We start from the raw sequence: 55,000 nt of genomic DNA, 5'->3' as shown, positions 1-55,000 counted from the left end.
AATTTTCCGGAAACACAGGAAGATACCGAAGGCTTTGATGCTCTACGGCTGGCGCTCAAGGACCGCAAGACAGCCAAGCTTGTACAGGCCTCTCAGGACGTGCTGACCCTGCTCAGCCAAGAGGGCATCTATATGGATGACCTGCGCCCTGACATGGCCCGCCCCGAGATCTGGCGGCAATTTGCGCAGGGTGGGCGCGGACGGGCTGTCGCGGCCTTGGGCGGCATTCGCGACCGCTCCTCGCTGGCGCTGACTTCGGCCCGGATGAAGCAGGATCCCATTTTCCGGGACGCCGCCCATCACTTTCTGCGCCGGTTCGATCACATGATCATCGAGTTTGAACCCCGTGCCAGCGATGCAGAGTTGACCGCTTTGGGGGATACAAGAACCGCGCGGGCCTTCATGTTGCTGGGGCGTGTGGCCGGAACCTTCGACTAGATTCCGAAACTTCCATAGGGGATGAACCGGACAAGATCGCCCGGTTGGACGTGGCGCGCGCCGTCTTCGATCTCGACCAGCCCTTCGGCCCAGCTTAGCCCGCTGATCCGCCCGGACCCTTCCGAGTTGAAAACTTCGGCTTTTCCGTCTCGGATACGGGCCCGCAGATATTCCCGCCGCCCGGGTTTCTTGCGCTTATCAAAGGCGGCAGGCAGATCGAACCCCTGCGGGTCCCGCCAGCCCTCGCCAGCCATCAGGCCCAGCGCCGGGCGGGCAAAGATTAGGGTGCAGACCAATGCCGCTACTGGATTGCCGGGCAGTCCGAAAACCGGCACTCCGTCCCAAACCCCCAAAGCCAGAGGTCGCCCCGGTTTCAGGGCAATACGCCATTCCTGCATCGCTCCGGCCTGCCGCAACAGCGCGGAGACATGGTCTTCGTCCCCTGCCGACGCGCCGCCGCTAGTCAGAACAACATCCGCCTCTTTCGCAGCTTCGTTCAGCCGCTCGCGCAGGGTTTCACGATCATCGGCAACGCGGCCCATATCCAGTGGCTGGAATCCCATCCGCTGGATCAGAGCCAGCAACATTGGGCGATTGGCATCGTAGATTTGCCCTGGCTCAACAACCTCGCCGGCCTCGACTAGCTCATCCCCCGTTGACAGGACGGCCACCCGCAGAGCTTTGCGAACCAGCAGATCACCAGCACCCGTCGCGGAGAGAAGGGCCAGATCGGCAGGTGTCAACCGGCGTCCAGCGGGCAAAGCCAGATCACCTCCAACCACATCTTCGCCCGCATTGCGGGTATTGGCACCCTGTTTCAGGGGGCCGCGAAAGGCGATATGCCCGTCCTGAACTGTCACGTCCTCTTCCAGAATAACGGTGTCCACCCCAACGGGCAGGGCCGCACCAGTCAGAATCCGTATGGCGTGGCCGGGCGCAAGCTGACCATCAAAGGGAACACCAGCCGCAGCACGCCCGTCTTGCAGCGGCATCACCTGAGGCCCATCCGGAACCGGACCGGCAAAGCCATAGCCATCTACCGCCGTATTTGCCTGCGGCGGGTTCGAACGTTGGGCATATACATCGGCGGCCAAAATCCGACCTGCGGCTTGTGCCAACGGAACGGTTTCAGCCCCCATCACGACCGAAAGGCGGTCGCGCAGCAGGGCCAACGCCTCGTCAACCGGCGTCCAGCTCACGCCCGCAGGCAAGGCAAAACAATCGTTGCGCAAGGGCGGTGGGGCAATGTCCGGTTTGCTCATAATCCTACCTCTTGCAGAATGAACCCTGCGATGGCTGCGGTGTCGTCCAGATCAAAAACCGGACGGTCGAAGTTCAGCTCTGTGTCACTGGCAACCGCGCGCACAGTTTCGTTCTCGGCCGCAATCAACGGATTTCCAGCGGCCACCCGATACGCTTCGACCTTGGGGTGGGCTTCGCGTTTGAACCCCTCGATCAGCACAAGATCAACCGGAGCCAAGCGTGCCAGCAGATCAGAGAGAGGCGGCTCGGGTGCGCCGCGCAGTTCCTGCATCATCGCAATGCGCTTGCCGGACGCCAACAGCACCTCGGACGCACCGGCTTCTCGATGGCGGAAACTGTCCGTGCCGGGCTGGTCGACATCGACGGCGTGATGGGCATGTTTGACGGTCGAAACCGAAAAGCCACGCGCGGTGATCTCGGCCACCAAACGCTCCATCAGGCCGGTCTTGCCCGCGTTTTTCCAGCCGGTGACGCCATAGACCTTCATGCCTGCTCCAGCAGCTTTTGCGCCCGCGCCAGATCGTGGGGTGTGTTGACATTGAAGAAGGGATCAAACGGCTCCGCCGGAAACAACGCCTCACGCCCATCATGTTTATCGGTCCACAGCACAACCTTGCGCAGCCCGTCATTCAAGGCGCCCCGCAAATCATCTCGCAACGCGACAGGCCAGAGGCCAAATGTCGGATGCCGATTGACCCGTTTGCCGCCGCCGGATTTCAGTGCTTCATCCCCCGTTCGAGGCGTAGTCGCCAGCACCAACGGATGGGTTTGCCCTTGAGCAGCATCCGTTAGGCGCGCCACAAGATTGCGCGGAAAAAACGGCGTGTCGGCAGCGGCGGTGACGATACTGTTGGCGCCCTGTTCTGCTGCCCAATCGAGCCCCGCCAGCACACCCGCCAGAGGCCCGGCGAAACCTTCAATCGTGTCGGGAAGAACCGGCAGGTTGAGGTCGGCGAACCGTTCGGGATCACCATTGGCATTCAGCGCCAGACCGACCACCTGCGGGCCAAACCGGTCAATGACATGAGACAGCAGGCTCTGCCCACCGACTGTCAGCAAGCCTTTGTCGCCACCACCCATCCGAGTGGCAAGGCCTCCTGCGAGGATGATGCCGAGGGGGCGGGTCATTTGATCTCCTCAGGCGCGGGCCATTTCCTGAATTTCTGGGAGGGCAGGAAGAACAATGGACAGACGGCCAATCCGAATGCTGTAAACCAAATAATTGCAGGCCACCCCGTCAATTCGGCCGCCTTGTAACTCAGGCTATAGTGGGCTGGCAAAAACACTAAGACGGCCCCAACAGCAAAGATAAGACCAAAACAGCGCCGATACGTGCGCACCGCCTTTCTGACCTCATCTGGTATCCCGGCAAACTCAGGCAGACCGTGCATCAAAACCCGCTGAAGCACGAGTGCTTGTTTTTGAGACAACTCCGCCCATGCCTGCCAACCAAGCCGAAAGGGGGCAGCGATGTTCCAAATGCTGATGTATTTCTCTGGCGCCCACCCCAGACGGTCACGCAGGTTGACGTCCAATTGCGCCATACCCTCAATGATCGCGCGTTTCGACCGCTCAAGGAGCCAGAACACATAGACCATCAATGGCAGCAAGCCCAATGTCGCGACGAATAAAATAAATAAACCAAAGACTTCCAAAATCATTCCGCACTCTTCCGTCTATGCTTTTTATCTTCGACCGCCACTGTCGACGGGTCCACATCCCGCACCAGTCGATCCTCGCCCGCAAGGCACACGAACCGCTGCCCCCGCATACGGCCGATCAGCGTCAGGCCAACCTCACACGCGATTTCGACACCCCAGGCGGTGAACCCTGATCGTGACGCCAGAACCGGGATGCCCATCATTGCAGTCTTGATGACCATTTCCGAGGTCAGGCGGCCTGTGGTGTAGAGGATCTTGTCCTCGGCCCCCACATTTTCGGACAGCATCCAGCCAGCGATCTTGTCGACCGCGTTGTGACGTCCCACGTCCTCCATGTAGACCAACGGTCGGTTTTCCCGACACAGGACCGTGCCGTGAATTGCACCAGCCTCAAGATACAATGAAGGGGTTCGGTTGATCTTGGCCGCAAGATCATACAGCCACGATGTGCGGACCTGAACCTGCGGCAGGCGCACGTCCTCCAGCCCTTCCATCATGTCACCAAACACAGTGCCGACCGCGCAGCCGCTGGTTCGGGTCTTTTTCTTCAGCTTGTCCTCATATGAGGTTTCGCGCGCGGTGCGCACCACCACGGTTTCCAGATCGTCATCGTAATCCACGCCGGTAATGTCATCATCGGCTAACAGCATCCCCTGATTGCGCAGGAACCCCAGCGCCAGATATTCAGGGTAATCGCCGATTGTCATTGCAGTCACGATTTCCTGCGCGTTGAGGAAAATCGTCAGGGGGCGTTCCTCGACAACCGAGATCCGGCTGACCGCGCCATTCTGGTCGATGCCTTCGACCGCACGGGTCAGGCGGACCGCGCCAGGATCAGGGGCGATGATGTAGTCGGTGGCATCCGGTTTCGTGGCCAATTGCAACCCTTTCCCAAGATCGCTACTGCTGTTGGCGATACCATAGGAATTTGCCATGGCTTACACCACATCCAAGTCATACTTCTGGAAGGGTTTTCGTGATGGAGCGCCGTTTATCTTTGTGGCAATTCCGTTCGGCACCCTTTTCGGCGTATTTGCGACCGAGGCTGGGCTGGATATTGTCCAGACAATCGCCTTTTCGGCGGCTGTCTTTGCCGGGGCGGCCCAGTTCACCGCCCTGCAGCTGTTGCAGGACAACACACCCAGCCTGATCGTTCTGGCATCGGCCCTGGCGGTTAACCTACGCGTGGCAATGTATTCGGCCTCACTGACACCTTATCTTGGGGCGGCCCCCCTGTGGCAGCGGGCCTGCGCCGCTTATCTGACGGTCGATCAGTCCTATGCCTGCTCCATTGTACAGTTCGAAAAAGAGCCGGATATGACCGTGCCGCAGCGCATGGCCTATTTCTTTGGCTCGGTCACACCGATCACGCCGCTTTGGATTTTGGCAACTTATCTGGGCGCAGTTTTGGGTGCACAGATTCCAGAAAGCTGGGCGCTGGATTTTGCACTTCCGATCACATTCCTGGCAATGATCGGGCCGATGATAAGGACGCTTGCCCATGTCATCGCCGCCTTAGTCGCCATAACCGTTGCTCTGTTGACCGTAGGCGTGCCGTTCAACCTGGGCCTGCTGATCGCCGGGACCGCCGGGATGATCGCAGGGGCGCAGGCCGAATTGATGTTAGAGCGGAATAGGCCATGACACAGATTGATCCGGTGACCATGTGGAGCATTATCGTTGGCTTGGCGATTGGCAGCTTTGCCCTACGCTTTACCTTTATCGGCATCGTCGGAGACCGCCCGATGCCACCCTGGTTGTTACGCCACCTGCGCTATACCGCCGTAGCCATCGTTCCGGCCCTGATTGCGCCGCTGGTGGTCTGGCCAACCGCGACGGGTGGTCAGCCCGACGTGCCGCGCATGGCCGCCGCAGCGGTTGCTTTGTCGGTTGGTGTCATCACAAAAAACGTGGTCATTGCCATCTTTGCCGGGGCGGGCACGCTCTATGGCTTGCTGTACCTATTGGGTTGAGGCCGCTTCCAACTGGTTCAGGCGCGCATTGTTCGAGGCCAAGCCGGCCTGCAGGTCAGCATCGTCATTCTCGCGGTATTCGGTGGTCACGACGCCGGGGAGTTCACCGAACTGATCGGACAGCTTGACCGGGTAGAAGGTCGTATTGATCTGCTCGAAACCCGGCACCTGCTGCAATAGCTGCGAGGTTGAGTTGGCGCAAAACGCTTCGGATACAGGGCCCATCTGCTTGGCCAGTTGCAGGGCAATTTCGGCCTGCTGTGGTGTCACCTGAATCGTCTGGATACGCGCATAATGCGTTTCGCGCGCGTGGCTGCTGCGATAAGCGCGTTCGACATTCGGCGTGATGCCATACAGAACATCGTTCCGGATCGGCACTACATCGGCGCGAAACGATCCGGCGGGGTCAAAGATTACCCTCTCGCTGCCGCTTATCATCAGCGAGGTATGCGCCCCCGAACCGGTCCGGGTGCTGATCATGGTATAGAGCGTCAGTGTTGATGGTCCCGGATCACGATAGGAACGGGCCACAACTTCGGTCTGATCGGCCTGCGGACGCTGCGAACCGGCGCAGCCAGCCACTGTTGCTGCCAGCAGGCAGGCAATCACAAATCTGATCACGGCGGTCAGCCTCGCCCGGGATTAAGCGGCGAAAACCGCCAGAAACAGGCAAAGGAAAGCAATCGCCACCACGCACCATGTGGTCGCTTTTACGAAACCGTTGAAGGTTTTGGTTTGAACGGTGATGTCCATTTCGCCGTGCTTATGTTCAGCCATGATTTTCAGAATCCTAATTCGCGTGTTTGATACGTTGGATAATCGAAAATCCTGGGCCTGTCACCACGTCATTCGGGCGCAGGTGACACGGAATCAAAGACCGAACACCCGCGATATCCGAACCCCCACCGCCAGGGCAGGCCCGAACAGGGCGCCCCGCCCAATCGCACCGCGCCATACATGGCCTCGGCGGTTATGGCATGGGCGGATCGTATCTGATCCGAAGTCATGTCATAGCGTTCGGCGTAAATTTCGGCGTTCTCATCCCCGTGTTGCCGCACGCAGGCTCTCAGGCTGTCATCGGCTGACAGGCGCGCGTCATAACTGTCTTCGGGGCGCAGGCCTCCGCCCGCGTGGTGATAGGCCCGGTCATGGCTGACACAGCAACTCTCCCATGGGGGATGCGCCTCGAAAAGGGCCTGAAAGCTGGGAAACGTGTCGGCAACAAAGCGCCAGCTGGCTGACAACCCGCCCGAGCAGCCATCCGTTTCAAACGGCGTCAATTCCGCAGCGCTCCGCTGTGCGATCAGCGCGCGATGGGCGGGCATCTCAAGACTGCGCATAAAGTCCTGCGCGCCGACTGGCGCCGCGATCAGCGCCAGAGAAACGGCCAGATTACGGGCTTTCATCGCGCATCGCATCGGTATCAACGGCCATGCCGAGCACCGTTGCCAGCCACAGCATCAGACGTTCAGCCGGCCCCATTTCAGCGCGGATACGCAAGACTTCTTTGGCCATTGCCGGTCGGTCCGTGATCAGCCCATCCACCCCCATCGAGGCCATGGCCGACATCTGCAACGGGTCATTCACCGTCCAGACATAGAGATCCTTGCCCGCGGCCTGCACCGAACGTACCAGCCCCGGCGTGGCCATGGCGGCGTTGACAGCCACAAAATCCCCTTCGAGACCCGACAGATCGCCCACAGCGGTTGCCGCCAAAACCCCCGCGCGCCAATCCGGGCGCAGTGCCTTCATCTTTTGCACAGCTGGATATTTCAACGACATGGTGGCGATGTCATCCTCCATGCCGAATTCCTCGACCAAGGCCACCACGCGGTTTTCCAGATTGACGTCATGACCGTAATATTTCAACTCGATGATCACCTTGGCCCTGCCTTTGGCCGCAGCCAGTACGTCGCGCAGTGTCGGCGTGCGTTCATCTGCGTATTCCGGGCCATACCAACTGCCGATATCGATCTCGGCCACGTCTTCCATCGTGGCATCCCAGACCTTCAGGTTCACCCCGGCCAGCTTCATGAAATCGCTATCATGGGCGACGATTATCTCATCATCCGCCGTTTCCTGCACGTCGATTTCAACCCAGTCCGCCCCGTCCTCAATCGCCTTCAGAACCGAGGCCATGGTGTTTTCCGGCCGCAACGCAGCGGCACCACGGTGGCCGATCACCTCGGCCCTGTCAGGGGCCTGAACGCGTTCCAGCAGGGATTGACCGAACCAGAGCCCGACCAATACCGCCACCGCCGCAATGCCAACAGCACTCAGCAGACCAATGCGCAGATTGCCTGGCGCGGGATGTGGTGGTTCAGAGGTCCGGATCTCGAAAAAACCGTCCAGCAAAACCGCCAGTGCTCCCAGCGCGGTGGCTGCCAAAACCAGCCCAGCCAACGACCAGAGCCCGGCGACCAGAAGGCTGTAGACTAGCGCCAGCCGCAGATGCTCTGCCCCCTGCAGGGGCACCAACGCGAATAATGATCCCGCGCCCCAAGCGATCAGCGCGGCAAGAACTGCCCTCAGCCCCAGCCAAAACACCAGTGCGATCTTGAGCCGCCCGCGCTTGCCCTCCATCCGATCCGCGCTGACCTGGAAAGCATCAGCCGGTGGCAGGTTTTCGAACAGAACCAGATGCAGTCCCAGCGCCCATGCGGACAGCTTGCGGATCAGCACCCATGCCATGACCAGCACCACAACTCCGATCAGCGCAACGGCGATCCAGAAAGACGGCGGATGGAAGGTCAGGTAATAGTTGATGTCATACTCGGTCAGCGTCCACCAGGCGATCAGAGCAGCGATAGCGGCGAAAGGCAGGATCAACAGGATGATCCGCAGAACCAGGCGTGCAGCAAATCCAAACAGCGCAGGCAGGCGCGACAGGATCAACTTGATCGCCGCGCTCCCCGCGCGCCACGGATCGCTTTCACCCATCCTCAGCGACCCGGCCATGACCGAGAAGACAAAGACCTCGGCCAGCAGGAACAGGCTGAGCATTGCGATTGCGACCGCAAACCCCAGCGGAGACAGGATGAACGCGGCAATATCCTGATCCGTCAGGGCGGTCTGGCTGGAGAGCGAAACTGCTAGGTTCACCGCAATCGCCACGCCCGGCGCAATCAGCGCAATCAGCAACAGGCGCACGGCGACATAGATCGGCACAAAGACCCGGCGGCGTGCCCACGCGCCCTTGTATGCTTTTGTAACGGCAGAGAAAGTGGCCACGTTGCGCCCCCCAAATGATTGATTCATTCAAGGCTGCGCAGACGTGAATTGCAAGTCAGGCTATCAGTTTTCTTCCAGATCAGCCGCCAGCCGGAATCCGATGCGATTGGCGGGCTTATCCTCGACCGATTTGGGCAGCGCTCGCAGCATCACATTCAACTGGCTGACATGCTGCACGAGCTGGGTTCGCGCCCCGGACCCATCTGCACCGTAAAAAGTGATGATATCAGGGTCGAAATAGCCCATCCCTTCGATCCGCATTACCCCGGCATCACCGCCAGTAAATCCCATGGCGACCTCATGATCCGCATCCAGCGTATTCTCGAAATTCTGGATATACAGGATCAACCGTTCATAGGCCCATTGCGCCGAGCTTTTGGTGGCTACGGGCTTTTGCAACTGGCCGGGCAGGTCCTTGGCGCCGGATTTCGCATCCGGGTTGGCATGCACCTCGTAACATCGGGGCAATGCTGCTGATTCCGCTGCCTCGGCTGAGGTTTCGATCTTGTCCATGCCTTCTACCCTTTGCGCTGAAACTCCCACGCCCCGTCCGCGCGCCGCGTTCGGGTAACAGCACCAATGTGGTAGAGATGGTTCAGATGTGCAACTGCTTCGACCAGAGCAAGCCCATACTCTCCTTCACCGATCTGGCGTTTGAACAAGGGCACAAAGCACTCAGCAGCGGTTTTGGGCTGGTCCAGATAATTCTGCAGACGGTCCAGCGCGCTGTGGTGATTGTCGATCAACTGCCTCATCCTGACCGGCAGGCCGGTAAAGGGCAGTTTGTGCCCGCCCAGCGCCATATGATCCGGGCGCGCCAGGTCTTGCAGGCGCTCGCAGGCTTCCATCCACTCCGCCACGGGATCCGCCATGGGCTCGGTAACATAGACGCCCAGATTGGGGCTGATCGAGCTGAGAACCTGGTCGCCCGTGATCACCAGATTATCGTCACGGCTCCAAAAAGTTGCATGTTCGGGAGCGTGGCCATTGCCCATATGAACATCCCAGTCGCGCCCACCCATACGAATGACGCTGCCCTGTTTGATCCGGGTAAAGCCCAGCGGCATCGGATAGACCGTGTCGCAGAAATTGAAGGGCCGTTCTGTCATCCTTTTGGCAAGGAAATCGGCATCCATCCCGGCGCTTCGGTAGTAATCCAGCGTTTCCTGCGGCCAGTTTTCCTGCACATCCAGCGTCAGCATCCGTGCAAACAGCCATGCGGTACGCGACGTGACCAGCTCGGCCCCGTGTTCAGATTGAAACCAACCAGCATTGCCAACGTGATCGGGATGGTGATGTGTCACCACCACGCGCGTCACGGGTTTGCCCCCCAGCGGTCCCGCCATCAGGTCCGCCCAAATACGGCGCGTCTTGTTCGAGGACATGCCAGTGTCGATCACCGTCCATCCGTCACCATCATCCAGCGCATAGATATTGACGTGATCCAGCGCCATAGGCAGCGGCAACCGCATCCAAAGCACGCCTTCGGCAATTTCAACGGCCTCGCCCAGGGCCGGAGCCTCGGGCCAAGGATAGCGGATCGTCAAATGTGTATCACCGTCCATCAGGCAGCTACCATTTCCTCGGCGCTGAGAGCAAAGACGTCATCTGCACCGTTCTGCGCCTGAACCAAAAGCCCCGAAAACTCAGGCAACAGCGCATTGATATAAAAGCGTGCCAGCTTGAAACGGGTGCCGTTTGGCTCGGCCAGGGCCGCCTTGAGGTGATAGTGACCGCCCAGAACGCGGGCGAATGCCTTCAGATAGGGCACGGCGCCGGCAAATCGCGTGTTCATGTCGGACTGCGATATCAGCCACTCGGTCGTTTCACGCAGGCTTTCCGTGGCCTCCCAGACAGGACCCGCCAGTTCCGGCATCGACCCACGCGCGCGTTCGGCGTGATCCTCGATTTCGTCCAGCAAACGGGACGCCGCTTCGCCGCCATCCATCATCTTGCGTGCGACAAGGTCCATGGCCTGAATGCCGTTGGTGCCCTCGTAAATCGCGGTCACACGGACGTCGCGATAGAACTGTGCCGCGCCGGTCTCCTCGATAAAGCCCATACCGCCATGGACCTGCACGCCTTCTTCCGAAACCCGCATACCGGTTTCGGTACCGAAGGCCTTGTTTATCGGCGTCAACAAGGCCGCGCGCGAAACCCAGTCCGCGTCGCCTGTTGCATTGGCCATATCAATCGCGGCTGCGTTTGCAAGCATGATCGCGCGCGCAGCAAAAGTATCCGCACGCATACTCATTAGCATCCGGCGTACATCGGCGTGATCGAGGATTGTGCCCGAAGGTGTCTTGCCTTGCTTCCGCTCAAGCGCATATTCCAGGGCCTGCTGATAGGCGCCTTCGGCGGCACCGATACCCTGTCCGCCGACGCCTAGTCGCGCGTTGTTCATCATGGTGAACATCGCAGCCATTCCGCCATGTTCCTTACCCACAAGCCAGCCTTTGGCACCATCATACTGCATCACGCAAGTTGGCGAACCATGCAGGCCCATCTTGTGCTCGAGCGAAACCACTTTCAGGTCATTTGCCACACCCGGATTGCCATTCTCGTCCGGCAAGTATTTGGGCACCAGAAACAGCGATATTCCCTTGGTTCCGGGAACAGCATCGGGCAGGCGTGCCAACACCAGATGGCACACGTTTTCAGCAAAATCGTTATCACCCCAGGAAATGAAGATCTTCTGACCAGACACCGAATAGGTGCCATCTCCATTCGGTTCTGCCTTCGACGTCAGCGCACCCACATCCGATCCCGCCTGCGGCTCGGTCAGGTTCATCGTGCCCGACCATTCACCAGCGATCATTTTGGGCAGGTACAGGTTTTTCAGCTCATCACTTGCGTGGTGCTCTAGTGCTTCGATCTGGCCCTGCGTCATGAGCGGCGCCAGTTGCAGTGACAGGCAGGCCGCAGACATCATCTCGTTGACGGCAGTGGTCAAGGTCATCGGCAGCCCCATACCGCCATACTCGGGATCGGCACTCATGCCGATCCAGCCCCCCTCGGCAATAGCGTTCCAACCGTCGCTAAATCCTGGCGAGGTACGCAACACGCCGTTTTCCAGACGCGCGGGCTCCAGGTCTCCGTTTCGCTGAAGCGGCGCCATAACCTCTTCGCAGAGCTTTCCAGCCTCGGTCAGGATCGCGCTTACGACGTCTTCGCTTGCTTCCGCGAACTTGTCGGTCGCTGCAATACGATCAAAATCAACCGCATGACGGAACAGAAATTCGTAATCTGCAACTGGTGCGCGATAGGGCATAATATTACCTCGGGGCTGTCTTGAACGGTCCGCGACGCCGGGGTTGGAAATCCGCTGACTCGCCGTTATTCATCTGGGTTAGAACGATTACGTACCCATCCTTATGCTACAAGCAATCAAAACGCGGCGTCACTCACAATGATCTCTAACGGTACACTCGAACTGTCAGCCGACCCGGCGGGAATTGCTCAGGCTGCGGATCTTTTGAGGCAGGGACAGCTGGTCGCTTTCCCGACTGAAACGGTCTATGGGCTGGGTGGGGATGCCCGCAACGGAGAGGCTGTCGCCAGCATCTATGCCGCCAAGGGCCGGCCCAGTTTCAACCCTCTGATTGCGCATGTCGCATCGGTAGAGTCCGCGCGCAGGTTTGTTGAATGGTCAGATCAGGCCGAGGCTTTGGCACAGGCGTTCTGGCCCGGCCCGCTGACTCTGGTTCTGCCGCTGCGGGAAGGGCACGGTGTATCGTCGCTTGTCACTGCCGGGCTGGATACATTGGCGGTTCGGGTGCCTGCGCATCCTTCTGCCCGGGCTATTCTCGAGATGTTCGACGGGCCGGTCGCTGCGCCCTCGGCCAACCCTTCGGGACAGATCAGCCCGACAACAGCCGCGCATGTCCGCGCCGGTCTGGACGGGCGCATCGCTGCCATTCTGGATGATGGTCCCTGTGGTGTCGGGCTGGAATCCACCATTGTCGGCCTCGCTGGAGAACCTGCTCTGCTACGCCCCGGAGGGGTGGCTTTGGACCAGATCGAGGCAGCTCTCGGCTCGGCATTGCATCTACACCAATCGGGCGACACGCTAACAGCACCCGGACAGATGCTGTCGCATTACGCCCCGGACGTGGCGGTCCGGTTGCACGCGCAGACTACACATGGTGACGAGATTCTCTTGGGATTTGGGCCGGTCGAATGCGACCTGAACCTGTCCGCTGATGGCAACCTGACCGAGGCGGCGGCCAATCTGTTTGCCGCTTTGCACAAGCTCAACAGCACCGGACGCCCGATTGCCGTGTCCCCTATTCCGGACCACGGATTGGGTGCCGCTATCAACGACCGGTTGCGCCGGGCCGCAGCGCCACGTGACAGTTGATTAGGCGCGCCCTGCGCTGGCCGACAAAGTCAGAGGATCGACGCCCAGCGTTGCCAGCGCCGCCTCCCATTTCTGATCATCGGGAACATCGAACACCAGCTTCGAATCCGCCTCGGTTGTGAGCCATCCGTTCATCGCGATCTCATCCTCAAGCTGCCCGGGTCCCCAGCCTGAATACCCTAGCGTCAGCATAGAGTTCAGCGGCCCTTGCCCCGAGGCCAGGTCTTCAAGCACGTCCAACGTTGCTGTCATGCTGAAATCGTCCGAAATCTGCAGGGAATGGAGGTTCGCGTCATAATCGGCGCTGTGCAGGACGAATCCGCGCGACATCTCGACCGGGCCGCCGAAATGCACCAGACGCTCACCCACGATCGGGATACGGCAAGCGATGTTCAACTGACCCAGCAGCGTCTTTATGCGTAAATCCGAAGGTTTGTTGATGATCAAACCCATCGCGCCATCGTCGCCATGGCTGCAAACATAGACAACCGAATGATCGAAACGCGGATCGCCCATCCCAGGCATCGCAATCAACAGTTTACCGGTCAGATCCATAAGACGACATCTCTTGCTGAGCTCCCATCAACAATGCCCCCGCAGTCCCGGTATTGGCAAGGGACGAGCGGCGATTTCGCTAGATTTCATTCGAGTGACCCGAACGTGACTTGGAATTCGCCTCGAGACCACGCATTTATAGGGTATGAACATTCACAATACATTTCTGGCAGCCGCCCTTGCCGTGACCGTTGGCGCGATTGGACCGGCATCTGCACAAGTGGTCGGCTCAGTCGCCGAATTGGATATCCTGGATGGCGGGCGCACAGCAAATGGAGCCTATCTTGGGGCGCTGCGGGTGACCCTGCAGGACGGCTGGAAGACCTATTGGCGGGCGCCGGGCGATGCAGGTATTCCGCCACAGTTCGACTGGAATAGATCAACCAATGTCGGCAGCGTGTCGATCACATGGCCCGCGCCGGATGTCTTTGATCAGAATGGCCTGCAGTCGATTGGATACCAAAATCAAATGGTCCTCCCTGTCGAAATTTTGCCGAAGAACCCGGCCAAACCCGTGCGGCTGAAAGGCACGGTGGATCTGGGGGTCTGCAAAGACGTCTGCATCCCGGAACGTTTGGGCTTCGATCATACCCTGAACGCCGAAGCAGAGCGCAACCCGACGATCGCGGCGGCACTGGCCAAGCGTCCCTATTCCGCCAAAGAAGCCCGGGTCGCCAACGCGCGGTGCCACCTGACCCCGACGTCTGACGGAATGCAGATCGAGGCGCGCGTCACCATGCCTTCCGCCGGTGGCCGCGAGGTTGCCGTGATCGAGCCCGGCAACCCCGAGCTGTGGGCCTCGCAAACCGACGCCAAACGGCAGGGCGGTACTCTGGTCGCCACATCCGAGGTGATCAACGCCTCGGGCGGTCCGTTTGCGCTGGATCGCTCAAAGATCCGGATCACTGTTCTGGGTGCCAATCACGCGGTGGACATTCTGGGGTGCAGCGCTGGCTGACCCCATGATGCAAACTCCGAAAATCGGTGCGCTTGCGGTCGTCATTCATGACGGGCACGTCCTTCTGGTTCAGCGTAGCAAGCAACCGGATAAGGGGCTATGGGGCTTTCCCGGCGGCCATGTGGAATGGGGCGAAACCGTCCTGCAGGCAGCACAGCGGGAACTGCGCGAAGAAACCTCGGTGATTGCCGAGCCGTTGCGGTATCTGGACAATCTGGACCTGTTGCGCCGCGACGCTCATGGCGCGGTTCTGTCTCATTACCTGTTGGTTGGCGTGGCCTGCCAGTATCAGACCGGGCAACCGGTTGCGGGGGATGACGCAATGGATGCACGCTGGTTCCCACTGGACTTGATCCGACAAGGCGCACTGCCCATGAGTGACCGGGTCACAAACCTGTTGGAAACCGCACTACGTCAGGGCTAGGCGGTGCGTCCTTTGAGACGGGCGTACAACAGGCCCGACAAAACAATGCTCACCACCAGAATCACCGTGGCGCCGGCAGTAAAAGCTCCAAACCCCATCCGCAGGATTGAGGGGCCCTCTGGCCCGGCATAAAGCCCCGAAACAAGGCCCGGTGGAGACCCGGTCACCGCAGGCCAGATCATCGTCAACGCAAACCAGAGCATCAAGGCAAACCCGGTGGCAACAAGCGCCCCCTGCACCACCCGATCCGGCGCCCGCACGGCACGGCGCATAGCCGTCATCGGCCGCGCTAGGTCGTTCAATATTCCCAGCAAGGCAGGCACAAGCAGCAACACCAGCACCATCCCAAACGCCAACCCATAGACCAGCGTGATTACAGTCGGCTTGAGGAACTGCGCCTGCTGCGATCCTTCGTACAACAGTGGGGTCAGGCCCAGCACTGTGGTCAGCGTTGTCAGCATCACCGGCCGCAACCGGTCCGATGTCCCCTCGATGATCGATGGCACCAACCCGCGGGTCTGCTGATACTCGTCAATCGTCGTCACAAGAACAATCGAGTCGTTGATGATGATTCCGGTCATCCCAAGCAGGCCAACGACCGTGAACATGCTGAGCGGGACCTCCCAGATATAATGACCCCAAATGGTTCCGACCAAACCAAACGGAATGATCGCCATCACCACCAATGGTCGGGTCCAACTGGCAAAGACCCAGGCCAGCACCAGATAGATGCCCGTCAGGCACAGGATCAGACCGGTACGGGCTTCGGACAGAAACTCTTCTTCCTGCTCGCTCAGACCTGCCATGGTCCACTCGACCTGACGTGTGGCTGCGATATTGGGCAGAATTTCCTCGCTCATCGCACGGGCGATCTCGGCCGCGCGTGTTGGATCATCCTCGGAGATATCGCCATAGACCGAAATCACCCGCAGTCCGTTTTCCCGCCGCACGGTCGAGAATCCGGATTTGCGCTGAACCGAAACGATATCGGCCAACGGGACATAGACTCCATCGGGCGTGCGCATCAGTGTGCGTTCCAGGAAATCGGCGGTCAGTTCTCCTTCAGGCAATTCAACCCGGATCTCGGCACTGCGCGGGCCATCCGGGAAGGTCGCGGCCTCGATCCCGTTCAGACGGTCCCGCAGCACCCGGCCCAATGTCTCGATCCGAAAGCCCAGCGCCTGTCCCTGCGCGGTCAGATCCAAAATGTATTCTTCCTTGTCATAGGCCAGATTGTCTTCCAGCGCTGAAACCTCAGGGTATTTCGAAAGCGCGACCTGCAAGTCCTCGGAAGCCGTTTTAAGCGTGTTCACATCGGCGCCGTAGAGCTGCACGTCAATCGCATCTCCTCCCGGACCAGACCGCCAGCCCCTGAAGCTGAGCAGCTCAAGTTTGGGATGGCTTGGCGCTATTTCCTGCAACTCTCCGACAAACTCGAAGCTCGAATAGGGGCGCAGGTCGGCATCTATCAACTCGATCGAAATCCCGCCCAGCAAATCCGTGTCCTTGCCATCCGCTGCCGAAAGTGCACGGCCCGCGGATCCCCCGATCTCGGCCAGCACGTAATCAATGGGGTTGCGCCCGTGCCGCTCTTCATAGCGTTGGCCAAGCGCCTCTACCGAGGCCTGTAGTTGGTGCATCATGGCCAACGTATCCGCGCGGCCTGCGCCCTCGGCCATGATAAAATTGCCTGTAACCGATCCACGCTCGGGCGCATTGAAGAACCGCCAGTTCACGTCCCCGCGGATGAACAGGGAAATCTGGCTGGCCAGAATGACGATCATCGCCGACACCACCACATAGCGTGCCCAGATTACCCAGGCGATCAGCGGTCGGAACAGCGTATCGCGCACCCAGCGAAACCCCTTGTTCACCACACGGTTCGGCAGGTCATACCAATGTTCCTTGGCAGAGTGCGCAATCGCGTGGGCCATATGGTTGGGCAGGATCAGAAAGCATTCGATCAGCGAGGCGATCAATACCGCTATCACCGTGAAGGGGATATCGCGGATTAACTCTCCGAAACGTCCACCAATCGCAGTCAGGCCAAAAAAGGCAATAACCGTGGTCAGCGTCGCAGCAAAGACCGGCATCGCCATGCGACGTGCGGCGCGTTCGGCGGCCACCATTGGTGGCTCACCCAGCCGTCGCGCGCGAAAATCGGCATGTTCACCCACAACGATGGCGTCATCCACGACGATACCCAGAGTGATAATCAAGCCGAACAACGACACCATGTTGATCGACAGGCCACCAATATACATGAACGCAATCGCCGCCGACATTGCCACCGGGATACCCGCGGCAACCCAAAAGGCAATCCGCGCATTCAGAAACAGAAACAGAAGGCAGACCACAAGACCCAGCCCAACCAGCCCGTTATCGACCAGAATATCCAGCCGGTCGGTGATCGCTTGCGCCCGTGTCCGGATCAGCTCGGCCTTTACGCCCTCGGGCAGGCTGGCTTGCATCTGCGAGACGACATCTTCGACCGTGTGTTGAATTTCTATCGCGTCGCCCAGATTTGACCGGTCCACACGGACGGACATTGCCGGGTTCTTGCCAACAAAATAGCTGCGGTTTCGGGTAACCCCCTCGATCCGGATCTGCGCCACATCACCGATCAACAGCTTTGAGCCATCGGTGAAATTGCGCAGCGTAATCCCTTCGATCTCTTCCGGGCTGCGCTTTTCGGTGCCGGTGCGAATGCGCGCATTGGCCCCTGTTACATCCCCTGCCGGATTGGCGTTGACCTCGGCAGCGATGGCTAAGGCGATCTCGGATAGGGTGATGTCGTTGGCGATCAGCTGTGCTGTGGGCACCTCGACTACAACGCGCGGCGCGGCGAGGCCCCGGATCGTGGTGCGGGTCACGCCAACAGCGAACAAACGGTTGATCAGCTCATCGGTGAACTTGGCCAGCTGTTCAGGATCGACAGGGCCAGTGACGACAACATCCGTGACGCGATCGCGCCAGGCGCCGCGTCGGATGGTCGGCTCATCAGCGTCGTCTGGCAGGTTGGTGACACTGTCGACCGCTGTTCTGACCTCTTCGACCGCGCGAGACATATCCCAGTTCGGCTCGAACTCCATCCGGATCTGGGCTGTGCCCTCGCGCGAAGTCGAAGAGGTGCTGGACACGCCTTCAACGGCCAGAAGGGCCGGCTCCAACAACTGAACGATGCCATTATCGACATCTTCAGGGCCAGCTCCATCCCAGCTAACGCTGACATCCACCCGTTCAAGGATCACATCGGGAAAGAACTGCGCCCGCATATTCGGGATGGCCGCCGCGCCCAGCACCAGCATAACTAGCAGCAGCAGGTTGGCGACCGTCCTGTGGCGCGTGAAATAGCTGAGTATCCCCCCAGCCGCGCCGGGAATTTCGCGCATCATCGCGCCTAACCTCCGGCTCGGTTTTCGATGCTGCGCACCAACGACGCGGGAACCTTGGCTTCGCCCAGTTGGCCCAGCACGCGGGCTTTGACATCTTGAGGCAATGCATCACTGGCTTCGACCTGCGCCACCAGCTGGGCACGCTGTTCCTCGGACAGCTCGACCATATCCGTCTGGCCCCCTGCGTTGGCCTCATCCCGCAGCGGCCTGACCCGGACACCGGCCCCAAGCAGAGGCGTTCGACCAATGACAACCTCGCGACTTTCCAACCCCCGCCCGCGCAGCAGCACCTCATCCCCCTGACGGCGGATCAACTGCACTGGTAGAACCTCAAGCCGGTCATCCTTGCCCAGAATCAGAACCGTCCCTGCTGAATCCAGAACCGAAGACGGCAGGCGCACCACGTTCTCAAGCGGCTGTTCCTGAACCGAGACTGTCACGAAATCACCGGGCTTGAATCCCGAAGTATCCTCGAGCAAGGCATAAAGCAGGCGACCGGTTTGCCCTTCTCCGGCCGAGCCGCTATCGCGGCTTATGCGGCCCTGCGCCGCAAGATCTGCTCCTGTAACCTCTAGCGATACAGTGACCGGGGAATTGATCAGATCCCCTTCAGCATCCAGCAGGCGCACGAATTGCGCGGTCGAGACGCGAAAGGCCACCTCAAGTGCTTTAGGATCAACCAATTCGGCCAGTTTTTCGTTGGCTGACACGAGGCGACCCTCGACCAAAGTTACGTCGGTCAATGTGCCCCCGAACCGGGCATGGATGGTCATGTCTTCCAAATCACGTTCGGCGGCGGCCAGTGCGATACGAGCACGCGACAGCAACGTCGTCGCCTGATCGACGCGCGATTCCGCCTGTGCCAGCGCGATCCTCCGGGCCAAAACAGATTGCTGTGCCGATGCCTCGGCCAGTTCCGCCTCTTCCACGGATGCCGCCGCGCCCACTCCCCGGCTTTTCAAGTCTTTTTGACGCTGCAGGGCACGTCCCCGCAATTCGGCCTGCGCCTCGGCCGAGTTCAGCTCATCCTGCGCCAGCAGCAGCGACCGTTCGGCATCGCGTTCCTCAAACTGGGCATCCAGCAGGTCCGACTTGGCGCGGTCCAGCGCCGATTGTGCATCCGCCGGATCAAGCTCGACCAGAACCTCTCCTGCAGTGACAGCACCGCCATCTTCGAAATCTTCGGACAAGGAAATCACATGGCCACCAAGCGCTGCACGCAGTTCCAGGCGGCGGCGGCTTTGCACCTCGCCAAATGCTTCAAGATAAGGCGTTACGGTTTCCACTTCGGCATGCCGGACAGTAACCGCAAAAATGCGCTCCCGCGCCTGCGGAGCGGCATCCTCGCGCGTCAGAACATCCTGCACTGCACCCGCGATCATCTGAACCGCCACAAACAAGAGTGCCAACGTCAAGGACGTCAGGAAAACTCCGGCAAGGCTCTGCCTCAGAAAGCGCATTTACTATCACCCCGTTCGCATCAGGCTGGCATTTCAGAAGGTAGCTTTGCCCCGAAAAATGCCAAGCCACAAAGCGGTAATACACATTTGAACGTGTAACCAGCTTACTTCCGTCGCAGATGTTCGTCCAATCTGGGCATAATTTCCACGAAATTGCAGGGCCGGTGACGATAATCGAACTGTTTTAGCAATATTCCATCCCAGGCATCCTTGCAGGCACCGGGGCTGCCGGGCAATGCAAACAGATAGGTGCCCCCGGCGACGCCACCTGTGGCGCGCGACTGGACGGCAGAGGTGCCGATCTTTTGCATCGACAGGATTGTAAAAACCGTGCCGAATGCGTCGATTTCCTTCTCGTAGACATCCCGATGCGCCTCGACTGTAACGTCGCGCCCTGTCAGGCCGGTACCCCCGGTCGAGATGACGGCATCTATTTCAGGATCTGCGATCCACACGCGCAGCTGTTCTGCAATCTGGGCGCGCTCATCCGGAAGGATCTTGCGGTCCGCGACCAAATGGCCCGCCGCCTGAATCCGATCCACCAAAGTCTGTCCCGATCTGTCCTCGGGCAGCGTCCGCGTATCCGAGACAGTGAGGACGGCGATCCGAACTGGAATGATTTCTTTGCTTTCGTCGATGCGTGACATATGACGTCAGGCCCTTTCCATAATCGCAAGCCGAATGGCGAGCGCCGTAAAAATCCCTCCGGTCACCCAGCCCATGAAACGCGACGCACGCGGGTTCGAGACCAAGACTCGGCCCGTGCCACCGGCAAACATGCCGACCATCCCGTTCACCACAAAGCCGCCCAGCGCGATGATAAGGCCAAGGGTCAGGAACTGCGGCAAGATTGGCCCCAAGGCCGGGTCCACAAATTGCGGGATGAAGGCCAGCACGAACAAGATGACCTTTGGATTGGTGAGATTGACCAGCAGCCCATCACGAAACGCAAGTTTCCCGCTATGTGCCGGTGCCTCGGTCGGCGCAGCACCGTTTTTGATCGAACGCCAGGCCAGATACAGCAGATAGGCCACCCCCAACCAACGGATCACATCAAACAGCCAGGGCAGCGTCGATACCGCCGCGCCAAACCCAAGCCCTGCCAGCAGCACATGCACCATCGAGCCCGCAGAAATACCCGCGCTGGCTGCAAGCGCGGGTCTAGCACCTTTGCGCAGGCCCTGCCCAAAGCAGAACATCATATCAGCGCCCGGGGTAAGGTTCAGAGCCAGCGCAGCCGGGATAAACGCCAGAAGTGTCACCGTGTCGATCATCAAGGCAGCTCAAACCAATTTGGTTTTGGCCCCAGATTGGCCACCTGAGTCGGCCCGATCATCCCGCGAAAGCCCCAGCTGTCGTGGATATGGCCATGTAGGGAAAGCTGCGGCTGCACCCGCTCGATCGCGTCGCGCACCGCGACCGAACCGACGGCGCCGCCCATCGACGTGACATCGCCATGCCCTTTGGGCGGAGAATGCGTAATCAGAATATCGGCAGCGTCGCACCGATCCAGCAACTCGGCGGCCTCGGCCTCGGTCAGATCGCAGGACCAACCGCCAAAAGGCGTCACGGGCACACCATATCCCAGACCAAACAGGCGCACCCCGTCCACAGTCATCCCGGTACCGTGCAGCACGTGGACACCTTCGGGCACAGCCACTGTCAGCTCTTGGACGCTTTCGGCATTGCCGGGGGTTAGGACCAGAGGGGCCGAAATGCCCGCAAGCATCTCCATCGCCTGATCCAGCCCTTGCCGCATATTGCAGAAATCACCAGCACCGATCACCAGATCCGCCTCGGCGCTGGCGGCAACCAATTCTACCGCCCGACTGCGCGCCATATGCAGGTCGGAAAAGGCCAGGATGCGCATCACTTGCCCTCCAGCCGGGCCTTCAACTCCAACAGATCTGCCCAGGCCTGCCGTTTCATTGGCGGTTGCCGCAGCAAGTAAGCAGGGTGAAACATCGGGATGACCGGCAGCCCCCAAGCCTGATCCCACTGGCCGCGCAACCGAGTTATACCGCGTTTGCCCAGCACCGCCTGACAGCTGATATTGCCCATCACGACCAGAACCTCGGGCTTGGCCAATGCGACGTGGCGCTCCAAAAACGGCTTCATCATGCCGATCTCTTCGGGCTTGGGATCCCGGTTCTGCGGGGGCCGCCAGGGCAGAACATTGGTGATATAGACGTTTTCGGCACGGTTCAGCTCAATCGCGGACAACATCCTGTCCAGCAACTGCCCGGCCCGGCCAACAAAGGGCTTGCCCTCGCGATCTTCATCCCGGCCCGGAGCCTCGCCTATAATCATCACCCGAGCACCCGGCGTCCCGTCGGCAAACACCAACTGGCGCGCGCCACGTTTCAACTCGCAATGATCAAACGCATCCATCGCAGAGCGCAACTGGTCCAGCGATCCAGCAGTCTTGGCGGCTGAATTGGCAATCGCCAACGCATCGACCGGCTTGGGCTTTTCCGGCGCCGATTGTACCGCTGTGGGCTTTTTGGATTTCGGCGTAGTGTCTGGCAACGCATAGCGGTTCACCGGGATATCCCCGATCGCATCCGTCGCGCCCAGTTCAATCTGCCAGTCCAGCAGAGCCCGCGCTGTGTGAAAGTCCAAAGCCGATTCCATAACACTCAATCTAACCTCCTTTTGACCGAGGGAAAGCGAATTGGCCTTGATTGCGCGCTCGGTCGCACCGACCATTGGGGCAATCATGCTGATCCTGTTTCGAATCCTCTCAATTTGGGCGCTGCTGGCCTTGGCCAGTGGGCCGGTTTCGGCGCAGCTGTTTGACCGTAACGACCAGTGCCGCGCGGGGCAGTTCGCCTGTGGCAGTCGGTGCTGTTCCGGTGGGCAAAGATGCAGTTTCGACAATCATTGCATCCCGCTGGGCGGCACCTATTGCGGCGGCGGCCGCAGCTGCGGGCCGTTCGAGCGCTGCGTGGCAGGCGGGTTGCGCTGCGCACCCAAAGGGGCCAACGCATGCACCACGCGTCTGGACTGCCCCGGCGACAGCTTTTGCAACGCACGCGGGGAATGCCAGCGAAACACCCCCGAATTCGACCCGGATTCAGCCACCAGCGGCAGCCCCATCACCTGTGACGACGGCTTGACCTGTGCGGCCGGATCATCCTGCCTGCCAGGCGGAGGATGCGCGCAGCCCGGTTGGTTCTTGTGCGAGAAAACCGGATCACAATGCCGCCCCGGATTCAAATGTTCGAACCATCAAGGATGTGTGCCGGTTAAGGCGATCGACTGCGGCTATGGCAAATGGTGCAAACCCGGCGAACTGTGCTTGCCCGAAGGCGGGTGCGAGAAACTGCCCTAACGCCTTGATCCCAAGGTTGCCTTGCGCGGCGCGGCTTTCTATAAGCGGGCCGATTGTCAGACAGGAGTCCGCCCATGCGTTTCGCCCATCGTCACCTTCTTGGCATCGAGCACCTGTCCCAATCCGATATTACCGCCATTCTTGATCTGGCCGAGACCTATGTCGAGATGAACCGGCAACCGAACAAGCACTCGGATGTGCTGGCCGGGCTGACGCAAATCAACATGTTCTTTGAGAACTCGACCCGTACTCAGGCCAGTTTCGAACTGGCCGGCAAGCGGCTGGGTGCGGATGTGATGAATATGGCAATGCAGGCCAGCTCGATCAAAAAGGGTGAGACGCTGATCGACACGGCGATGACGCTGAACGCAATGCATCCCGACCTTCTGGTGGTGCGGCACCCGCATTCCGGCGCGGTTGATCAGTTGGCGCAGAAGGTGAATTGCGCCGTACTGAACGCAGGCGACGGGCGGCATGAGCACCCGACACAGGCGCTGCTGGATGCGTTGACCATTCGCCGCGCCAAGGGTCGCCTGCACCGGTTGAACATCGCGATCTGCGGCGACGTCGCCCATTCCCGCGTGGCGCGGTCGAACTTGATCCTTCTCGGCAAGATGGAAAACCGCATTCGCCTGATCGGCCCGCCAACGCTGGTCCCCAGCCAATTTGCCGAGTTTGGAGCCGAGATCTATGACGATATGAATGAAGGCCTTCAAGACGTCGATGTCGTGATGATGCTGCGCCTTCAGAGAGAGCGGATGGATGGCGGGTTCATCCCCTCGGAACGTGAATACTATCATCGCTACGGGCTGGATGCCGCCAAACTGGCGCAGGCCAAACCCAATGCCATTGTAATGCATCCCGGCCCAATGAACCGCGGGGTCGAGATTGACGGAACGCTAGCCGATGATATCAACCGCTCGGTCATTCAGGAGCAGGTTGAGATGGGTGTCGCCGTCCGCATGGCTGCGATGGAACTGCTGGCCCGCAATCTGCGCGAGGCCGCATGAGCAATCTGGCCGTCGCATCCCATGAACACGGCGTTATCCGCCTGTTCGCGCTCGACATGCGCCCGGAAGAGGCCAAGTTTCTGCGCGAACCCGGAGCCGTCGATCAGATTCTAGGGGTAGCGGGGCTGGATCCCGAACAGGTTGACATCTTTCCGGTCTCGGATCTCGAAGACCTTGGCCTCTATGGCTATCTGACCGAGGGCTGCGACGTGTCCGCAGATCAGCTGGACCACACAGCGCTGGATGCGATTGACGGCTGGGTTCTGGTGGTCCGCAGCGCCGCATTTCGCGGTCGTGCAGCCGCTTTGCGCCCCGACCGCAGGCTGCGCCTGATCGGCCTGTACACCGAAGAAGCAACAAGCTGGGCAGGTGGCCGAATTGAGACGGAAAGCGCGAAACCGTATTCGGCGCCGCAATCCGCACCGCAAAATGACAGACCGCGTCGCATGGGCTCTGCGGTTCTGGCGCTGCTGATCCTTCTGGTTATCGGAGGTGCCCTATGGCTGATCCTGTGACTTTCCCGCCCGACAGAGGGGCCTATATCCGCACCAACACGTGGATGGCAGCCGCGGCTATGGCAGGGGCCATGATCATCCTTTGGCTGATCGGTAATCCCTATGTGTGGACCGGCGCGCCAGCGGGCCTTGCTGCAATCGGCATTCGTGCGTGGTATCTGGCCTCAGAAGAGCTGACGGCCGCATGGGAAATGACAGACACTACTCTGACCGGCCCTGGCCCGCGCAAAGTGGCGCTGAACCAGATCGAGGCTGTTAAAACCATGGGTAGCTTTGTTCAAATCGTCACAAAAGGCGGGGACAAGCACCTGATCAAGTATCAGGCAGATCCCGCCGCTACCAAAGCCGCTATTGAAAGGGCCATGGCATGAGCAATCTGATCTTCACCAACGCCCGCCTGATCGACCCCGAAACTGGCGCGGACGCACCGGGATGGGTGCATGTGGCTGATGGCCGTATCGTGGCCAAGGGCGAAGGTGCGGCCCCGTCGATTGACGCGCAGGTCATCGACTGCGGCGGGCATTGCCTGGCACCGGGCATCGTCGATCTCGGCGTCAAGGTTTGCGAGCCGGGCGAGCGGCACAAGGAAAGCTATAAATCCGCAGGCCTGGCGGCGGCGGCAGGGGGTGTGACCACGATCGTGACGCGCCCCGATACCTTACCCGCCGTGGACACGCCGGAAACGCTGGAATTTGCGACCCGGCGCGCACAGGCGGATGCCCCGGTCAACGTGCTGCCCATGGCGGCCCTGACCAAAGGGCGCGAGGGGCGCGAGATGACCGAAATCGGATTTCTGCTGGATGCCGGTGCCGTCGCCTTTACCGACTGTGATCATGTCATTGCAGATACCAAAGTGTTCACCCGCGCGCTGACCTATGCGAAATCCTGTGGTGCGCTGGTGATCGCCCACCCTCAGGAACCGGGGCTGAGCGCTGGCGCCGCCGCCACCAGCGGCAAATTCGCCGCCTTGCGCGGATTGCCCGCCGTTTCCCCAATGGCCGAGCGTATGGGGCTGGACCGCGACATTGCGTTGCTGGAAATGACCGGTGCGGCCTATCACGCCGATCAGATTACCACCGCCCGCGCCCTGCCCGCGCTGGAGCGGGCCAAGCGGAACGGGCTGGACATCACTGCTGGAACCTCGATCCACCATCTGACGCTGAATGAGCTGGACGTGGCCGACTATCGCACCTTCTTCAAGGTCAAACCTCCGCTGCGGTCGGAAGATGACCGGCAGGCTGTCATCGAAGCGGTGCGGGCAGGTCTGATCGACACGATCAGTTCCATGCACACGCCACAGGACGAAGAAAGCAAACGCCTCCCGTTTGAAGAGGCGGCCTCGGGCGCGGTGGCGCTGGAGACGTTGCTGCCTGCGGCTTTGCGCCTGTACCATGCTGATCAACTGGACTTGCCGACTCTGTTCCGCGCGATGGCTCTGAACCCGGCTAAACGACTGGGCCTGGACAGCGGTCGCCTGTCTGAGGGCGCGCCGGCCGACCTGGTTCTGTTCGACCCGGATGTGCCCTTTGTGCTGGACCGGTTCACGCTTAGATCCAAATCGCAGAATACGCCATTTGACGGCCAGAGGATGCAAGGTAAGGTCACCGCAACCTATGTGGCAGGCCAAGAAGTTTACCGGAGACCCTGATGCCCCTGATCGACAGTACGATGACCCAGCTGATCCTCTGGGCCGCGATTGGATACCTGATGGGGTCGATCCCCTTTGGCATGATCATCGCCAAGGTGATGGGACTGGGAAATCTGCGCGATATCGGGTCGGGCAATATTGGGGCGACCAATGTACTTCGCACCGGCAACAAGGCCGCCGCCGCGCTGACTCTGATCTTTGACGCCGGGAAAGGGGCCGCTGCCGTCTTGCTCGCCCGTGCCATGGCCGGGGAAGACGCCGTACAGGTCGCCGCATTGGCCGCGTTTCTGGGCCACTGTTTTCCAGTTTGGTTGGGCTTCAAAGGTGGCAAGGGTGTCGCGACCTTTCTGGGCCTCTGGCTAGCGCTTGACTGGGGCGTGGGCATTGCCTGCTGCATAACTTGGCTGGTGGCCGCTGCCATCTGGCGGATTTCGTCGCTTGGGGCCCTTGCAGCAGCGTCCCTGTCTACAACCTGGGTCATGGTTTTGAGTGACGGGTCGACGTTTATTCTGGGAATCGTCCTGACATTGCTTGTGTACTGGCGCCATGCCGCCAATATCTCGCGCATCAAAGCTGGCACCGAACCCAGGATCGGGTCCAAGACCTGATATCCGCCCGAGTTAATTGGTTCTTGATCGAATCATTTCTATCTGTAATTTCTGTCATTACAGAAATTACTGGATACAATCATGCACCTTACTGAATCCATGCGCGACTTTATCCTCCATTGGGGGGAAATGGGTACCAAGTGGGGTGTGAACCGCTCGGTCGCGCAAATCCACGCGCTATTGCACATCTCGCCCGAACCGATGACTGCAGATGAGATCTGTGAAACGCTCGGGCTGGCCCGCTCGAACGTCTCGACCGGGCTGAAGGAACTGCAAGGCTGGAAGCTGATCAAAGCCAGCCGAAACCTGGGTGACCGGCGCGATCACTTTCATTCGATCCGGGACATGTTTGACCTGACCAAAGCTGTGGTTGAAGGCCGCCGCGAACGTGAATATGCGCCCACTCTGGCCGCGCTGCGTATCGTTGCCCAAGAGGCTCAGAATGACGGCACCTCGCCCAAAGTGCGCCAGCGGATTGATGAGACGCTAGAGACCATGCAAATGTTCGACGACTGGTATGTCGATGTGAACCGTCTACCTCGCCGCGTTCAACTGGCAATCGTCAAACTTGGCGGACGCATCGCCCGGCTGCTGCCCAAGGGACAAGGGGACAAGTCACCCTAAAAATTTTACCCTCAAATTTCTCTCAATACAGAAATCTCAGAATATGATGTAAGAAGGAGCATGACATGATCCAGCCCAAACGCCCGCCCGAACGCGCCCCGAAAGGCATCCAATGGGCCGACCTGGTTCCCCTGAACCGCTGGGACAAGATCAAGGAACTGATGCTGCCGCTGCCCTGGCTGCTGCTGTCTCTGACGCTCTACAGTACTGCCCTCTGGCCACTTGGTGCTATGGCCAGCTTTCTGTTCTTTCTGTGCGCCCTGCGCCTGAACCACGAAGCGATCCATGGCAATCTCGGGCTGTCGCGGCGGCAGGATTCCTTGGTGATGCATGTGCTCAGCGCGCTTATGTTGGGTTCTAATCACGCTTTCTGCCAATGCCACCTGCTGCATCACAAACACGCCATGGGTCCGGGCGATTGCGAGGGGAATTGCGGGCACATGACCCTGGCGCAGGTCTTGGTATACGGACCCCGGTTTCCCTTCGACATCAACCGTGCGGCCTGGCGGGTCGCCAACGTCAAGGCCCGTCGCCGCATCCTGATCGACTGGGGGCTGGTGCTTGCCGTGATCGCCACTGCTGTACTGAGCGGATCGCAAACCCTGCTACTGCACGTGGCTGCGATGAGCACAGCCCAATGCCTTGCCGCCCTGTTTGCGGTCTGGATAACCCATCAGGGCACGCATGACAGTGGCGTTGCCGCGCGCAGTCAGCGCGGGGTGCTGGCGCGGCTGGCCTATCTGATGTTCTACCACCGCGAACATCATCTGTTCCCGAAGGTTCCTGTCAGCCGGTTGCCCGTTCTTGCGGATCGGCTGGAACGTTCGGTTGCGGGATATGCCGCAAGTCGCAAGCCGGTCATCGGCTGGCTGGAACCCCGCCGGTTCCGGGTTGAACCCTAATCCTTGCTGGTACGCGCACCCAAGGATCCTGAGCGGAAACGCACAGGATCCGTTTGCCAGCACACAATCACCTTTAGTTGTTTTGAACGTGATCAATACGCTGCCCACTTCGGGGTCGTGGCGGCCAATTACCGACCGCACGGAACAAAACAATCAGGGTTGCCCAGACTCAATTACGGAATCCCCCGGCAGTCCGATTCACGAAAGGTGAAAACAATGAACAAGATCAAATCCCTTATCGGCGGCGTCGCGCTGTCTGTTGCCATCGCAAGCTCAACCCTGGCTGCAGGCGTCGAACTGAACGCAAGTTCGACCGGTCTGGCGCTGCAGGGCTATGACCCGGTCGCTTACTTCACCGCTGGCGAAGCCACCAAGGGCGATTACCGCATCACTGCGCTGCACAACGAAGCTTTGTACCGCTTTGCCTCGGAAGAAAACAAAGTCGCGTTTGAAGAAAACCCCGAAGCCTACCTGCCCGCCTATGGTGGCTATTGCGCATTCGGCACCGCGATGGGCTTCAAGTTTGACGGCGACCCGAACTACTGGAGAATCGTCGACAACAAGCTGTACCTGAATCTGTCCGCAGATATTCAGGAACGCTGGGAAGGCGACATCCCCGGCTTTAACAAGAGCGCCGACACCAACTGGAAAGATATCGCCGACAAGAGCCCGGCCGAGTTGCAGGCGCAATAATCCGCCTAAGAAAAACACCGGATCGGCGGCAGTTCACCCTGCCGCCGATTGTCATTTGAAACCGCCATTTTTCACCCTAGTTGTTCAAGCAGGAACGAGCCCAAAAAACGTGGGCCAGTGCCCCGAAGCGGCGGCACAGAAATCAGGTACGGAAACAGCCAAAAGACAGCGATCCGGTCGTCAGACCGGGCCCTGGCAATACCACGTACAAATGAGCAGCACAGGTTTGCTGAAGACCAATTCGAAAGAAAGGTTAACAGAATGACAGGTAGATTTTTTATTGCGGCCTTTATCGCCTCTATTGCGGCCGGAGGCGCCTCGGCGCAATCCTCGGGCAACTGGACGGGCTTTTACGGCGGCCTTCAGGTCGGCTATGCCGATATCGACACCAATGTTTCGGGCGTCGACGGTGATGGCGCGATTGGCGGTATCGTGTTGGGATATGATTATGATCTGGGGGATTGGGTTGTCGGTGGCGGCTTTGACTATGACTGGACCAGCATTGAACTGACCCCCGGCGTCGAGGTCGAAGACGTTTGGCGCCTGAAAGCACGCGCCGGATACAAAGTGACTCCGGTGGGGCTGCTATATGGTATCGGGGGCTATGCCGAGGCGAGCACGGACAATCTTGGCAGTGACGATGGTTGGTTCATCGGCGCTGGGTATGAACAGATTGTCGCCCCCAATGTCAGCGTTGGAGGCGAAATCCTGTATCACGAATTCAACGATTTCGATTCGACCGGAATTGATGTGGACGCGACCACAATCCAGGCCCGTGCAACCTACCGGTTCTAAGGAAACAGTGACGGAACCCGGCACAAACGCCGGGTTCCTTTCATTTACAGTTCAAGAACTGTGCTGCCTGTGGTTTGGCGCGCCTCAAGTGCGCGATGGGCCTCGGCCACCTGATCCAGCGGGAACCTCTGATCAATGTGGATTTTGACCTCGCCGCCTTCGACCTTGTTGAACAGGCGCCGCGCCATGGCCTGACAGACCGCGTGGTCCGAAATATGTGTGAAGAGCGTTGGCCGCGTTATCTTGAGCGATCCTTTCTTGGCCAGAATGCCAATGTCGATCAGAGGCACCGGGCCAGAGGCATTGCCGAACGAGATCATCATGCCAAGCGGTTTCAGGCTGTCGAGCGACCCGTCAAACGTATCCGAACCGATGGAATCCATCACAGCGTCTACGCCTTTGCCCTTGGTGATCTGCGCGACGCGCTCGGCAAAGCTCTCGGTCCGGTAATTGATGCAATGTGCGGCACCGTTGAACTGCGCCAAACTGCATTTTTCATCGGTTCCGGCAGTACCGATCAACGTGATCCCCTCGGATTTGGCCCATTGGCAGGCAATCAAGCCAACACCCCCGGCAGCTGCATGAAACAGCACGGTATCCCCGCGTTTTAGCGGTGTGGTGCGATGAAACAGATATTCGACTGTCATCCCCTTGAGCATCATCGCGGCCGCCGCATCAAAAGAAATTCCATCCGGAAGCGGGCACACCTGTGCGGCGGGCATGACCCGTGCCTCGCAATAGGCTCCGGGCGGAGAGGCAGCATAGGCCGCGCGCTGCCCGGGTTCCAGATGCGTTACACCTTCCCCAACGGCTTCGATCACGCCAGCGGCCTCCATGCCCAAAGCCTGAGGCAGATCCAGCGGATACAGCCCAGTGCGCTGATATACATCAATGAAATTCAGCCCGCAGGCATGATGACGAATACGAACCTCACCGGGGCCGGGTTCACCAAGTGGGCGATCTTCGATCTTCAGAACCTCGGGGCCGCCGTGTTCATGGATGACGACGGTTCGTGCCGTTTTCTGCATGTTGTCCTCCTCTAGCCTCAGGCCAAGCTAACATGCCTGTGACGCAGGGCAATCGACACGATTACGCGAGGCGCAACCCAAACGCGAAAATTTGTGCTATACTATGCCCAAGGCGTTGCTGGCTGGTCCGGCCAAAAGCAACAAGTCGCCGGATTGACCCCGCTGCGCAACATCGCAATGCTGGAGGGGACGGCAATGGACAAAACGATTGGCAATCCGATCACCTGGGCGGCACGGAACATAGGTGCAACCGGGGATCACCTAGCTGAAAATATCAGCCATATCGGCAGCGCGGATACACGACACCTGCCAGTGGTTCGTACGCTGACGATGGATGATCTTTGGGCCTGCCTGAGGGCAGGATACAGCGATTTTCTGGATACAAGGGCCGATGCGATATTCGTGGTGCTCATCTATCCGATCGCAGGTTTTCTGATGTTCGGAATTGGGCTGAACACAAACATGGTTCCACTGCTGGCACCGCTGGTTGGTGGTTTTGCGCTTGTGGGTCCGGTGGCCGCCCTTGGCCTGTACGAAATCAGCCGCAAACGAGAACAAGGTGGCGAGGCTGGATGGCTGGATGCGTTTGGCGTGTTCCGGTCCCCTTCCCTAGGTGCAATTCTGGCTTTGGCGTTTTACATGGTCATGCTGTTTCTGGTTTGGCTGATGGTCGCGCAGAGCATCTATGTTCAGACACTCGGCCCTGACCTGCCCGCGTCGCTGGGTGCCTTTCTAACCCAAGTGTTCACCACCGCCGCTGGATGGACCATGATCTTGTTCGGGAACGCTGTTGGGTTTCTGTTTGCCCTCGTCGCCCTGGCAATCAGCGTCGTCAGCTTTCCGCTGCTGCTGGACCGCAAAGTGGGCGTTCCGGTCGCCGTGGTGACATCCGTGCGGGTGTTGCGTCACAATCCGGGCGTCATCCTGAGCTGGGGATTCATCGTTGCCGCGCTGCTGGTCATCGGAGCGATCCCGATGTTGCTGGGCCTGATCGTCGTGATGCCGGTACTGGGCCACGCCACCTGGCATCTCTATCGGCGCGCTGTGGCCTGAAACACAGCTTTATCCCGCAACTTTCAGAACAATCTTGCCAATATGGCCAGAGCTTTCCATGCGGGCATGGGCCGCCGCCGCATCAGCCAGATCAAACTCACTATCCATAACAGGGGCAACTTTTCCCGCCTCGAGCAATGGCCAGACCGCTTCGTGCAGATCCGAAGCGATTTTTGCCTTGGCCAGATCGCTTTGCGGGCGCAGAGTACTGCCAGTCAAGGTCAGGCGTTTGACCATCATAAGCGCAAAATTCAGCTCGACCACGGGCCCCTGAAGGAAGGCTATCTGCACCAGCCGTCCATCCTCGGCCAGCGCCTTAACGTTGCGTGGGATATAGTCGCCGCCCACCATGTCCAGTATCAGGTTCGCCCCGCCCTCGGCCCGCATCGCGGCTACGAAATCCGCGTCACGGTAGTTGATCGCCTGTTCGGCACCCAGCTTTTCACAGGCCTCACATTTTTCAGCCGAGCCTGCAGTCGTAAAAACCCGCGCTCCAAAGGCGTTCGCCAGCTGAATCGCCGTTGTGCCGATACCACTGGAACCACCATGCACCAGAAACCGCTCACCGGCCTTCAGGCTGCCGCGCATAAAGACGTTGGACCAGACGGTAAAGAAGGTCTCGGGCAGGCAGGCGGCTTCTTTTAGGCCCATCCCCGCTGGCACCGGCAAACAATGCGCCGCAGGTGTGGCCACATATTCGGCATAGCCGCCGCCCGGCAGCAAAGCACAGACCTGATCGCCAACGGATAGGTCTTCGACCCCCGCCCCGACGGCCACGACCTCTCCCGCGGCCTCAAGACCCGGCAGATCACTGGCACCCGGAGGTGGATTATAGGCACCGGCGCGCTGCAGAGCGTCCGGGCGGTTCACCCCCGCATAGGCGACTTTGAGGATCACTTGACCGGCCAAAGCTTGGGGCATCGGGCGTTCTGTCAGTTGCAGAACATCCGGACCGCCGGGTTCGGTGATTTCAACGGCGCGCATCATCTGAGTCATGGGTAGATCTCCTTTGGCCAATGCCTAGCAGGCTGAAACGTCAAGGCCCAGTAGCAAGAGGACTACTTGCGCGGTGTCAGGAATCCGGGAAGCGTGCCGTGGGTTTTAGCCGGAGCCTTCACCTGCCCGGCCAACCAATTCGGAACAGCAAGAAACGGTCTGAACAGAGGATTGTCCCTCACCTGCCCCTTAAGCTTTTCGAACTGCATGACATTGTCGATACGACGGTCCAGAAACTCCCACGTTTTCTGATTCCCGGGCGAATCGTCCCCCAACCAGAACAACAGGGTCGAGGAATAGACCCCCGACAATGTCGCCCGCTTGGTGTACCAGTTCACGTCGTCCGACGTATCTCCCAACGTGTCCCAGATCAGATCACAGGTTTGCCATACTGCCCTTGCGCCATCAGCCGCGTGGCTTGGCAGCGAAAACATGGTCATACCCCGGCGCACGAGTTCCTTATCCGGCACGGCCTGCAGTCGGAACCGGACGGCAGCGGCGATCCGGTCACGGAATTTGATATCGCCCAAATCCTCAGTTTTAAGGCGATCTGCCATCACTGCGTCCCCGCGCGCATGAAATGCCAACGCCAGGTCAACGGCACCACGCGGACAAATCGCTCGCACCAGAACGTCATCCATTCCACATTCTTCAATCGCCGCGCGAAAGCTGGTTTCCGACCAGCCATCGAAGGGAACATGTGTCAGCATCGCATCCAAAAGCTGCTGCTTGGCGTCTTCATAGGTGGTTGTCATGGCGGTTCTCCGGTTATCAGGACCAGTACTAGACAAGATAGAGGCGCTTTGCTATACGGCCAATTCCTGCAATTTCCTTGCAACTCTATCTAGAAAGGTGGTGACAACCACATGCAGGTTAGTGTTCGCGACAATAACGTCGATCAGGCGCTTCGTGCCCTGAAGAAAAAGCTGCAGCGCGAAGGCGTGTTCCGCGAAATGAAGCTTAAGCAACATTTCGAAAAACCGTCCGAGAAAAAAGCGCGCGAGAAAGCTGAAGCGATCCGCCGTGCCCGTAAACTGGCACGTAAGAAAGCACAGCGCGAAGGTTTGCTCTAAGCACCTTCCTCGTCCAGTTTTGGATGACACTATTTGACGACCCCCGAGGCATCGCCCGGGGGTTTGTCGTTTTCAGGGTGACGTTGCGCGCTTTTTCGCGACTGGCTGACGCAACCCAGCGTCAATGCGCGATAAATCGCGAACTCAGATTCAACTTCCGGTGGCGATCTGCCCACCAACCGCGAGCGGCACGATTGTGTCTTCTCGTCGCCAAGTTCTCGCCACTAATGTCCCGCCAAAATAACGCAATCTATTGGAGGCAGAATCATGTCAACGGCCAGCGATCTAGAACGGCAGATGCTCGCATTGATCAATGCAGAGCGGGCGAAGGCGGGCTTACAACCGGTCAAGCTTGAGCTTCGGCTGAACGCAGCGGCGGAAGATCACAGCGAGTGGATGCTGAACGTCGATAAGTTCAGCCATACCGGCGCCGGAGGTTCGCGACCATCGGACAGAATGGAAGATGCGGGCTTCGAATTCTCCGGAAGCTGGCGTGCGACTGAAAACATCGCATGGCAGAGTGTCCGCGGTGCGCCGGGGCTGTCGGATGACGTTCAGGATCTGCACAACAGCCTGATGAACAGTTCCGGCCATCGCGCGAATATTCTGGACGCCAACGTGACCGTTATTGGAATTGGGATTGAGGTCGGAAACTATGACGGCTGGAACGCCATCATGGTGACCCAGAACTTTGCACGGACCTCTGCGCCTTTGCAGCTTGATACCAGCAGTTCGGGCGGTTCCGGTGGTTCCACACCTCCACCGCCCTCGGGGCAGTTGGACGTCAGGGCTGGCAAGATCGGCACTGCTGCGGATGACTGGTTCGTTTTGAAATCCGGACAGGCTGGCCTTTTGGATGGGCGCGGCGGTGATGATATCCTGGTTGGCGGCGGCGGCCGTGATAAGCTGCTTGGCCGCTCCGGCGACGACACCCTGAACGGCGAAGGCGGAAATGACACTCTGGTTGGCGGTGCTGATAATGACGACCTGAATGGGGGGGATGGCAAAGACCTTCTGAAAGGCGGCTATGGCATTGACCAGCTGGACGGTGGCGGCGGAAAAGATGTGCTTAAAGGCGGAGGGGGCAACGACATTCTTGTCGGCGGCGCGGGCAACGACAAACTGATTGGCGGCAATGGCGCAGATGTCATGACCGGTGGCACCGGAGTGGATCAATTCTACTTCACCAAGGGCGCGGATACTGTAACGGATTTCACTGACGAGGATATCGTCAACTTCCGGCAGGCCAAGTCTATCGTTGGGTATAACGATCTGATGAAGAACCACATTTCACAATCCGGAAATGACGTCATCATCGATGCCGGTAACGGCCACACCCTGACACTAGAAGATACCTTGTTATCGGACCTAGCCAGAGACGACTTTGTGTTCTGAAGGCCGGACAAGCGAAAACTAAAGCCACGCCCCCGGAATCCGGGGGCGTTTTCGTGATCAGTAAATCTTGGGCACGTACAGGTCGTCCGGCAAAACACGCCGTTCGTATTCCGGATTATATTTGCGATCCGGGAGATCGACTTTTTCCTGCGGTACATCCGTATAGGGGATCTTGGTCAGAAGATGCTCAATACAGTTCAGGCGCTCACGCTTTTTGTCGTTGCCTTCGACGATGTACCAGGGCGCCTCGCGGATGTTGGTACGGAACAGCATGTCCTCTTTGGCTTTGGTATAGGCCTCCCAGCGGATACGGGATTCCAGATCCATGGGGGACAGTTTCCACTGTTTCATAGGATCGTGAATCCGCATAAGGAATCGCAGCTGCTGTTCCTCATCCGTGATCGAGAACCAGTATTTCAGCAAGATGATCCCGGATCGAACCAACATCCGTTCGAATTCGGGAACGTCCTGAAAGAACTGATCAACCTGATCTTTGCTGGCAAACCCCATCACCCTTTCGACCCCGGCACGGTTATACCAGGACCGATCGAACAGAACGATCTCACCGGCGGCGGGCAGATGCGGGACGTAACGCTGGAAATACCACTGGCTCTGCTCACGACGGCTGGGCGCCGGCAGAGCAACCACCCGGGCAACACGCGGATTCAGACGCTGCGTAATCCGCTTAATCACCCCACCCTTGCCAGCACTGTCCCGGCCTTCAAACAGGATACAGACCTTGGCACCGGTATGCTGCACCCAGTCCTGCACCTTGATCAGTTCAGCCTGAAGTCGCAGCAAGTTACGGAAATAGACCTTGCGATCCAGCATGTCGGGATGCTGATCCTTGTAGATCTTCCGCACTTCCACCGACAGCATGGGCTCGCTGAATTCGATCTCAAAATCTTCGTCCAGCGCGTCTTCCAACTCGGCTTCGAGCCAGTCTTTTGGTGCATGGTTAAATTCGTCGGTCAAGGTCTGCTCCTTATCAATTAACGGGTCAGGACCCTATCAGGCGCGTGTAACCGCCTGATGTCATCACGGAGGTAGATGAAAGCCTTTTTCTAAGCTTATCTGCCGGGGTCAGCAAGATCACTGCCCCAGGAATTCGGAAACTTGGCATTTCCGCTCGGCTGGATCATTCAATCGCCAGAGCCACCCCTACTTCAGTTTGTATGAAGCCTGTTAACACGACTTGCCAGCCCGAGTGTTCTGAGGGCATCAGAGCACAGGTCATTTCAGAGAGGGGCCGTGGCGCATTTCATATCTGTTCTGCCGGTTGTTTGGCCCTGGTTTATCCTGATCGCCGCACAGATATGCGCTGTTTCGGGGAAATGGTCTTTGGGGTTCGTTCTGCTGACCTGTTTTGGCCTGATTGCTCTGACCTTGGGTCTGGTCACGCCCTTTGCCGCAGCTATTGCGTCAGCAGGTCTTGCCGGAGCGTTGATGCTACGCGGTTTGAACGGTGCGTTTTCCTTTGTTGGACATATCGCCTTGATCCTGTGGTGCCTGGCCATGGGCGCACATCTGGTTCCGGGCTTTCATAACCTTCTGGTACTGGACCGGGTTCCTTCCGGTCCGGGCAGCACCGATTTCACGATGTACCTGAACCTGGACAAGCCTCTGATCCTGTTCGCCGTCCTTCTGGCCTGGCCACGCATGAATGATGGGGTAGCGTATATACGCAAATCGCCGCTGGCGGTCGGGCTGGTCGCATTGCCGGCCCTGTTTCTACTGGGCCTCTCAGTTGGTGCCATCCGGCCAGAGTTCACCCTTCCCCATTGGTGGATGATCTTTGCACTTTCCAACCTGTTTCTGACCTGCCTCACGGAAGAGGCCTTTTTCCGTGGCTATCTGCAATCAGCACTTTCCAAACGCCTGGGGGCTGCTGCGGGGATTGCTGCGGCCAGCCTGCTTTTCGGGCTTGCACATTTTGCAGGTGGACCTGCATTGGTTTTCTTTGCAGCCCTTCTTGGCGCGGCATGTGGCCTGGGATATTACGCGACAGGACGTCTTTGGGTTCCGGTTCTGATGCATTTCGCCTTTAACGCGGCGCATCTGGTGATTTTCACCTATCCCGGCCCAGCCTAGGTTAAACCGGCAACGCCGTCGTCTTGAACACAGTCCGAAGCGCGAATGAGCTTTGCATCTGCGCCACGCCTGGAAGTCGAGACAGATATTGGCGATGGATGCGGGCGAAATCCTCGGTGTTTTCGGCAACGACCTTCAGTATGTAGTCCGCAGTTCCTGCCATCAGGTGGCATTCCAAAACATCCGGGATCCGCGCAACGGCTTTCTCAAAAGCCTCCAGTACTTCCTCGGCCTGGCCCTGCAAGGTGATCTCGACAAACACCGTTGTTGGCACATTCATCTTGCGCGCGTCCAACAAGGCAACGTAGTTGCGGATATAGCCATCGGCCTCAAGCCTCTGTACCCGCCTGTGGCAGGCCGAAGGCGACAAATTCACCTGCTCGGACAATTCGGCATTCGACATACGACCATTCCGCTGCAAGGCGGCCAGAATCTTTCTATCTGTCGTATCAAGGCTCATCCACGCAATTCCTTTGCGGGTTTTACCCATTGTAGCGAAGATTTTCCCGAAGAAAAGCCGGAATGCGGGCAGAGTTTCACAGAAATTGCACCCGAAACCGCCCATTATTTAGGCAGTTTAGGAACGGAGAGACCTAATGAAAATCGGTTGCCCCAAAGAAATCAAGCCGCAGGAATTCCGTGTCGGCATGACGCCCAACGCCGCACAAGAGGCGGTGTCTCGTGGCCATGACGTGATAATCGAAAACGGAGCTGGCATTGGCGCCGGGTTTGATAACGATGATTACGTCGCCGCAGGTGCCCGCATCGTGGACAGTGCAGAAGAAGTTTTTGCCACCGCAGAGATGATTGTCAAAGTCAAAGAACCCCAGGCGGGCGAACGCAAGATGCTGCGTGAAGGGCAGCTTTTGTTCACCTACCTGCATCTGGCCCCGGATCCGGATCAGACCCATGACCTGCTGGAATCGGGCTGTACGGCTATCGCCTATGAGACAGTGACCGATGCAAATGGAGGTCTGCCCCTGCTTGCACCCATGTCCGAGGTTGCGGGCCGTCTGGCACCACAGGTCGGATCTTGGACGCTGCAAAAGGCCAATGGCGGCCGCGGAGTTCTGATGGGTGGCGTCCCCGGCGTTGGTCCAGCAAAAGTTGTGGTTATCGGTGGGGGCGTCGTCGGCACCCATGCCGCCAAGATCGCCGCAGGTATGGGCGCGGATGTGACGGTACTGGACCGGTCCCTGCCCCGGCTGCGTTATCTGGACGACGTGTTCGGCGGTCAGTTCAAGAACCAGTATTCAACTGCAGGTGCGACCGCGGAGCTGATCCAGACAGCCGACATGGTGATTGGCGCTGTGCTGATCCCGGGTGCGGCAGCGCCGAAACTGGTGACGCGCGCGCAGCTGTCCACCATGAAACCCGGCGCGGTTCTGGTGGATGTTGCCATCGACCAGGGCGGCTGTTTTGAAACCTCTAAGGCCACAACCCATGCGGACCCGATCTATGAAGTTGACGGCGTCATGCATTACTGCGTGGCCAACATGCCCGGCGCGGTTGCAAGAACATCAACAATAGCACTGGGCAACGCCACAATGCCCTTCATGCTGGCGCTGGCGGATAAAGGATGGAAACAGGCCTGTCAGGATGATCCGCACCTGCTGGCTGGCTTGAACGTTCACGCCGGCCAACTCACCTATTATGCGGTTGGCAAAGCGCTTGGGATTGACGTGGTATCCCCCAACGTCGTCATCAAATCCTGACGGAAGCCTCCAACCCCTGAAGCGCCCTCTCCCGAGGGCGTTTGCAGCGTTGGGCATAACGCCGCCTCTTCGAAGCGGCGTGACCTGTTCACAGCGTTGAACGGGGCACCAAAAACAACGACGCCGCGCGGTTAGCGCGGCGCCGGGCCCAACCGGAGGAGGGTATTTTAATGCCCGAGCGACGGGCGGGAGCATCATCCCTGTTTCTGGATCTCGACCGAATGCGGGTATGGAATCGAAACGCCTTTTGCATCAAACGCTTCTTTGACTGCTTTGGTCATTTCAAATTTGACATCCCAATAATCGACAGCGGCACACCACAAGCGCGCCGTCAGATCGACCGAGCTGTCCCCCAGATTTGTGACCCGCACCCAGGGCTCGGGATCGCCGTGGATGCGCCCATCAGCCATTGCGAGGTCCAGAATGATTTTCATCGCCGCATCCGCGCTATCGCCATAGTCGATACCAAACACCAAATCTACACGACGCGTCTCGTGTGCCGAGTAGTTGGTGATAACTGACCCCCAAGCCTGGCCATTGGGTACAATGATCTGCACATTGTCGGGGGTCACGAGTTCGGTCGTGAACAGATTCAGATCTTTGACAGTTCCGGCTGTTCCGCCGATGTCGACATATTGGCCAAGCTTATACGGCCGGAAGACAACCAACATCACGCCTGCCGCCAGATCACTAAGTGTACCCTGCAGCGCCAGGCCTATGGCCAGCGAAGCAGCACCCAAAATGGCAACGATACTGGTTGCTTCGATCCCGAAGATGCCCAGAACAGCCACAATTACCATGGCCAGAATGGCCCATTTGATCATGCTGGCGGCAAAATTGCCCAGCGTCGGATCAATATGGGGCGTTTTGTTGATACGGCGGCGAACAACCCCAGCGATCATACCTGCCGCAATCCAGCCCAATATCAGAACAATCAGAGCCTTGCCCGCACTCATCAAGATTGGCACATAGCCATTTGCCATATCCATGGCTTGATTTGCCATTTCCATCGTCTGCTCCAATTCGGGTTTCCTTCTGCTTTCAGATCGTTAATTGAATCCCACCTATCTGGTGGGGTCCTCTTCTGCCGTAACTGCAGGAGTCACTTTTTCAGTGCGTCGCGGATTTCCATCAGGATGTCCAGCTCGCTTGGCCCGGCTGGCGCTTCTTCTTCCGCCGGTGCTTCCTCTTCTGCCGCCTCTTTGACCCGGTTCACCATTTTGACCAGCATGAAAACCACCCAGGCGATGATCAGAAAGTTGATGATCGCCATGATGAACGCACCATATGCAAAAACAGAAGCACCGGTTTCCCGCGCCGCTTCCAAGCTCGCCCCTTCGGCGACATCACCGGCCAGAACGGAGTAGTTGTTGGTGAAATCAACCCCACCCGTGAACAGGCCAATCAATGGATTGATCAGATCGCCAACAAGCGACGTAACAATTGCGGTAAATGCGGCTCCAATGATGATACCCACCGCCATATCCATGACATTGCCTTTGGCAATGAATGTCTTGAACTCCTGGAACATAACATCCCTCTTTCCCTGTTGTCATTTTTATGCGCCTAAACGCACGGCAACTGTGCGCTAATTGCACTATAAAATGTATGTTTTTATGGGAAATCGTGACTATTTTTCCCCAATCGGCTTATTCAGGAGACCCCATGACACATTTTGCGTCTTATTCCATTACAGACAAATGGCCTGCCAAAGACCCTTCGGTCATTCAGCTCTATTCTTATCCGACGCCTAATGGCGTCAAAGCCTCGATCATGCTTGAGGAAACCGGCCTGCCCTACGAGGCGCATCTGGTCACGCTTGCGGATGCGGATGTCAAAAGCTCCGAGTTCCTGTCGCTGAACCCAAACAACAAAATCCCTGCAATCATTGACCCGAACGGTCCTGATGGACATCCCCTGGGCCTGTTCGAAAGCGGTGCGATCCTGTTGTATCTGGCCGAGAAGTCAGGGAAATTCATGGGTCAGACACAAAGCGACAGACATCGCATTACCCAATGGCTCATGTTCCAGATGGGTGGAATTGGTCCCATGCTTGGGCAACTTGGCTTCTTCCACAAATTCGCCGGGAAAGAGATCGAAGATCCGCGCCCCCGTGAGCGTTATCTCAACGAGGCAAAGCGGCTGTTAAATGTCGTGAACAATCAACTTGATGGCCAGGAATGGATCGCCGGGGATTACTCGATCGCCGACATTGCAATCGTCCCCTGGCTGCGCGGGTTGGATTTTTATGGTGCCCGAGACATTGTTGGCTGGGATGAGTACGCAAATCTCCAACCTTATCTTGATCGGTTTCTTGCGCGTCCCGCCGTTCAGCGCGGGCTGCAGATTCCTTCCCCAGGTTAACACGTGTGGGGTGAGGCAATACCTCACCCCATCCATTTAGCTTGGAAGCTTACCCGTCAGAACATACCGCAGCACATCCACCACCTGCGAGGGATGTTCAGCAACAGCCAGGGCGGCTGCATCCACCTCTTTCAACGCGTGCTGATGATCTGGCCCGTGCACTACTATGATCGACTTGCCCAAAGCCGCCGCATATCCCGCGTCAAAGGCTGCGTTCCATTGCTTGTATTGATCGCCAAAGCGGACGACCACGACATCAGCGTCTGAAATGCCCTTGCGGGTTCGGATCGCATTGACCATCGCACCCTTGTGGTCATGCCAATACTTGTTTGGCTCGGACCCCAAAATTGCAACGCCGCAATCGTCGCTGGCTTCGTGAACCGTGACAGGGCTGTTGAACGAAATGTCCAACCCTTTCGCCCCGTCAATGATCTGCTCGCGCCAGTCGGTGTGTATCTCTCCGGACAGGTAGACGTTCAGGCCCATTGATTTCTCCTTTGATTTTATTGGCGACCCTAAAGACAAAATGGACCTGACCCAAGGGGGGGCTCAGAAAGCCAGCCGCCAAAACACCGGCTGCCCGTTGGGAACTGCCTTACGGGCCGCGCTGCGCTGCTTGCTTCCCAGAAACCCCGGCATCTCGGATGTTGGCTCGAACCCGAAACTGCGGGGCAAACGGGTATAGATCGACCGAGGCGGCAACCGTCCCCAGGTGATCCCTTTCAGCTGCGCGCCCGGTTCTGGCTGGTGCATCCAGACTTCGCGAATGGCGAATTCGTCGCGCAGCAGCACCAACACTGCCAACATCATGACCTCGGCCCATATTTTCGCATATTTCTGCTGCAGCGCCTGCTCGTATTCACGCGTCAGACGCAACTCACGCGACCGGGGCGCCCGGCATTGCAGTCGACGCCGGGCATGGCCGACAAAGCGCAACCAGTCGGACTGAATTTCTTCAATCAGACAAAAGCCACTTGTTAAATCTATATCCAAGCGGCACCAGGCCAGAGTCGGACGGCCATGCGTGCGTACCGGGTGCCAACAGCTTTGGAACGCACCCACCGCCGCGCGCTGTTCGAATTTCCACAACAGCTCGGCATGCTCGGTCGGGAAGCCCAACTGCACCACAAGGTTATGCGCCTTGCGCGTGGTTTGTTCACCAGACCAGCGCTCAAAGCTCAGGCAGAAATCCAGCCATTCGGACTGATAGACCGCTTCTAAACCATGGAACGCCGCAGGGCTTAGCCCCTTCAGACGCACGGCGCGATCCGCATGGGCCACGGCCAGCACATCGTGCCTCCGCAAAACCCCACCGCACCGCGCGATCATGGGTTTCAGCAAAGGACGCGCCAGCAAACGGGACAGCCCCGATTGCTTTAGATCCGAAACCGACATTTCGGCCTCCATTGACTGGCACAGCAACCAGGGGCTTTGCCGGTCGGTATAATAGTAGAATGGCATCTCTTCCGGCAGAATCTGCCGGATCATCGAGATGTCTTGGCGTTTCATGACAACTCTCCAACGGGAAACAGGCCCGCCGGTCAGTTGGCGGGCAATCAGGGTTTGGGCATTGCTTTTGCGAGGCTGGGATCTGGCATTGGGCCGACTCCGGATTGTGATTGCATCAGGGGGCTGGACTTACGGCCAGGGGGTGATTCCACTCAACCCCTGGATTTTCAGGACGCAGGGACGTTGCAGCACGGCAACACTGGCGTCTGAGAAACGAGAAAAGCGCGCCGAAGGGCGCGCTTTGCATTTGGATTACGGTCGCGTTAGCCGCGCAGAACGCCGCCCGTTGCCTTGGAAACCTTGGCGATGATCTTCTCGGCCACCGCTTCGATGTCTTTTTCTTTCAGAGTCACATCTGTTGGCTGCAGCCGAACGGTGATGGCCAGAGATTTCTTGCCCTCACCCAGGCTGCCGCCAATGAATTCATCAAAGACGCGCACATCCTCGATCAGCGCCTTGTCGGCCCCGGCAGCGGCATTCACCAGCGTCAGTGCCTCGACGCCTTCATCGACGACAAAGGCAAAGTCACGCTCGACCGCCTGCAGATCGCGCAGCTCCAGCGCCGCGCGGGTCGCCCCGGATTTACGCGGAAGAGGCACCTCATCCGGCCAGATAGTGAAAGCCACCGCCGGGCCCTTGATGTCCATCGCCTGCAACACACGCGGATGCAACTCGCCGAAAACGCCCAGTACCTTTTTCGGACCCAGACAAATTTTGCCGTGCCGACCCGGATGCCACCAGGCGTCGCCCTCGCGTAGGATCTGAACCTTGGCGGGTGCGCCGATGGCGGCCAAAACGGCCTCGGCATCTGCCTTGGCGTCGAACACATCCGCCGGGCGTGTGGCGCTATGCACATCCTTGGGGCCGTCGCGACCGACCAGCAGGCCGGCAATCTGGATTTTCTGATCGCCTGGCTCGCCGTCGTGAAAAACTGGGCCAACTTCAAACAGCGCCACATCCGCATAGCCGCGCGCCTGATTGCGGGCCGCCGCTTGCAACAGCCCCGGCAGCAGATCGGGGCGCATATGGCTCATCTCGGACGAAATCGGGTTTTCCAACTGCGTCGCTTCGTCGCCACCGCCAAACAGCGCTGCGGATGTCTGATCAATGAATGTATAGCTGACGCATTCGTTATAACCCAATGCGGCACAGGTGCGGCGCGCCATCGACTGGCGGCGCTGAGTGGCTGTCATAACCGGTTTCGGAATGCCATCAGTGACCCTCGGCAGCGGCTTGCCCTGAAGCTTGGTCAGGGAGGCAATTCGTGCGACCTCTTCCACCAGATCAGCCTCGCCCATGACATCGGGGCGCCAGCTGGGGACATGGGCCATCTCGCCTTCAAGGCGGAAACCCAGACGGGTCAGGGTCTGGCGCTGCTCGCTTTCGGGAATGACCATCCCGACCAGCGATTGCACCCGGGCCGAGTCCAACTTGTAGGATCGCGCGTGGTTTGGTGCTTTGCCTGCCTCAACCACTTTAGAGACCTCGCCACCGCAGATATCCAGGATCATCTGCGTTGCATGTTCCAATCCTTCCAGCGTGTATTCCGGGTCGACGCCGCGCTCGAATCGGTACCGCGCATCCGAGTTGATTTTCAACGCCCGGCCTGTCAGTGCAATTTGCACATGATCCCAGAACGCGCTTTCGAGGAAGACGTTCACGGTATCCTCGATACAGCCGGTTTCTTCGCCGCCCATGATCCCTGCAATGGATTCCGGGCCGTTGTCGTCCGAAATCACCATCATGCCGGGTTGCAGCGTGTATTCCTTTTCGTCCAGCGCCACCAGCTTTTCGCCGCCCTTGGCCCTATGTACGCGCAGGTTGCCCTGAACCTTGTCCGCATCAAAGACATGCAGCGGACGGTTTTGGTCGAAGGTCATATAGTTGGTGATATCCACCAGGGCCGAGATCGGACGCAGGCCGATCGCCTTCAACTGATCCTGCAGCCACTGCGGGCTGGGGCCGTTCTTGACACCCTTGATCAGACGCCCGGTAAAATGCGGTGCTCCGTCCAGCGTGTCATCATCAATCGTCACTTTGATCGGGCTGACGAAATCGCCCGGCACCGGCACATAGTCGCGCTCTTTCAGCGTGCCGACCCCGCGTGCCGCCAGATCGCGCGCGATCCCGGCGACGCCTAGCGCATCGGGGCGGTTCGGGGTGATCGCAATCTCGATCATCGGATCGACCTTTGCGGGATCATTCTCGGCCAGCCAGTCAACGAACCGATCGCCGACCTCACCCGAGGGCAGCTCGATGATGCCGTCATGCTCTTCCGACAGCTCCAGCTCGCGCTCCGAGGCCATCATGCCAAAGCTTTCGACACCGCGGATCTTGCCGACGCTGATGGTGATGTCCAGGCCCGGAATATACATGCCCGGTTTGCAGACCACGACGGTGATGCCTTCGCGCGCATTGGGCGCGCCGCAGATGATCTGCAGATCACCCTCATCCGTCGCAACCGTACAGACCCGCAGCTTGTCGGCATCAGGGTGCTGTTCGGCATGGGTCACTTTTCCCAGCGTAAAACCCGCCAGTCGGTCCGCCGGATTGACGATCTCTTCGACTTCGAGCCCCAGATCGGTCAGCGTTTCGGCGATCTCATCGACCGACGCGTCAGTGTCCAGGTGATCCTTGAGCCAGGAAAGGGTGAATTTCATCGGTCGTATTCCGCATAATCTTGGGTCAGCCCGCGTGTAACGGATATTCAGACAAGGGGAAAGAGGCCGTGTGCCACATGATCACCTACTGTTCGGCAACTGTGTTGGCGACGCTATCCGATCCGGCAAACACCGCCAAAATCCGCGCGATGCTTTCGCCCGTATTCGCCCCCACATGCGGGGATCGGAACGCTTCGACAAAGGCATCACCGGTTTTGTAGGTCTTTGTCCCCGCCGCGCCGTAATCGACAGTGATTTCCCCTTCCAGCACATAGGCCACCAGCGGAGCATTATGTCGGTGACTACCGGTCAGCTGACCCGGCTGCATGGTAATTATGGCCATGGTGATTTGCGGTGTGCCCTCCGGGTATTCCAGCGGCTCTCCGATCACGGACTTGTCCGTTTGCACCAACACATCAACAGGCGGATAGGCGTCGCGCGCCAGGGCAGAGGTTGCGGTCAGGATCGCGGCGGTCACCAGCAGGGGTTTCATCGGGCAAGGCTCCTTGGTCAGATGGCCTGCGCAGATGACCCCGGATGTTAGGGGGCTGTCAAACAGATCAGGGATAGGCTGGAGGGCGCCCGGCCAGCTCATCCAACTGCCAGCCGATCCAGCCATGAGGGATGAAATGCCCGCCCGGATGCGTGTCCAACGTAACCTGCCCCTGCGCGCAATCGGTCCACTCCACACGGCTGAGGGTCAGGAAAGGCTTCACGCTCCAATCGCCACGCGGGGTTGCACCGTTGCAATCGAACTTCGCCTTCCACAACGCCACCGGATAGGTCGTGTCCCCGCCCGGACCCAAGGGAAAATCCATCACCGTGTCGTCCAACCCATGCACATGGCGCACCTGGCGCGGGGCCTGCGGGCAATCTTCGGTCTGGCGAATGCTGCCAGCTACAGCCAGCAGGGCCGCAACGTCATCGCCGGACTGACAGACATAGCGCCACGCCATCGCGCCGCCATAGGAATAGCCCGAGACATAGATGCGATCCGGGTCGATGGGATAGCGCGTCGCCACATCCTCTAGCACCCGATCCGCGAAGGGAACGTCATCGGTCTCGGAGGTCCAGAAATCCCAGCTTTTGCCCAGCCCGTTCGGGGCCACCAGCAATACGCCGCGCAGTTTGGTGGCCCCTGCGATCCTTTCGTGGTTGACCACCACATCCCCCTGCCGTGCCCAGCCGTGGAAATGCAGCAATACCGGCAGAGTCGTTTCGCCATCCCAGCCATCGGGTTCAAGCACATGATAGGAACGGTCGCCCAGCGGGCAGGCTGTGTCGCCGTGGCAGCCATTTGCTGCAGCTTGGAGCGGGATCAGGAAAAACAGGCAGGTCAGAATCCGGAGCATAATTTGCAGCCTACCCGCCCCGTGCACGAAGTCACGTCACAACCCCGTGGGAGGCTGAAACAAGCCGCGCTATCGCTAGACCGCGGGGTGGTGATCCTTGGGCTGTGGAGGGCAGTTTATGCTGGCCAAATCCGTGCGCTCTTCGAGCGCTTCACTGACGGAGACAAATCGCCAGCCTCCAAACAGCCAAAAAACTAGTTTAAGTCGTCTTTCATTGATGAAATCAAATTGTTAGTTGCTGAAGTAATTTTGCTTATACACTCTTTATCCTTTGCCCTTTGTTCGGCTGTTTTGTTGAGCCATTGTTGCTTAGTCATCGATAGACCGTGCGACGCAAAATCTGCGTATGCTCTCCGAAGCTCGTCCGCGCAATCGTAAACGTTTTGAGGTGATAGCAGTCTCAATTCATCTATAAGGTGTATTTGGTGGGTCGTTTCCAATTTAAATCTTGGTGCCGCCGGCCCAAAACTGGTCTCATTCCACAGTTGACGACAATGGTGTAGAAACTCGCCGTAGACCCTGCGCCGCTCGTCACGACGAATTTCAGCCCTCTCAGCACTAGCCTTCCAAAAATAAAGAACAATGGCTCCGAAAAGCGCTACAAATGGCGGCAGTAAAGCCTGCGCAATGTCGACCCATGACCAGCCACCAGATGCGAAGCTAATCGAGATTGTCACCGCGACAAACCACCATGCAGGTTCGGCATATCCAGCGCTGCAAACCCGTAGTGCCTCAGCCAGCGCAGATCGGAATCAAAGAAGGCCCGCAGATCCGGAATGCCGTATTTCAGCATCGCCAGACGGTCGATGCCAATGCCGAAGGCAAATCCCTGATAGACATCCGGATCAATCCCACCGGCGGCGATCACCTTGGGGTGGACCATGCCCGAGCCCAGGATCTCCATCCAATCGTCGCCCTCGCCGATCTTCAGCTGACCGTTATCCCAGGAACAGCGGATATCGACCTCGGCCGACGGCTCGGTGAAGGGGAAGTGCGAGGCGCGGAAGCGCAGCTCAACATCGTCGACCTCGAAGAACGCCTTCACGAACTCTTCCAGAACCCATTTCAGGTTCGCCATCGAGATGTCTTTGTCGATGGCCAGCCCTTCGACCTGATGGAACATCGGCGTGTGGGTCTGATCATAATCGGCGCGATAAACGCCGCCCGGACAAATGATGCGGATCGGCGCGCCCTGCAGCTCCATCGAGCGGATCTGGACCGGCGAAGTATGGGTGCGCAGCACGTGCGGCGGGCGCTCGTCGCCCTCGGCACGGTGCATATAGAACGTGTCCATCTCGGCGCGCGCGGGGTGGTGGCCGGGGATGTTTAGCGCGTCGAAATTGTGCCAATCGGTCTCGATCCGCGGCCCTTCAGCCACCGAGAAACCCAGTTCGGCAAAGATCGCAGTCAGTTCCTCGGTCGCCTGGCTGACCGGGTGGATCGAGCCTTGGCGGCGCGCGCGCGTCGGCAGGGTAACGTCCAGCCATTCGGTGCGTAGACGTTCGTCCAGCGCGGCATCGGCAAGACCGGCTTTCTTGGCGGCCAGGGCCGAGTTGATCTCATCCTTCAGGGCGTTCAGCGCGGGGCCAGCGACCTGACGTTCCTCGGGGGTCATCTTGCCCAGCTCGCGCATCTTCAGCGCGACCTCGCCCTTTTTGCCCACGGCGGCGACGCGGATCGCCTCAAGCGCGTTCTCATCGCCCGCCTCGGCGATTTGCCCCAGATATTTTGCCTTAAGATCGTCCATGACGCCCTCTGAATTTGGTCGCCAACCTGCTATCGGCCCCGCCCCGCGAATGCAAGCGGGACGCGGTGGGTCAATAGCTGTATTCGGGATAAATTCGAGTCAGATCGCCGTTCCAGTCGCCATTGTAGTGTTCCAGCAACTCATCCGCCGGAACCTTGCCGGTATCGAGGCTTTCCTTGAGCGCGTTCAGGAAATGCGTCTCATCCGGCACCAGACCACCGGCGCCGGGATAGGCCCGGGCCTTGAGACCACTTTCCGAGATCGCAACCACTTCGCGAGCAAGATCATGCATGTTGATGTCGCCAACCCGCGCCTGCAGGCCATTGACGGCTGCCTGAACGCGCAGTTCCTCGCGCGTTTCAGCATCCCAGCCCTTGACCAGATCCCAGGCCGCATCCAGCGCGCCCTGATCATAGGTCAGGCCAACCCAGAAGGCAGGCAGCGCACACAGACGTCGCCATGGGCCACCATCCGCGCCGCGCATCTCCATGAATTTCTTGATCCGCGCCTCGGGGAAGGCGGTGGTCAGGTGATCGGCCCAATCGGACAGAGTAGGTGTTTCACCCGGCAGCGCGGGCAGTTTGCCCTGCAGGAAATCGCGGAAGGACATGCCCAGCGCGTTGATATACTGGCCATCGCGATAGACAAAGTACATCGGCACATCCAACGCGTATTGCACGTAGCGCTCGAACCCAAAGCCTTCTTCGAACACAAAGGGCAACATACCGGTGCGTGCATCGTCCAGATGCCGCCAGATATGGCTGCGCCAGCTTTTCTGGCCGTTGACCTGTCCTTCGAAGAAGGGTGAATTGGCAAACAGCGCCGTCGCCACAGGCTGCAAAGCCAGCGCCACGCGCAGTTTCTGCACCATGTCGGCCTCGGACCCAAAGTCGATATTGACCTGAACCGTGCAAGTGCGCCGCATCATGGCGCGGCCCATGGAGCCTACTTTTTCCATGTAATCGTTCATCAGCCGATAACGGCCTTTGGGCATCAGAGGCATCTGCTCATGGGTCCAGATCGGAGCCGCGCCCAGACCAATAAAGCCCACGCCGATCTCATCCGCGATATCCTTGACCTCGCGCAAGTGGGTGTTCACCTCGTCGCAGGTCTCGTGGATGGTTTCCAGCGGAGCGCCCGACAATTCCAGAGCGCCGCCCGGTTCAAGGCTGACATTGGCACCGTCTTTTTCCAGACCGATCAGATGCCCGGCCTCACGCACCTCGGCCCAGCCATGGCGATCACGCAGCCCTTCAAGCACAGCCACGATCGACCGTGTGCCTTCGAATGGCAGCGGTTTCAGTGAGTCTTTACAATAGCCGAACTTTTCATGTTCGGTTCCGATACGCCAATCGGCTTTGGGCTTGCAGCCCGCTTCCAGATATTCGGCAAGTTGCTCGTGGCGTTCGATCGGTCCGCCGCCGGACTGGGGGATGGACATGAACCGTGCTCCGATCCTGATGTGTCTGTCTTGTTGGTCAGTCGTGGTCGCAAACGACGGCGGTGTCAATGCAACCGCATATGCGCAGGGCGCATCGGCTGACGCTCCCAAATTACTACGGGATGGACGGCCCCACCGTTCAATTCCGACAACATATGTTCTGTTTTCAACCCCGGTAGCGCCGAGAACACGTCAAACAGCGCTTCGGCCCCTTCGGCATTCACAGGAATGTGAAGTGTCGGCTGGCCAGGCTGTTCCAACACCCAATGCGCCGGGTTCGAGGATGGGTCCAACGCCAACCGCTCGATTTCCCGTGTCGCGACCATGCCACCGTCCAGCGGGCCAAAATAGGATATCTGGCCTTCGTCGATGGTCACAACTCCGGGGCCACCGACGCCGGTGCGAAACCTGGCGCGCTGAACCCCGATCACGGCCAGTGCAACCGACACCGCCACCAAAACCCAGCCCAACCAGCCCAGCAACCCACCCGGGCCGCTGATCCAGCTGAGGCCAACCAACAGAATGACACCGGCAACCAGCACTTCGCGCCAGCGCCACAGGGCCAGTTTCGCTTCGGGTCGGATGAAACTCATGCGGTATCCTCTGGGTTTATGAACAGGATGAGCGAGTACTGCCCCGCGGATTGAAAACCGATACCGATATAAGCACGCGCAGCGGAATCGGAAGCCGCAAACAAAACCGCGCGTTTCGCACCCGTACGGCGCGCCTCCTCCAGATGCAGCGCGACGGCCAGACGCGCATATCCACGGCCGCGCATTTCACGAGGTGTAAAGACCCCACCAATCTGCACGACTTCTTGCAAGCGCGCGTTAAAACCAGTCATGGCGACAGGCCGATCGTCGACCAGCAACACACGATGAGAATCACGTGCGGTATAGGCGTCGCAATCCAAGCCAGCCTGTTTTTGCGCTCGTGACGAATTGAATTCCATTGCTTCGATCAGGTAGTCAGACCGCCACCTTTCGACGATTTCACGATCAAACGCACCCAAAGGCACCAATTCTGCGCTTGTAGCATCCGGAATAGTAAGCTGTTCCAAATCCAGCGTGAAACCCGGTTCATCGCTGTTCAGCGTTGCCGGCCGTTCCTCCCACCCCGCAAGACGCATGATCCGGCGGGCCTGTGTTGCCTCAGCCGCCATTCCAAACAAGGCACGCCCCCGGATCAGATCAATCGCAGCGGCCAGTTCTTCATCCGTGCAATCGGGGCATTGCGGTAAAACCATGCCCTCATTCGTGATGGAGAACGCCGCACGGGGTTCGTCGCCCAACACCCAGATATTAACGGCACGTCGGTCCGTGCCCCGCAATCCATAATCACGCAGATTGGCCAAGGGGAACATCGACGTCTGAATGTGGCGCATTAGAAACTGGTCGATCTTCGGTAGATCCGCCTCCTGCGCGAGACGCCAAATCATGACCAGTCCCCCAACGCCTGCTGCCACATGGTCAGAGCCGCAACGGCTGCTGTATCCGCGCGCAGGATACGCGGGCCAAGACTGACGACATGGGCATAGGGTAAGGCGGTCAGCCGGGCGCGTTCACGTTGGGAAAAGCCGCCCTCGGGTCCGATAAGGATCGCCCATGGCAACCCCTTTTCATTCGCCGCCAGGCGCAGGGCCGAGCCGACCTCGGCCTCGTTACAGAACATCAGTTGACGCCCCTCGGGCCAGCTATCCAGAACTCGGTCCAGCCGCTGCAGATCGGCGACCTCGGGCACAAAGGTACCGCCGCATTGCTCGGCGGCCTCGACCGCGTGGGCTTGCAAGCGGTCCTGGCGGATACGTTCGGAATTGGTGAATTCTGTCTGCACCGGCATGATCCGCGCCGCACCCATTTCCGCCGCCTTTTCAACGATGAAATCGGTGCGTGCCTTTTTGATCGGGGCGAACAGGAACCACAGGTCAGGTGGCCGTTGCAGCGGTTTGGTCTGTTCGACACAGGTCAGTACACCGCCACGCTTTCCCGCTTCGGCCACTTCGGCCTGCCATTCTCCGTCCTGTCCGTTAAACAAGGCAACCTGCCCCCCCACAGCCAGGCGCATGACACCGAACAGGTAATGTGCCTGCTCGCGCGTCAATTCTACCGATTGCCCCGGACCCAAAGGGTGCTCTACATACAGTCTGATCTTTGCACTCATGAGACCTTACATATGCAAGGCAATGCGCCAACACCAGACGGTCAGGTCGCTGATGCGGTCAGCGGCAACTGGGTCGACACCTATGCGCCGGAATTCTCGCGCCCTTACCTGCGGCTGAGCCGGGCCGATCGGCCTATCGGCACATGGCTGCTGCTGATCCCCTGCTGGTGGGGGCTGGCGCTGGCCATCCTCAGCGACGGCACCCCGCGGTGGGAGGACCTCTGGATCGCCATCGGTTGTGCCATCGGTGCCTTTTTGATGCGCGGCGCGGGCTGCACTTGGAATGACATTTCGGACCGCGACTTTGATGCAAAAGTGGAACGGACCCGGTCGCGCCCGATCCCTTCTGGGCAGGTCAGTGTTCGGCAGGCCGCGATCTGGATGGTGCTGCAATGCCTGCTGGCATTGTTGGTTCTGCTGAGCTTCAACCAGGCCGCCATCGCCATGGGCGTGCTGTCCCTGTTGCCCGTCGCTGTCTACCCCTTCGCCAAAAGGTTCACCTGGTGGCCACAGGTATTTCTGGGACTGGCCTTCAACTGGGGCATCCTGCTGACCTGGGCCGCGCATACCGGAACGGTCGGCGGCCCGGCTATCACTCTGTACCTGGCCGGCATCGCCTGGACGCTGTTCTACGACACGATCTATGCGCATCAGGACGCCGAGGATGACGAGCTGATCGGTATCAAATCCACCGCCCGCCTGTTCGGGACAAATACTGCGCATTGGTTAAAGTATTTCCTGGTCGCCACTGTATCCCTAATGGCGCTGGCCATTATAGACACCATGACGCGGCAGGCCCCAATTACAGCCATGTTCGTTGCACTTGCCGGACCTTGGGCGATGGGATGGCACATGACGTGGCAACTGCGTGGGCTGGACACTGAAGACAACGCCAAATTACTGCAACTTTTCCGCGCCAATCGTGACACCGGCCTTATTCCGCTGATCTTCCTTTGCATTGCTGTGCTGCTCTGATTGCACCTCGGCGCGGGCCTCTGTAAGAGTCCTGCTCAATAACTTCAGGAGTCGTCTGCCCGCACATGCGCCTGCCCTATTTCCTAGCTGCCTCCCTGATATTCCTCGTTTCGGCCAGCCTGTCGCTTGTGGCGGCAGGATATGCGGTAACCAAAGTCGAAGAAGCGTCGGAACTCGCCGTGCGGCGTGCGCTTGACCTAAAAGGGCATGACTGGGCCGAAGTCGAATCCGATGGCCTGCGCGTTGTCCTGACCGGCACAGCCATTGACGAAGCAACGCGGTTCAATGCGCTGACCGCAGCCGGGACCGAGGTTGATACCTCACGCGTTATTGACGACATGCAGGTCGCCCCCACCCGGCAACTGGCAGCACCGCGCTTTTCCGCTGAAATTTTGCGAAACGACAGCGGTATTTCGATTATTGGTCTGATACCCGCAAGCCAAGACCGCAGCGAGCTGATCGAAAGGTTGCGCCGGATGGACGGCGACACCGTTTCGGACCTGATGGAAACGGCGGATTACCCTATACCCGAAGGCTGGGACGACGCGTTGAACTATGCGCTCGAAGCGTTGACCCGCCTGCCGCGCGCCAAAATATCGGCCAGCCCCGGTTTGGTGAAAATCACCGCCATTGCAGACAGCCTGCGGGAAAAAGAACGACTGGAACAGAGCCTGACCCGCGCAGCACCTCCCAGTTTGCGAATCGGGTTGTCGATCTCGGCTCCGCGCCCCGTAATCACCCCCTTTACACTGCGCTACCTGATTGATGCCAACGGCGGCCAGTTCGATGCCTGCTCGGCCCAGAATGAAAAAGCGCGGGATGCCATCGTCGCTGCTGCCAAAGAGGCAGGCCTTGCCGGCCCGTTTAACTGTACAATCGGTTTGGGCGTGCCCTCACCCCGTTGGCCCGAAGCGGCAACGCTCAGCATTCGCGCCCTGTCCGAGATTGGTCAGGGTTCGGTCACGATTTCGGATGCGGATATCACGCTGGTGGCGGCGCAGGGAACAGAGGCTGGGGTCTTTGACCGTGTGGTGGGCGAGCTGGAAAATGCGCTGCCCGAGGTTTTCGCCCTGCACGCCGTCCTGCCCAAAGCCGAAACCGACGACTCCACCGGCCCCCCCGAGTTCTCGACCACGCGCAGCCCCGAAGGGCTGGTCCAAATGCGCGGTCGTCTGAGCAATGAGACATCGCGCGACATGGCCGACAGTTTTGCCCGCGCGGCATTTGGATCGGAACAGGTTTATACCGCCACCCGCATCGCCTCCGACTTACCCGCTGACTGGCCGGTGCGTGTTCTGGCGGGGCTGGAAGCGTTGTCTCTGCTGCATAACGGCGCTCTGACTGTTACCCCTGACGACGTTTCTCTCAGCGGGGTCAGCTACGACCCGGACGCCAAAGCCCGTATCGCCGGATTGCTGTCGGAAAAGCTTGGGGATGCCAAAGGTTTCACCCTTTCGATCACCTATCAAGAGCCGCCGAAACCCGCAGATAGCCTGCCCGACCCGGAGCTGTGCGAAGACCAGCTTGCCGAAGTTCAGGCCAGCAGCAAAATCGCATTCGAACCGGGATCGGCCACGGTTGCCGCGGATTCTCG

Annotated in this window: 60 protein-coding genes (2 of these 60 cut by a window edge); 24 read left to right on the top strand and 36 right to left on the bottom strand. The window is 59.0% G+C overall.

The features are described 5' to 3' along the window. Positions 1-438: the final stretch of a hypothetical protein gene (locus AC2FJW_RS10040; RefSeq protein WP_142635394.1), read on the top strand. The gene continues 555 nt to the left of window position 1, outside the view; the window shows 438 of its 993 coding nt (coding positions 556-993); its start codon lies off the left edge, out of view; the stop codon is at positions 436-438. On the opposite strand, the gene AC2FJW_RS10035 is transcribed toward AC2FJW_RS10040, so the two are convergent. The 5 genes from AC2FJW_RS10035 to AC2FJW_RS10015 are packed head-to-tail and all read right to left on the bottom strand — an operon-like array spanning position 435 to position 4,246. Next, positions 435-1,700: a molybdenum cofactor synthesis domain-containing protein gene (locus AC2FJW_RS10035; RefSeq protein ID WP_496749992.1), complete on the bottom strand. Its 1,266-nt coding sequence runs from the start codon at positions 1,698-1,700 to the stop codon at positions 435-437. The genes AC2FJW_RS10040 and AC2FJW_RS10035 overlap by 4 nt on opposite strands. After that, positions 1,697-2,188, bottom strand: a complete 492-nt coding sequence (gene mobB, locus AC2FJW_RS10030; RefSeq protein WP_271948498.1) for a molybdopterin-guanine dinucleotide biosynthesis protein B — start codon at positions 2,186-2,188, stop codon at positions 1,697-1,699. The genes AC2FJW_RS10035 and mobB overlap by 4 nt, the downstream gene beginning before the upstream one ends. Continuing rightward, positions 2,185-2,829, bottom strand: coding sequence for a molybdenum cofactor guanylyltransferase MobA (gene mobA, locus AC2FJW_RS10025; RefSeq protein ID WP_496749991.1), 645 nt, complete (start codon positions 2,827-2,829; stop codon positions 2,185-2,187). Before mobA ends, mobB begins: the two co-directional genes overlap by 4 nt. After that, positions 2,826-3,362, bottom strand: a complete 537-nt coding sequence (locus tag AC2FJW_RS10020; RefSeq protein ID WP_496749990.1) for a hypothetical protein — start codon at positions 3,360-3,362, stop codon at positions 2,826-2,828. Before AC2FJW_RS10020 ends, mobA begins: the two co-directional genes overlap by 4 nt. After that, positions 3,359-4,246 (bottom strand): formate dehydrogenase accessory sulfurtransferase FdhD, encoded by an 888-nt coding sequence (locus tag AC2FJW_RS10015; protein ID WP_496750127.1) that lies wholly within the window; start codon positions 4,244-4,246, stop codon positions 3,359-3,361. The genes AC2FJW_RS10020 and AC2FJW_RS10015 overlap by 4 nt, the downstream gene beginning before the upstream one ends. Before the next feature lie 49 nt (positions 4,247-4,295). On the opposite strand from AC2FJW_RS10015, the gene AC2FJW_RS10010 reads away from it, so the two are divergent. Both AC2FJW_RS10010 and AC2FJW_RS10005 read left to right on the top strand, forming a co-directional pair. Continuing rightward, positions 4,296-5,006, top strand: a complete 711-nt coding sequence (locus AC2FJW_RS10010; RefSeq protein ID WP_496749989.1) for an AzlC family ABC transporter permease — start codon at positions 4,296-4,298, stop codon at positions 5,004-5,006. Further along, positions 5,003-5,335 carry an AzlD domain-containing protein gene (locus AC2FJW_RS10005; RefSeq protein ID WP_282021651.1) on the top strand — a complete coding sequence of 111 codons (333 nt, stop codon included), beginning with the start codon at positions 5,003-5,005 and terminating at the stop codon, positions 5,333-5,335. The genes AC2FJW_RS10010 and AC2FJW_RS10005 overlap by 4 nt, the downstream gene beginning before the upstream one ends. Here the strand turns inward: AC2FJW_RS10005 and AC2FJW_RS10000 are convergent. The 7 genes from AC2FJW_RS10000 to AC2FJW_RS09970 form a co-directional block, all read right to left on the bottom strand. Further along, entirely contained in the window at positions 5,324-5,956 is a 633-nt protein-coding gene (locus tag AC2FJW_RS10000) for a hypothetical protein (protein ID WP_271948503.1), read from the bottom strand. The genes AC2FJW_RS10005 and AC2FJW_RS10000 overlap by 12 nt on opposite strands. Before the next feature lie 21 nt (positions 5,957-5,977). Further along, a complete protein-coding gene (locus AC2FJW_RS09995; protein WP_142635378.1) occupies positions 5,978-6,112 on the bottom strand; it encodes an aa3-type cytochrome c oxidase subunit IV in 135 nt (44 codons plus the stop codon). Positions 6,113-6,180: 68 nt separating this feature from the next. Beyond that, a complete protein-coding gene (locus AC2FJW_RS09990) occupies positions 6,181-6,741 on the bottom strand; it encodes a hypothetical protein (protein ID WP_496691823.1) in 561 nt (186 codons plus the stop codon). Further along, positions 6,728-8,566, bottom strand: a complete 1,839-nt coding sequence (locus AC2FJW_RS09985; protein WP_496749988.1) for a glycerophosphodiester phosphodiesterase family protein — start codon at positions 8,564-8,566, stop codon at positions 6,728-6,730. The genes AC2FJW_RS09990 and AC2FJW_RS09985 overlap by 14 nt, the downstream gene beginning before the upstream one ends. Before the next feature lie 63 nt (positions 8,567-8,629). Beyond that, entirely contained in the window at positions 8,630-9,079 is a 450-nt protein-coding gene (locus AC2FJW_RS09980; RefSeq protein ID WP_142635374.1) for a DUF6173 family protein, read from the bottom strand. Positions 9,080-9,084: 5 nt separating this feature from the next. Continuing rightward, on the bottom strand, positions 9,085-10,131 hold the full coding sequence (locus AC2FJW_RS09975) for an MBL fold metallo-hydrolase (RefSeq protein WP_142635372.1): 1,047 nt from the start codon (positions 10,129-10,131) through the stop codon (positions 9,085-9,087). Further along, positions 10,131-11,837 carry an acyl-CoA dehydrogenase gene (locus AC2FJW_RS09970; RefSeq protein ID WP_271948509.1) on the bottom strand — a complete coding sequence of 569 codons (1,707 nt, stop codon included), beginning with the start codon at positions 11,835-11,837 and terminating at the stop codon, positions 10,131-10,133. The genes AC2FJW_RS09975 and AC2FJW_RS09970 overlap by 1 nt, the downstream gene beginning before the upstream one ends. A 138-nt stretch (positions 11,838-11,975) precedes the next feature. Here AC2FJW_RS09970 and AC2FJW_RS09965 point away from each other — a divergent pair, with 138 nt between their 5' ends. Next, positions 11,976-12,926: an L-threonylcarbamoyladenylate synthase gene (locus AC2FJW_RS09965; RefSeq protein WP_496701792.1), complete on the top strand. Its 951-nt coding sequence runs from the start codon at positions 11,976-11,978 to the stop codon at positions 12,924-12,926. Here AC2FJW_RS09965 and AC2FJW_RS09960 read toward each other — a convergent pair whose 3' ends face one another. Beyond that, positions 12,927-13,481, bottom strand: coding sequence for a YqgE/AlgH family protein (locus tag AC2FJW_RS09960; RefSeq protein WP_496749987.1), 555 nt, complete (start codon positions 13,479-13,481; stop codon positions 12,927-12,929). Between the two features lie 145 nt (positions 13,482-13,626). Between AC2FJW_RS09960 and AC2FJW_RS09955 the strand changes: the two genes are divergently transcribed. Then, entirely contained in the window at positions 13,627-14,439 is an 813-nt protein-coding gene (locus AC2FJW_RS09955) for a protein-disulfide reductase DsbD domain-containing protein (protein WP_496749986.1), read from the top strand. Between the two features lie 7 nt (positions 14,440-14,446). Continuing rightward, positions 14,447-14,863 carry an NUDIX hydrolase gene (locus tag AC2FJW_RS09950; protein WP_496696497.1) on the top strand — a complete coding sequence of 139 codons (417 nt, stop codon included), beginning with the start codon at positions 14,447-14,449 and terminating at the stop codon, positions 14,861-14,863. Here AC2FJW_RS09950 and AC2FJW_RS09945 read toward each other — a convergent pair. The 6 genes from AC2FJW_RS09945 to AC2FJW_RS09920 all read right to left on the bottom strand — a co-directional run bounded on the left by AC2FJW_RS09945 (position 14,860) and on the right by AC2FJW_RS09920 (position 22,352). Next, positions 14,860-18,258 (bottom strand): efflux RND transporter permease subunit, encoded by a 3,399-nt coding sequence (locus tag AC2FJW_RS09945; protein WP_496749985.1) that lies wholly within the window; start codon positions 18,256-18,258, stop codon positions 14,860-14,862. The two genes, AC2FJW_RS09950 and AC2FJW_RS09945, sit on opposite strands and share 4 nt — an antisense overlap. A gap of 5 nt (positions 18,259-18,263) precedes the next feature. Next, entirely contained in the window at positions 18,264-19,718 is a 1,455-nt protein-coding gene (locus tag AC2FJW_RS09940) for an efflux RND transporter periplasmic adaptor subunit (RefSeq protein ID WP_496749984.1), read from the bottom strand. Between the two features lie 104 nt (positions 19,719-19,822). Continuing rightward, complete coding sequence (moaB, locus tag AC2FJW_RS09935) at positions 19,823-20,365, bottom strand: molybdenum cofactor biosynthesis protein B (RefSeq protein WP_496749983.1); 543 nt, start codon at positions 20,363-20,365, stop codon at positions 19,823-19,825. A gap of 6 nt (positions 20,366-20,371) precedes the next feature. After that, positions 20,372-20,992 (bottom strand): LysE family translocator, encoded by a 621-nt coding sequence (locus tag AC2FJW_RS09930; RefSeq protein ID WP_496749982.1) that lies wholly within the window; start codon positions 20,990-20,992, stop codon positions 20,372-20,374. After that, positions 20,992-21,588 (bottom strand): metallophosphoesterase family protein, encoded by a 597-nt coding sequence (locus AC2FJW_RS09925; RefSeq protein ID WP_496749981.1) that lies wholly within the window; start codon positions 21,586-21,588, stop codon positions 20,992-20,994. Before AC2FJW_RS09925 ends, AC2FJW_RS09930 begins: the two co-directional genes overlap by 1 nt. Then, positions 21,588-22,352, bottom strand: coding sequence for a uracil-DNA glycosylase (locus tag AC2FJW_RS09920; RefSeq protein WP_496750126.1), 765 nt, complete (start codon positions 22,350-22,352; stop codon positions 21,588-21,590). The genes AC2FJW_RS09925 and AC2FJW_RS09920 overlap by 1 nt, the downstream gene beginning before the upstream one ends. 40 nt (positions 22,353-22,392) lie before the next feature. Between AC2FJW_RS09920 and AC2FJW_RS09915 the strand changes: the two genes are divergently transcribed. The 10 genes from AC2FJW_RS09915 to AC2FJW_RS09870 all read left to right on the top strand — a co-directional run bounded on the left by AC2FJW_RS09915 (position 22,393) and on the right by AC2FJW_RS09870 (position 29,847). Then, entirely contained in the window at positions 22,393-23,052 is a 660-nt protein-coding gene (locus tag AC2FJW_RS09915) for a scavenger receptor class F, member 2 (protein WP_496749980.1), read from the top strand. A 74-nt stretch (positions 23,053-23,126) separates the two neighbouring features. Then, a complete protein-coding gene (locus AC2FJW_RS09910; RefSeq protein WP_496749979.1) occupies positions 23,127-24,062 on the top strand; it encodes an aspartate carbamoyltransferase catalytic subunit in 936 nt (311 codons plus the stop codon). After that, entirely contained in the window at positions 24,059-24,577 is a 519-nt protein-coding gene (locus AC2FJW_RS09905) for a hypothetical protein (RefSeq protein ID WP_496696510.1), read from the top strand. The genes AC2FJW_RS09910 and AC2FJW_RS09905 overlap by 4 nt, the downstream gene beginning before the upstream one ends. Further along, on the top strand, positions 24,562-24,948 hold the full coding sequence (locus AC2FJW_RS09900; RefSeq protein WP_496696511.1) for a hypothetical protein: 387 nt from the start codon (positions 24,562-24,564) through the stop codon (positions 24,946-24,948). The genes AC2FJW_RS09905 and AC2FJW_RS09900 overlap by 16 nt, the downstream gene beginning before the upstream one ends. Further along, positions 24,945-26,225 carry a dihydroorotase gene (gene pyrC, locus AC2FJW_RS09895; protein WP_496696513.1) on the top strand — a complete coding sequence of 427 codons (1,281 nt, stop codon included), beginning with the start codon at positions 24,945-24,947 and terminating at the stop codon, positions 26,223-26,225. Before AC2FJW_RS09900 ends, pyrC begins: the two co-directional genes overlap by 4 nt. Then, a complete protein-coding gene (gene plsY, locus AC2FJW_RS09890; protein ID WP_142635346.1) occupies positions 26,225-26,833 on the top strand; it encodes a glycerol-3-phosphate 1-O-acyltransferase PlsY in 609 nt (202 codons plus the stop codon). Before pyrC ends, plsY begins: the two co-directional genes overlap by 1 nt. Positions 26,834-26,914: 81 nt before the next feature. Further along, positions 26,915-27,457: a GbsR/MarR family transcriptional regulator gene (locus AC2FJW_RS09885; protein ID WP_496676669.1), complete on the top strand. Its 543-nt coding sequence runs from the start codon at positions 26,915-26,917 to the stop codon at positions 27,455-27,457. A gap of 65 nt (positions 27,458-27,522) precedes the next feature. Continuing rightward, positions 27,523-28,359 carry a fatty acid desaturase gene (locus AC2FJW_RS09880; RefSeq protein ID WP_496696516.1) on the top strand — a complete coding sequence of 279 codons (837 nt, stop codon included), beginning with the start codon at positions 27,523-27,525 and terminating at the stop codon, positions 28,357-28,359. A gap of 216 nt (positions 28,360-28,575) precedes the next feature. After that, a complete protein-coding gene (locus AC2FJW_RS09875) occupies positions 28,576-29,052 on the top strand; it encodes a YHS domain-containing (seleno)protein (protein ID WP_496693544.1) in 477 nt (158 codons plus the stop codon). Positions 29,053-29,313: 261 nt separating this feature from the next. Further along, on the top strand, positions 29,314-29,847 hold the full coding sequence (locus tag AC2FJW_RS09870; RefSeq protein WP_271948532.1) for an outer membrane protein: 534 nt from the start codon (positions 29,314-29,316) through the stop codon (positions 29,845-29,847). Between the two features lie 44 nt (positions 29,848-29,891). On the opposite strand, the gene AC2FJW_RS09865 is transcribed toward AC2FJW_RS09870, so the two are convergent. Continuing rightward, positions 29,892-30,875, bottom strand: a complete 984-nt coding sequence (locus tag AC2FJW_RS09865; RefSeq protein ID WP_496749978.1) for a quinone oxidoreductase family protein — start codon at positions 30,873-30,875, stop codon at positions 29,892-29,894. A gap of 195 nt (positions 30,876-31,070) precedes the next feature. Between AC2FJW_RS09865 and AC2FJW_RS09860 the strand changes: the two genes are divergently transcribed. Continuing rightward, the gene (locus AC2FJW_RS09860; RefSeq protein WP_496689066.1) at positions 31,071-31,928 is read left to right on the top strand and encodes a DUF2189 domain-containing protein; all 858 of its coding nucleotides are present in this window, start codon (positions 31,071-31,073) and stop codon (positions 31,926-31,928) included. A gap of 9 nt (positions 31,929-31,937) precedes the next feature. On the opposite strand, the gene AC2FJW_RS09855 is transcribed toward AC2FJW_RS09860, so the two are convergent. Together AC2FJW_RS09855 and AC2FJW_RS09850 are read right to left on the bottom strand one after the other, a co-directional pair. Continuing rightward, positions 31,938-32,924, bottom strand: a complete 987-nt coding sequence (locus AC2FJW_RS09855; protein ID WP_496749977.1) for an NAD(P)H-quinone oxidoreductase — start codon at positions 32,922-32,924, stop codon at positions 31,938-31,940. A gap of 62 nt (positions 32,925-32,986) precedes the next feature. Continuing rightward, positions 32,987-33,679: a COQ9 family protein gene (locus tag AC2FJW_RS09850; RefSeq protein ID WP_496712291.1), complete on the bottom strand. Its 693-nt coding sequence runs from the start codon at positions 33,677-33,679 to the stop codon at positions 32,987-32,989. 111 nt (positions 33,680-33,790) lie between these two features. Between AC2FJW_RS09850 and rpsU the strand changes: the two genes are divergently transcribed. Then, positions 33,791-33,997, top strand: a complete 207-nt coding sequence (gene rpsU / locus AC2FJW_RS09845) for a 30S ribosomal protein S21 (RefSeq protein ID WP_005614280.1) — start codon at positions 33,791-33,793, stop codon at positions 33,995-33,997. Positions 33,998-34,264: 267 nt separating this feature from the next. Continuing rightward, positions 34,265-35,392 (top strand): CAP domain-containing protein, encoded by a 1,128-nt coding sequence (locus AC2FJW_RS09840; RefSeq protein ID WP_496749976.1) that lies wholly within the window; start codon positions 34,265-34,267, stop codon positions 35,390-35,392. 57 nt (positions 35,393-35,449) lie between these two features. Here AC2FJW_RS09840 and ppk2 read toward each other — a convergent pair whose 3' ends face one another. Continuing rightward, on the bottom strand, positions 35,450-36,367 hold the full coding sequence (ppk2, locus tag AC2FJW_RS09835) for a polyphosphate kinase 2 (RefSeq protein WP_271948543.1): 918 nt from the start codon (positions 36,365-36,367) through the stop codon (positions 35,450-35,452). A gap of 276 nt (positions 36,368-36,643) precedes the next feature. Between ppk2 and AC2FJW_RS09830 the strand changes: the two genes are divergently transcribed. Further along, complete coding sequence (locus AC2FJW_RS09830) at positions 36,644-37,483, top strand: CPBP family intramembrane glutamic endopeptidase (RefSeq protein ID WP_496749975.1); 840 nt, start codon at positions 36,644-36,646, stop codon at positions 37,481-37,483. Between the two features lies 1 nt (position 37,484). Here the strand turns inward: AC2FJW_RS09830 and AC2FJW_RS09825 are convergent, their stop codons facing one another. Further along, positions 37,485-37,943: an Lrp/AsnC family transcriptional regulator gene (locus tag AC2FJW_RS09825; RefSeq protein ID WP_142635322.1), complete on the bottom strand. Its 459-nt coding sequence runs from the start codon at positions 37,941-37,943 to the stop codon at positions 37,485-37,487. Positions 37,944-38,079: 136 nt separating this feature from the next. On the opposite strand from AC2FJW_RS09825, the gene ald reads away from it, so the two are divergent. Next, positions 38,080-39,198 (top strand): alanine dehydrogenase, encoded by a 1,119-nt coding sequence (gene ald / locus AC2FJW_RS09820; protein ID WP_271948547.1) that lies wholly within the window; start codon positions 38,080-38,082, stop codon positions 39,196-39,198. A 194-nt stretch (positions 39,199-39,392) separates the two neighbouring features. On the opposite strand, the gene AC2FJW_RS09815 is transcribed toward ald, so the two are convergent. Together AC2FJW_RS09815 and mscL are read right to left on the bottom strand one after the other, a co-directional pair. Then, positions 39,393-40,202, bottom strand: coding sequence for a mechanosensitive ion channel family protein (locus tag AC2FJW_RS09815; protein ID WP_496696599.1), 810 nt, complete (start codon positions 40,200-40,202; stop codon positions 39,393-39,395). A gap of 98 nt (positions 40,203-40,300) precedes the next feature. Next, the gene (mscL, locus tag AC2FJW_RS09810) at positions 40,301-40,729 is read right to left on the bottom strand and encodes a large conductance mechanosensitive channel protein MscL (protein ID WP_142635318.1); all 429 of its coding nucleotides are present in this window, start codon (positions 40,727-40,729) and stop codon (positions 40,301-40,303) included. 134 nt (positions 40,730-40,863) lie between these two features. On the opposite strand from mscL, the gene AC2FJW_RS09805 reads away from it, so the two are divergent. Further along, positions 40,864-41,562: a glutathione S-transferase family protein gene (locus AC2FJW_RS09805; protein ID WP_142635316.1), complete on the top strand. Its 699-nt coding sequence runs from the start codon at positions 40,864-40,866 to the stop codon at positions 41,560-41,562. A gap of 36 nt (positions 41,563-41,598) precedes the next feature. On the opposite strand, the gene AC2FJW_RS09800 is transcribed toward AC2FJW_RS09805, so the two are convergent. The 10 genes from AC2FJW_RS09800 to AC2FJW_RS09755 all read right to left on the bottom strand — a co-directional run bounded on the left by AC2FJW_RS09800 (position 41,599) and on the right by AC2FJW_RS09755 (position 52,431). Further along, positions 41,599-42,048, bottom strand: coding sequence for a YtoQ family protein (locus tag AC2FJW_RS09800; RefSeq protein ID WP_271948554.1), 450 nt, complete (start codon positions 42,046-42,048; stop codon positions 41,599-41,601). A gap of 63 nt (positions 42,049-42,111) precedes the next feature. Then, entirely contained in the window at positions 42,112-43,071 is a 960-nt protein-coding gene (locus AC2FJW_RS09795) for a hypothetical protein (RefSeq protein ID WP_496749974.1), read from the bottom strand. A gap of 263 nt (positions 43,072-43,334) precedes the next feature. Next, positions 43,335-45,731: a phenylalanine--tRNA ligase subunit beta gene (gene pheT / locus AC2FJW_RS09790; RefSeq protein ID WP_496749973.1), complete on the bottom strand. Its 2,397-nt coding sequence runs from the start codon at positions 45,729-45,731 to the stop codon at positions 43,335-43,337. Positions 45,732-45,816: 85 nt separating this feature from the next. Continuing rightward, positions 45,817-46,224, bottom strand: a complete 408-nt coding sequence (locus AC2FJW_RS09785) for a cupin domain-containing protein (RefSeq protein ID WP_496749972.1) — start codon at positions 46,222-46,224, stop codon at positions 45,817-45,819. Between the two features lie 67 nt (positions 46,225-46,291). Next, positions 46,292-47,083: a CE1 family esterase gene (locus AC2FJW_RS09780; protein WP_496749971.1), complete on the bottom strand. Its 792-nt coding sequence runs from the start codon at positions 47,081-47,083 to the stop codon at positions 46,292-46,294. 673 nt (positions 47,084-47,756) lie between these two features. After that, positions 47,757-48,830, bottom strand: coding sequence for a phenylalanine--tRNA ligase subunit alpha (pheS, locus tag AC2FJW_RS09775; protein WP_281995269.1), 1,074 nt, complete (start codon positions 48,828-48,830; stop codon positions 47,757-47,759). Positions 48,831-48,900: 70 nt separating this feature from the next. Further along, the gene (locus AC2FJW_RS09770; protein ID WP_496676701.1) at positions 48,901-50,271 is read right to left on the bottom strand and encodes a glutamate--cysteine ligase; all 1,371 of its coding nucleotides are present in this window, start codon (positions 50,269-50,271) and stop codon (positions 48,901-48,903) included. A gap of 65 nt (positions 50,272-50,336) precedes the next feature. Next, the gene (locus AC2FJW_RS09765; protein WP_271948569.1) at positions 50,337-50,864 is read right to left on the bottom strand and encodes a hypothetical protein; all 528 of its coding nucleotides are present in this window, start codon (positions 50,862-50,864) and stop codon (positions 50,337-50,339) included. Continuing rightward, the gene (locus tag AC2FJW_RS09760) at positions 50,861-51,709 is read right to left on the bottom strand and encodes a GNAT family N-acetyltransferase (protein ID WP_496749970.1); all 849 of its coding nucleotides are present in this window, start codon (positions 51,707-51,709) and stop codon (positions 50,861-50,863) included. The genes AC2FJW_RS09765 and AC2FJW_RS09760 overlap by 4 nt, the downstream gene beginning before the upstream one ends. After that, positions 51,706-52,431: a 16S rRNA (uracil(1498)-N(3))-methyltransferase gene (locus AC2FJW_RS09755; RefSeq protein WP_496696533.1), complete on the bottom strand. Its 726-nt coding sequence runs from the start codon at positions 52,429-52,431 to the stop codon at positions 51,706-51,708. The genes AC2FJW_RS09760 and AC2FJW_RS09755 overlap by 4 nt, the downstream gene beginning before the upstream one ends. Positions 52,432-52,443: 12 nt before the next feature. Here AC2FJW_RS09755 and ubiA point away from each other — a divergent pair, with 12 nt between their 5' ends. After that, positions 52,444-53,406, top strand: a complete 963-nt coding sequence (gene ubiA / locus AC2FJW_RS09750; RefSeq protein ID WP_496691859.1) for a 4-hydroxybenzoate octaprenyltransferase — start codon at positions 52,444-52,446, stop codon at positions 53,404-53,406. 65 nt (positions 53,407-53,471) lie between these two features. Then, positions 53,472-55,000, top strand: partial view of an OmpA family protein gene (locus AC2FJW_RS09745; protein ID WP_496696535.1) — the 5' portion only. Its footprint extends 370 nt past the window's final position; only the first 1,529 of its 1,899 coding nucleotides appear in the window; its start codon is at positions 53,472-53,474; the stop codon falls past the right edge of the window.

This window comes from Ruegeria sp. CDSA020 (assembly GCF_059612345.1).
The sequence above is the reverse complement of the archived record's forward strand: the minus strand, read 5'-3'. Positions and strand labels throughout refer to the sequence as shown.

Excerpts from the sequence above, each read along its gene's own strand:
- AC2FJW_RS10035 (WP_496749992.1), bottom strand. The coding sequence starts at position 1,700 with ATGAGCAAACCGGACATTGCCCCACCGCCCTTGCGCAACGATTGTTTT.
- mobB (WP_271948498.1), bottom strand. The coding sequence starts at position 2,188 with ATGAAGGTCTATGGCGTCACCGGCTGGAAAAACGCGGGCAAGACCGGC.
- mobA (WP_496749991.1), bottom strand. The coding sequence starts at position 2,829 with ATGACCCGCCCCCTCGGCATCATCCTCGCAGGAGGCCTTGCCACTCGG.
- AC2FJW_RS10020 (WP_496749990.1), bottom strand. The coding sequence starts at position 3,362 with ATGATTTTGGAAGTCTTTGGTTTATTTATTTTATTCGTCGCGACATTG.
- AC2FJW_RS10010 (WP_496749989.1), top strand. The coding sequence starts at position 4,296 with ATGGCTTACACCACATCCAAGTCATACTTCTGGAAGGGTTTTCGTGAT.
- AC2FJW_RS10005 (WP_282021651.1), top strand. The coding sequence starts at position 5,003 with ATGACACAGATTGATCCGGTGACCATGTGGAGCATTATCGTTGGCTTG.
- AC2FJW_RS09995 (WP_142635378.1), bottom strand. The coding sequence starts at position 6,112 with ATGGCTGAACATAAGCACGGCGAAATGGACATCACCGTTCAAACCAAA.
- AC2FJW_RS09990 (WP_496691823.1), bottom strand. The coding sequence starts at position 6,741 with ATGAAAGCCCGTAATCTGGCCGTTTCTCTGGCGCTGATCGCGGCGCCA.
- AC2FJW_RS09980 (WP_142635374.1), bottom strand. The coding sequence starts at position 9,079 with ATGGACAAGATCGAAACCTCAGCCGAGGCAGCGGAATCAGCAGCATTG.
- AC2FJW_RS09975 (WP_142635372.1), bottom strand. The coding sequence starts at position 10,131 with ATGGACGGTGATACACATTTGACGATCCGCTATCCTTGGCCCGAGGCT.
- AC2FJW_RS09970 (WP_271948509.1), bottom strand. The coding sequence starts at position 11,837 with ATGCCCTATCGCGCACCAGTTGCAGATTACGAATTTCTGTTCCGTCAT.
- AC2FJW_RS09965 (WP_496701792.1), top strand. The coding sequence starts at position 11,976 with ATGATCTCTAACGGTACACTCGAACTGTCAGCCGACCCGGCGGGAATT.
- AC2FJW_RS09960 (WP_496749987.1), bottom strand. The coding sequence starts at position 13,481 with ATGGATCTGACCGGTAAACTGTTGATTGCGATGCCTGGGATGGGCGAT.
- AC2FJW_RS09955 (WP_496749986.1), top strand. The coding sequence starts at position 13,627 with ATGAACATTCACAATACATTTCTGGCAGCCGCCCTTGCCGTGACCGTT.
- AC2FJW_RS09950 (WP_496696497.1), top strand. The coding sequence starts at position 14,447 with ATGCAAACTCCGAAAATCGGTGCGCTTGCGGTCGTCATTCATGACGGG.
- AC2FJW_RS09945 (WP_496749985.1), bottom strand. The coding sequence starts at position 18,258 with ATGATGCGCGAAATTCCCGGCGCGGCTGGGGGGATACTCAGCTATTTC.
- AC2FJW_RS09940 (WP_496749984.1), bottom strand. The coding sequence starts at position 19,718 with ATGCGCTTTCTGAGGCAGAGCCTTGCCGGAGTTTTCCTGACGTCCTTG.
- moaB (WP_496749983.1), bottom strand. The coding sequence starts at position 20,365 with ATGTCACGCATCGACGAAAGCAAAGAAATCATTCCAGTTCGGATCGCC.
- AC2FJW_RS09930 (WP_496749982.1), bottom strand. The coding sequence starts at position 20,992 with ATGATCGACACGGTGACACTTCTGGCGTTTATCCCGGCTGCGCTGGCT.
- AC2FJW_RS09925 (WP_496749981.1), bottom strand. The coding sequence starts at position 21,588 with ATGCGCATCCTGGCCTTTTCCGACCTGCATATGGCGCGCAGTCGGGCG.
- AC2FJW_RS09920 (WP_496750126.1), bottom strand. The coding sequence starts at position 22,352 with ATGGAATCGGCTTTGGACTTTCACACAGCGCGGGCTCTGCTGGACTGG.
- AC2FJW_RS09910 (WP_496749979.1), top strand. The coding sequence starts at position 23,127 with ATGCGTTTCGCCCATCGTCACCTTCTTGGCATCGAGCACCTGTCCCAA.
- AC2FJW_RS09905 (WP_496696510.1), top strand. The coding sequence starts at position 24,059 with ATGAGCAATCTGGCCGTCGCATCCCATGAACACGGCGTTATCCGCCTG.
- AC2FJW_RS09900 (WP_496696511.1), top strand. The coding sequence starts at position 24,562 with ATGGCTGATCCTGTGACTTTCCCGCCCGACAGAGGGGCCTATATCCGC.
- pyrC (WP_496696513.1), top strand. The coding sequence starts at position 24,945 with ATGAGCAATCTGATCTTCACCAACGCCCGCCTGATCGACCCCGAAACT.
- plsY (WP_142635346.1), top strand. The coding sequence starts at position 26,225 with ATGCCCCTGATCGACAGTACGATGACCCAGCTGATCCTCTGGGCCGCG.
- AC2FJW_RS09885 (WP_496676669.1), top strand. The coding sequence starts at position 26,915 with ATGCACCTTACTGAATCCATGCGCGACTTTATCCTCCATTGGGGGGAA.
- AC2FJW_RS09880 (WP_496696516.1), top strand. The coding sequence starts at position 27,523 with ATGATCCAGCCCAAACGCCCGCCCGAACGCGCCCCGAAAGGCATCCAA.
- AC2FJW_RS09875 (WP_496693544.1), top strand. The coding sequence starts at position 28,576 with ATGAACAAGATCAAATCCCTTATCGGCGGCGTCGCGCTGTCTGTTGCC.
- AC2FJW_RS09870 (WP_271948532.1), top strand. The coding sequence starts at position 29,314 with ATGACAGGTAGATTTTTTATTGCGGCCTTTATCGCCTCTATTGCGGCC.
- AC2FJW_RS09865 (WP_496749978.1), bottom strand. The coding sequence starts at position 30,875 with ATGCAGAAAACGGCACGAACCGTCGTCATCCATGAACACGGCGGCCCC.
- AC2FJW_RS09860 (WP_496689066.1), top strand. The coding sequence starts at position 31,071 with ATGGACAAAACGATTGGCAATCCGATCACCTGGGCGGCACGGAACATA.
- AC2FJW_RS09855 (WP_496749977.1), bottom strand. The coding sequence starts at position 32,924 with ATGACTCAGATGATGCGCGCCGTTGAAATCACCGAACCCGGCGGTCCG.
- AC2FJW_RS09850 (WP_496712291.1), bottom strand. The coding sequence starts at position 33,679 with ATGACAACCACCTATGAAGACGCCAAGCAGCAGCTTTTGGATGCGATG.
- rpsU (WP_005614280.1), top strand. The coding sequence starts at position 33,791 with ATGCAGGTTAGTGTTCGCGACAATAACGTCGATCAGGCGCTTCGTGCC.
- AC2FJW_RS09840 (WP_496749976.1), top strand. The coding sequence starts at position 34,265 with ATGTCAACGGCCAGCGATCTAGAACGGCAGATGCTCGCATTGATCAAT.
- AC2FJW_RS09825 (WP_142635322.1), bottom strand. The coding sequence starts at position 37,943 with ATGAGCCTTGATACGACAGATAGAAAGATTCTGGCCGCCTTGCAGCGG.
- ald (WP_271948547.1), top strand. The coding sequence starts at position 38,080 with ATGAAAATCGGTTGCCCCAAAGAAATCAAGCCGCAGGAATTCCGTGTC.
- AC2FJW_RS09815 (WP_496696599.1), bottom strand. The coding sequence starts at position 40,202 with ATGGCAAATCAAGCCATGGATATGGCAAATGGCTATGTGCCAATCTTG.
- mscL (WP_142635318.1), bottom strand. The coding sequence starts at position 40,729 with ATGTTCCAGGAGTTCAAGACATTCATTGCCAAAGGCAATGTCATGGAT.
- AC2FJW_RS09805 (WP_142635316.1), top strand. The coding sequence starts at position 40,864 with ATGACACATTTTGCGTCTTATTCCATTACAGACAAATGGCCTGCCAAA.
- AC2FJW_RS09800 (WP_271948554.1), bottom strand. The coding sequence starts at position 42,048 with ATGGGCCTGAACGTCTACCTGTCCGGAGAGATACACACCGACTGGCGC.
- AC2FJW_RS09795 (WP_496749974.1), bottom strand. The coding sequence starts at position 43,071 with ATGAAACGCCAAGACATCTCGATGATCCGGCAGATTCTGCCGGAAGAG.
- pheT (WP_496749973.1), bottom strand. The coding sequence starts at position 45,731 with ATGAAATTCACCCTTTCCTGGCTCAAGGATCACCTGGACACTGACGCG.
- AC2FJW_RS09785 (WP_496749972.1), bottom strand. The coding sequence starts at position 46,224 with ATGAAACCCCTGCTGGTGACCGCCGCGATCCTGACCGCAACCTCTGCC.
- AC2FJW_RS09780 (WP_496749971.1), bottom strand. The coding sequence starts at position 47,083 with ATGCTCCGGATTCTGACCTGCCTGTTTTTCCTGATCCCGCTCCAAGCT.
- pheS (WP_281995269.1), bottom strand. The coding sequence starts at position 48,830 with ATGGACGATCTTAAGGCAAAATATCTGGGGCAAATCGCCGAGGCGGGC.
- AC2FJW_RS09770 (WP_496676701.1), bottom strand. The coding sequence starts at position 50,271 with ATGTCCATCCCCCAGTCCGGCGGCGGACCGATCGAACGCCACGAGCAA.
- AC2FJW_RS09765 (WP_271948569.1), bottom strand. The coding sequence starts at position 50,864 with ATGAGTTTCATCCGACCCGAAGCGAAACTGGCCCTGTGGCGCTGGCGC.
- AC2FJW_RS09760 (WP_496749970.1), bottom strand. The coding sequence starts at position 51,709 with ATGATTTGGCGTCTCGCGCAGGAGGCGGATCTACCGAAGATCGACCAG.
- AC2FJW_RS09755 (WP_496696533.1), bottom strand. The coding sequence starts at position 52,431 with ATGAGTGCAAAGATCAGACTGTATGTAGAGCACCCTTTGGGTCCGGGG.
- ubiA (WP_496691859.1), top strand. The coding sequence starts at position 52,444 with ATGCAAGGCAATGCGCCAACACCAGACGGTCAGGTCGCTGATGCGGTC.